Here is a 57,671-nt window from a genome sequence, read left to right on the forward strand (position 1 = left end):
GCAGAGAAAATGGCGTAGAAAAAATCTCCGGATTGGTTTTGAACCCTGATAGAACCATCATTAATATCGGGTACAGCATGATGAGTGCACCTGCACCCAGAAAGATATGAATAAGCCATTGTTCGAGCGAACTTGTATTTGCCTGTTTCATTTCTGCCTCCTAATCCATCTTAACTTCACGCGCCGTCAGTAACTTGGTCGCGATGATTGAGAAGACAAAGATAAAAATAAAGATCAGCACCGCGAGTGCAGACCCTGCTCCAAATTCCGTGCCACCAGCGCTTACCGAGCCAAATGCTGTTCGGTAGAAAAGCAGCCCCAGCATGTCAGTTGAATAGGAAGGAGAGCCTTCCAGCCCAGACATGATGAATGGCAGTTCGAACCAGTTAAACGAGCCAATAAATGTCAGCACCACAATAATGGTGACCGCAGGTGCCATCAGAGGCCAGATAATGTCTTTGGCGATCTGCCATTCACTCGCACCATCCAGTCGAGCGGCTTCAATAAAATCTTTGGGGATACGGTGAATGGCTGCAAGAAATACCAGAGTCGGAAAACCGACCCAGGCCCAGGCATTGACCAGTAACATAGAGGGCAAGGCGGTTTCCGTTAGACCCAGCCAGGGCAATGCCCACTCGTTGAGTCCGATGAAATTCAGCCCTTTGTTTATCAGACCAAAAAACGGGTTAAGGAACATTTTCCACTGGAAACCAATAATGACTGTGGAAAGAATCACAGGCAGGAAAAACACCACCTGATAAAACCGCCCGCCTTTTGGATCGCGTGCCAGCAGAAGTGCGAGGATCAAAGCGATGCCATTCTGAATGATCATCAGAGTGACAAACACAATCACATTGTTCTTTAACGCATTAAACAGATACCAGTTGCGATTCGGATCGAGCAGTACGTCTTTGAAATTTTGAAGGCCGACAAACTCTCCTCGTATCAGACCATTCCAGTCGTAAACGCTGTACCACAGCGCCGATCCCATTGGCAGAAAAACGAACACAAACAGAATCGCCGCAGGAGGAAAAAGTAAGAACGCAAGCCAGAGCCTGCGATTACGTTTACGCCGCGCTATTTCGCGCTTTATAACGAGATCGTCTTCTTTCATGAACTCCCCCTTATCGCACCGCGTTGTCGTCGGAGTCAAACAGGTGGCAGTTTTCGATCAGGAATCCGATTTTTATGGTTTCGCCAACCTCAAACTCCTGATCGCCGGGTGCATGAACCGTGATATCTTGCCCCGTCGGTGACATGGCATACAGGTAGGTTTCTCCGCCGAGCCTTTCCACTGCATACACTTCGCCGCTTACCTGACCGTCGGATTGCCCTTCCAGCACAACGTGCTCTGGCCTGACACCAAACGTGACTTTATCCCCCGATATGAGAGAGCTTGGGTCAGAGCACGGAAACGGAATGGCATCGTCGCAGCCTTCCAGCTTTAACGTTACTCCACTATCGGTTTTGCCCAGGATCTCCGCAGGAAAGAAATTCATGGCTGGTGAACCAATAAACCCGGCAACGAATCGGTTGTTAGGCTTTTTATAAAGTTCTAATGGGGGACCCACCTGCTCGATAACGCCATCTTTAAGAACCACAATTTTGTCTGCCATGGTCATGGCTTCAACCTGATCGTGGGTCACGTATATCATGGTGGCATTTAGGCGTTTATGAAGCTTGGTTATCTCGATGCGCATTTGCACGCGCAGCTTGGCATCCAGATTAGACAGGGGTTCGTCAAACAGAAATACTTTTGGGTTGCGAACAATCGCACGACCAATCGCCACCCGCTGACGTTGACCACCCGAGAGTGCTTTGGGTTTGCGGTCGAGGTAGTCGGTTAACTGCAAAATCTCTGCGGCTTGCCGAACCTTCTGGTCTATTTCTGCTTTGGGGGCTTTCGCTACTTTCAGCGCGTATGACATGTTCTGATAAACCGTCATGTGCGGGTAGAGTGCATAAGTCTGGAATACCATTGCCAGCCCGCGTTTTGAAGGAGGAAGGTGATCGACTCGGTCGCCATCGATTTCAATCGCACCATCGGTAAGATCTTCTAACCCTGCCAGAAGGCGTAATAGAGTGGATTTTCCGCAGCCTGAAGGTCCTACAAATACCACAAACTCGTTGTCTTTGATGCTGAGGTTTGCCCCCGGAATGACTTCAACATCACCAAAGCGCTTTTTCACACTGCGCAACTCAATACCTGCCACTCATTTCTCCTTACAGCAAAGCTAAATAACCTGAACTCGGGATAACAACTTGCTTTCTAATGGCTCTTTTCACTTAATACTGCGTTGAACCCTCTCCCAATAACCTGTTATTGGTTCGTGGTTTCGCCTTGTCTTAAGTGAAAATTTCTCATTAGAATGTCTAGATAGAAAATTTTCATTTATTTTAAAGGATTAGCTAACCTCTTATCCCGATTTCAGGTTAAATAAACCCTTTAGAAAACGAGTCTGACTTTCCAGCGACATGATGAGTGTTTTTCATCAATATCATCTGCGTGGAAAACCGGACTGCGTTCTTATTTGTTTTATGTTTATTATTTTGACGCTTTAATGCCGTCAGACACTTCTTTTGCCACGGCAGCCGCAGATTTTTTACCTGCCATCAGTTCCTGCAAACCATTTTGTAGCAGTGTGGAGCCTGTTGGTTTCTTAAAGCGATAACCTACCAGCATGATGTATGGTGTTGCGCTGCCATGAAACTCAGATATTTTCGCCAGCATTGGATCAGAAGACACTGCCCCGTCTACTGCGGCAACATTGGCCAGTTTGTCGGTAAGCATTTGTCCGAATTCTTGCGTCGCCAGGAAGCGGGCAAATTTGAGTGCTGCTTCTTTGTTTTCAGAGCCAGAGTTAACCGCGTAGCCGCCGTCGAGCCAGGTTGCGACCATTTGGGAATCCCCCGCTTTCGCTGCTGGTCCCGGCATGATGTCGAAATTGATTCCCGCTTTTCTAAAGCCAGCGATCTCCCAGGAACCACCAACAAACATAGCTGCAGCACCAGATGTAAATAGCTGCTTCATGGTTGCGTAATCGACACCTTCATGACCCTGAGGCAGGAATTCTCTCAGTTCGCCGAATTTCTCCATAGCATCGACGTAACGCGCATCTTCAAAGTCGGTCGAACCTGCGGTCACTTCGCCAAAAAACGATTCGCCGTAAAAGTTAGGCATAAACGCGCCCGACATGACTTCCACCGTCCATCCGTCTTTAGTGCCGTTGGCTAAAGGCATGATGCCCGAGCTTTTTAGTTTCTTCGCTGCTGCGACAAACTCATCCCAGGTGGTGGGTGGGGTAATCTTCTGAGCCGCCAGCAAATCCGCGTTGTAGTAAACAAGAATGGTCTGCGATGCCATAGGTACGGAATACACCTTGCCATCAGAGCGGAGTGTCACCCCTAACAGTTCGTCTTTGGAGAAGCCGGAAAGGTCTACTTTGCCATTTAACGGTTCGAGGTAACCGGGTGCGGCAACACTTTCAAATGCCCCGTAGGCTCGGGTGTGGATGATGTCGGGTCCTGCTCCGCCCGTGAGCGCCGTGGTTAATACAGTGGCGTAGCTCTTCGCTTCATGAGCGGTGTAGTTGATTGAAATATCCGGATTGGACTTTTCAAATGCCGCGATGATCTCGTTGTAGGCTTTGGCGTCTTCTTGTCGCCAGCTCCAGAAATCGAGCTCAGCTTTGGCAAAAGTGGAAGCACTGCACAACAGGGCAGCGGCAGCAAGAATGGTGCGAGTAGTCAATTTTGATCGATTCATTTTCTACTTCCTTGTTCAGACAGCTAATTCAGCGACTAGCCGGTTTTCTTTCATCCAACTGCGCTACGTTTGTGACGGCTTTACCAATACGTACGCGCAAATTTGACTCCCTTTACTCTGTTTTTGATAATACCTTTAAAATACCATTTGTCTATTTATTGATCGAATTGGCGCAAAAAGTGTGTTAAACATCATATTTGGTATTGTTATAGGTATTACAAATACTCAAGTCGTATCTTGAGAGAATCTGACTGAAAGGAGCAATATGCACGACGTGGATTCCCCCTTTGTTATTGCCGTCGATGGTGGTGGTACGAAATGCATTGTGCGGTTATCAGACCAGAGTGGTCGCGTACTGAGTCAGGTGCAGACAGGCTCAGCAAATGTGGCGACTAATTTTGAAGTCGCAAGACAAAATATCATGGAAGGTATTTCCCAAGCTTATGCAGAAGCCGGGCGTGCACTTAATCAAAGTAAAGGGGATATCATCGGGCTTGCCCTTGCGGGAGCTGAAAGCAGTGATCGGGTTGGAGAGCTGCGAGAATCCCTGAATTTTGCTCAGGTGGTGATTTGTTCTGATCTTGAAGCCACTTTAAAAGGGGCTTTGGGTGATGAAGATGGCGTTGTTGCAAGCATTGGGACTGGGTCGTTTTTTCTGTCGCAGCAGAATGGTGTATATCAGCGTGTTGGTGGCTGGGGGCTGTTTCTTTCTGACGATTGCAGTGGTGCGGCGCTAGGAAAAGCCCTTATGCGCTATGTTGTAAATGTTCACGACGGTATGTTACCTTCCAGCCCCTTGATTGATAAGACATTCGCGAAATTTGACAGCCAAATTCGGAATTTGGTGAACTTCTCGCTTCAGGCTTCTCCTAAAGACTGCGCCGAGTTTGCATCCGACATTGTGTCCGCCTATCAGAAGGGGGACCCGGTCGCGCGGCAGCTGGTGTGTTCCTCTGTTTCAAGGTTGGTTGAAATCCTTGAATTTCTGAATGCGCAAAAAACAGGGAACCTATGTATGAACGGTGGTTTAGCCACTTTTTATCAGCCACTTATGCCTGAGTCTTATCAAGCCATATTTGCAGAGCCCAAAGGAAATGTTCTGGATGGGATAACCTCTATAACCTTGAATACCTCGACGGGAGCACTTTGAATGAACGTTTCGGATGTCCTAGATCCTTCCAACTGGCTGACTGAAAGTGGTGGGCTTCGTTACCTGCAACTGAAGAAGGTGTTGGAGCGTGCGATTCTGGATCGATCATTACCTCCCGGTACTCAACTGCCGTCAGAACGTGAAATTGCAAAGATCACTGGTCTTTCACGAGTCACAGTAAGAAAAGCATTTGCTCCTCTGGTTGAAGACGGATATCTGGATCAACGTCAGGGAGCTGGCACTGTAGTTGCTGAACGAATGACGCGTGTGGAACAGTCGCTCTCTCGGCTGACGTCTTTCACTGAAGACATGGCAAGTCGTGGTATGGAAGTCAGTTCTGCGTGGTTGTCACGACAAGTTGTTAAACCGTCACCCGAAGAAATCATGACGTTGGGCATCAGCCCTTCGGAGTCCGTTGTGCGTTTAGAACGCCTACGTTTTGCTGATGGGCAACCAATGGCAATAGAACGGGCGGTATTACCTCAATCCATTCTGAATGATCCTATGAAAGTGCAGCACTCGCTTTACGCGGTGCTCGATGAACTCGACCAAAAACCCGTGCGGGCAATTCAGCACATCATGGCATCCAACCTGAATGAAGAGGATGCACAACTGCTAGAAGTGAATGAAGGTGTGGCTGGGTTGCAGGTTACCCGAGTGTCTTACCTGGCTTCAGGTTCAGTCGTAGAACTGACCAAATCCATTTATCGCGGCGATGCGTATGACTTCGTTGCGGAGCTCAATCTTCAAAGTTCTTAACCTTCCCTAAAGACGCGAACAAATAAAAAATGTCAGAGCCAAATGAATCGGCTCTGACATTTTTAAATCTTACCAATCAGCAATAGCTTCTACTTCTCATACGGTTCCGCTAGGTACGGGAAGTCTGACAAGAAAGGTTTGAACGGCGTTGTGCGTCTTGGCCAGCCACCAAAAATAATGGTGCGCTCATAGGTGACACAGTCTGAAGCTTCACACAATGTCGGGATCAAATCGTCTTCGATATAGCGACCATTCGGGTATTTAGCTGGTCGACTTGAATCGTAAATCACCACATCGGGGTGGTAATCGAACGGGCGAATACCTTCGGTGTTGGAGTTGCTGTACGTAGGCTGAGTTTTGATCCACTCAACGTGCAAATGCGGCGGAAGAAAGTTCAGCTTTTGCATGCGAGGTTGAAAGGTTCGCAGCGCTCGACCAGCGTGATCCACCTGATGGGGATGACTGTCGCCAAGAATGGAGTTTGCCCAAAGGGTGAAGATGCGTTGATCCTCTGGGAAGGAACTGACTGGAATTTTGACCACAAAACCCATCACGTTGTATCCCTTTGTGAGCGGGAAAATAAACGGATCCGCTCGCAACCCGGTAAACACTTCAATACCTTCCTGATTTTTTAAGCCTTCTGATTCCCACGATTTGAGGGTTAAGTCGTCGTTCATTTTAAAGCTGATGGTGGCATCTTCTTTGATGTTTTCGCTGTTTTCGACCGTACCACCGTAAAGCATGTTATCGAATTCGCTGTCGAATTTTACATCCGCGTCCAGATCCCAGTGGATGTAGTAAGTCAGTTCGCTAAAGTCGGGGTTTTCCGTTCTATCAACATCGCGGAAAAAGGTTAGTGCCATAATGTAATGGTCTTCTTCTTTCCAGAAGAACAGGTCAGTTAGGCGGGCTTCTTCTCTCCAGATTTCTGGTGGATCAAGCGGGCTGCGGTGATCCGATGCCATAACCTGAAACGACAATGGGGCGATTACCGCGGCCACAATCAAGCGCAGCAAAAGTTGGAACATGGTTTTCATAATGATTCCTTCATTCGATTTAATTATTTGGGTCCGTTTGCTCGGTGATCACCACAGGAACACTGTCTGGCTGCTCATCTTCGCCAAGAGACTGAGTGCGATAAGCGATGGAGTGAGGGATATTGGTTTCGCTTAGCATGACTCGGATAACAAAGTTATCTTCTGGATACTGGTCCACTTCCGTGAGGGCATTTCGAAGTTCATCATGAGTGCTGACCACGGCACCACGACCACCAACCATCTCGACGATTTTTTCGTAATTCCACTTGTTTAAACGGTTGTATTTGTAGACATCATTTTGTTGCGGGCGAGATTCGTAATGAACTTTTTCGTCTTCGGTGCGGAATGGGTTCGGGTTCACCAACATCTGCTCGATGCCGTAAATCCCGTTATCCAGCACAAATACCACGTTGTTTGTTTTGTAGTAGTTGTGCCCAGATACAGACTGACAGGTCTCCTGGAAAGCACCGTCTCCCACAAACACAAGAGGACGTTTACTCTGATCGGCGAATTTCACACCTAGAGAAGCGGGTACAGAATAGCCAATAGACAGCCATGCTGCCGCACTGACAAATCCGTCTGCCTGATTGATGCGTAAGTTCTGCGCGCCCAATAGTGGGAAACCAGCATCAACGACAACGCGGTGTTCGTCCGTCAAATAGTCATCAATAACGCTAAAGAAGCTGTCGTAGCTGAGAGGTTGCGTGCAGTTTTGCGGCACTTTTGCCATCAGCGGAGTCATTGTAGGCTGATAGCGTTGGTACTCCATGTCTGCGATTTTTGCGTTCAGTTTGGCAATAAAGTCTTTCAGGACGACATTAGGAAAGTACTGGGTTCCGACTTCCTGACCTTGACTGTCAATGTGGTGTCCGACTTTCACACCTTCGTTGTTTGCCATCACCATGCCAGCCGACCAGGAAGAGGTACCACCAAGGTTTTTGCTGGTGTTCCAGACCCCAAGTGCGATGCGACACCCAGCGCTGTTGAACAGGGCTTTTGTGCTCTCTGGGGTGGCATTGCCGTTGTAAACACCACGGAACAGCTCGTGGCTTTCAGGCAGTACAGATTTCGCCAGGATGCTGGTAACAAAAGGGTTGTTAGTGGTTTCGACCAGAGACTGAAAATCGCTTTGTAGCTGCTGACGCTGAAGCTCGATTCCAGCCCAGAAGATGGGGGTGCCTCGCTGCTTTATCATATCGATGGTTGCAGTCACGGCCTTGTCGGTTTCGCTTTCGTCACCCTGATGAGGCTCAGCATCCAAGCTAGAGACGGGCGCATCGCAGGACTTACGCCAGACATCTTCATACACTTCAAGATACCCTGGGCGACCTTCAGAAATAATCGCTGTGAGAACGGTGTCTATCTTGGCTGGCGCTTGTGAAGCGTTTCTAATTTGCTCTGCCGCGACCGTAACCGAGCGATAGGCATCAATGTTACTTTTCTCATCACCTGTCATATGAGAATAAAGAATCCCTTCAACTCGCTGACGTTTTTGCTCTGAGTAGGTGGGAGCGCCATTGAGAACTAACACTCGGTTGTGTTCAACGTAGGAACCAGCCACTGGGTTGAGCAGGCTGAATGCCCCTACACCGTATGTGACTCCGACAGGGGCGATCTTACCACTTACTCTGGCATAACCGTCGGCGCAGTGCCCGCCATTGATTTCGTTGGTGTTGCCTGATATCTGAATCGTCGATTCAGGATCTTCTTCGATGGTGTTCAGAAAGGGGGCGCTGTAGTTGCCAGCGACGCCAAATATATGTTCACAACCCAGCTCTTCCAGACGGATTTTTAGATACTGGGCGACCGTGACTTGTTGTGTGCTCATCATTATTCCTTTTTAGCCAACATGAGGTCAAAGGACCTTTACCATGGCTACGATGTAGCCATGGCTTATTAGAAGTGTTTTATAACAAGGGGTTAGGAAAGCGTTGGAAGTGGGTTTTCATTCACCAGTAACGCTGCATTTACTGCCGATTCGATTGCCCCTTCTATCCATGCATGTTTGAGTGATGCATGTTCGCCGGCAAAGTGCGCTTTTCCTTGCCACTCGCTGGCGATGATGGATTTGTGGAACAATTCAAGCTGTCCGGGGTAATAGATGGCGGCTTCACCGAACGCATAAGGGTTCTGCATCCAGCTTACGGTTGCGGCACCGACGATGTTGTCTTGGTCGTCGACGTATTTTTCAGGGTCAAATACACACAGGTCTTTGACCTTTTGCTGGGCAATCAAACGCTCTTCGTAGCTGGCGTCAGGGGCGTGGACTGCGTGGGTAATGGCGACATTCTCAAGCGCATAACAGAAGCGCTCGTAGTGAGGCATGGAATCCCATTTACGGGCATCATCGGCCCAGGAATAGCTCACCAACATGACTCCGCCACCGTTTGAACCCATGCGCTCGCTTGGGTAGTACATAAAGCGGTTGATTAAGTCGGTGCAGGAACCGCCACCGTAAATGTCGTTTTCGGTTTCCCAGAATCGCTCGCGGAATTCAAGCAGTACTTTGGTGGCTGCGTCGTAATGCAGCTCGCGGATAGCCTGACGTTTACGCTGGCTGAATTCTGGCCATACGTGAACAGTACGGAAACTTGGGAACGGAACGGTGACCACGACTTCATCCCACTCTTGCTGTGCCAGATTCGCCTGAACATTTTTGTCTTGCTCTTCGCGAGAAGCGATGGCTTCAGACACAGAGGTATGAATGCGCACTTTGCCCGTATTTTCATCAAGGTAAAGGTCAGTCAGGGTTTGGTTGCTTAGAGTGACATCGGCAAGGTTGTTTTGCTCAAAGTATGCGGTGGTAAACAGATCTGTGCCACCTTTGATCAGCCAGAATGCGGTGTCGGGTTTTATGATGGCAAGCTCGATAAAGCTCTGGATGAAGGAGTAGGACATGCGAGACGCCAGGTTCTCGATCACGCCAATCATTTCAATGGCATTTTCAGAATAGTGCTCGCTGTTTTCCACGTATTCCAGCAAGTATCGACGCATCGAATATTCACCATAGGTATCGATGATGTATGCCCAGGCTGTTTTTGGTTCTTCTTCTACCATCTTGGTGAGTTCACTAATAGCATTGTCTAATAAAACGCTCGCCTGAGTATTCTCATTGTCTTCCAGGTTGTAGTTCAGAAGTGCGTTAACGTCTGCGCCTTCGGCGTCGTAGTCTTTGCGCAAAACATGGCGATAGTTAACGTGCAGAAAGTTTTTACCTGTTGAAGGTGGGAGGATGATGTCTCCGTTTTCATCACGATCAGGGTTGTCGATTTGCTCAGATGTGGCATCGGCTTTTGAGACGGTTTTATTCAAAAACAACTGCTTGTCTACACCCGTCTGATCAATTAGATATTGCACCAGCTTGTGCATATCCGGGATACGCATGGCACCTGCTTCGCCTGTCAAATTCGAGTCTTCAAAATAGGTTTTGTCGTTGGTGTTGCGGAAAGTTTTCACTCGCCCGCCGACTCGGGTGTTCGCTTCAACTATGGTGACGTTATGACCTGCCTGACGCAACAGGGTTGCTGAGACCATACCGGAGATTCCACAACCGACTATCAGGATGTTTTTAGCTTGTGCTTGACTGGTTGGAAGTCCATTTTGCAGATAGCTCAAGTAGGCTTGGCTTATTTGGTCCTGATCGAATGGCAGTAATCCATGGTAGGCATCATCGAGTGTTTTAGTCATTTTCTATTCCTTTGTTAGGGTCAACAGACCCTTATGTACACAAACAGCGTCTTTACAATTTTTCAACACTTAAAGAGTAATCGCTTTACGTGCATATGCAATTTATTGAAATACATATTGTTTTAATTTCTTCTCTATCAATTGTTAGCGTCAATTTGGTCATCAATACTCATTGTTTTTAAAGGAAAAAATATTCAACAAAAGATGAATGTTGTGGCATGAATTTAATGGTGAGTACGTATTTTTTTCTATCGACTTGTTGATGGAAATGTTACTTGCGAAGGGCTGTGATTAGTTTGGAAAACACGGGTTCAAAATTTGATATTCATTTTCATTCCTGACGATTCTCTTTTACCGCGGTTCATAAATTGTCATTTTTGAATTCTTTTCTGGAGGGCATAACCGTATCTTTCGGCTGAATTTTATAAAATGAGGATTAATCATGAATTATCTTTCAACGTCGGCACTGGTTTTGGGTGCGATACTGGCTTCTGGAACGCTCGAAGCGAGAGACGCCAGAATCATTGGCGGAACAAAAGCGGACTACAACAACTGGAAGTTTTTCGGGCAGATAATCAGTGATAGGAAAGGAGCCAGTCAAAGTCGATGTGGCGCCAGCTATATTGGTAACAACTTTATGCTGACTGCGGCTCATTGTGTGGATAGGGTAGGCGACCCAACACGCATTAGAATCAAATTTAGCCCAAACAACTACACTGATGAGCCCGAAAACGTGGTCAACGTGACCAAGATACTTGTGCATCCCAGCTACAACTCACTAGGAGCAAGCTCTCACGATATTGCGCTACTGAAAATCGACAAGGTGATTGACGGCGTTGAAACTATTACCTTACCAAATATTCCATTAGAACAATACGTAGCACCGGGAACCTCACTGGATGTCGCTGGCTTGGGAACTGAAGTGATAGGTGCTATTAAACCTTCAAAGCTCAACGAGGTTTCAATTGAATATGTTTCAGACAAAACCTGCCACGATGCTCTAGCTGGGCTGAATATGTCCAGCCCGGCGGTTGGAGTGACCAGCTTCTGTGCAGGGGATTCTTCAGGCGCAGGAATAAAAGATTCTTGCTCTGGCGACAGCGGCGGTCCTCTAGTTTTGAGAAATGGAAGCCAAACTGTGCAGCTTGGTGTCGTCAGTACTGGAATGATGGGATGCGCGGAGCCAGATACGTATGGGATTTACGCCGATGTCCCTAAATTTGTTGGCTGGATAAATTCAACGGTGGCCGCTAACAAGTAAGCAAAAACCTCCGAAGCAACGATGGTTGTTTCGGAGGCTTATTTAGAGTGGCGTAGCTATCTAGGATCAGTTTTCTGTTTGTGGTGACCCGTTAAAGTGAATCAGAGACTGTCGTGAATAGATGTCAATCAACGTGTTGAACTGATTTATTTCAGCCACTTTAATAGATTGCGACGGCATCTCCAGAATGGTGCGCACTTGAATTTTGTTTTCCGAAATTTTTTCGATCGTTCGCTTGAGCGTGCCGAACTTATGATCGAAATGGAGAGTCGGCGGCAAGTCCGTTATTGTCCAGAGCCCTTTAGTATCATAAGAAAACTCGGAAACGACCTTTACACCAGGAAAGGCTTCATCGTAGTGCTCGTTACTCAACTTCAGGTCCGATAGTTCACTTCGAATCCAGGCGTCATTTTCGTTGTAATTCAACGCTTGACCCACTTCCAGAAATGGAGAAAGAGTAGCTTCAGAAGAGATAACTACTTTTTCTTCCATTGCATCAATATGCTCAAATTTAAACGCTGGATCTCCAAGGTCGGAAACGACGTCCTGATACTGCTCCAATAAGGAGCTTTGTCGCTCTTCCTCATTCATTTCATAGATCTTTGAACGGAAGTAAGCGGCATACTCGCCCCAATACGTGCGTGTCTGAACCTCTTCCTGACCGCCCTGGTCATTAAAAGTGATGTCGGTGTGCGTATCGAATTTCCAACGATAACGACTTTCCTCCATTGTGTGAGGGATGTAACCGGGGTCTAACGGGAGAATGACTTTATTCTGAATCCAGGACGGTGTGTATCGCCAGTGAGTTTGTGTATCTGTCGGGTCTATGCAGTACTCTTTACCGTCTAATTTGAAGCAGACGACCACATGGTTATAAGTGTTCATGGTCGGGATCAGCAGTTTGCTCTGGTCGGTACGCTGAGTTGAAACAAGTACAAGGTTGGTTTTTAATCCAATTTTTTCCAACAGTGCTTTAAGCAGAACGGACTTATCTTTGCAGTCACCAAATCGATTCTCAATGGTCTCGGCTATGGTGTGAGGAGTCATGGCGTTGCCATATTCTGACCGCGACACATAACGAATGTCGCGTGAAACGAAGTCGAGGATAGCTGCAATTTTTTCTTCCACTGTAGACTGCCCTTTCAGGATGTCTTCTGTGAGTGGTTCAAGCCCCCGAGTGCCCAGATTAGCCTGCTCCATTGTGAGCAGACCTTTAATAATCACCTGATTCCAGTTTTCAAACTCGCCAAGAGAAATTCTGTCTATATGATCTCGCCAAAAAGACTGCTCATCCGAAACGTAGGTTGGCAAGTCGGTTCCACTGCACTTAAGTGAACCTGTGCTTGCTGAGCAGGTGACAGAATCAGTATCAGCAATCCAGTTAACTGGGGAGTCTTCGTCCCATGTGACATCTAATTTGTATTGCTGAACTGGGTAAGTTCTTTGCGTGAAGAGTTCTTCTGACCAGTCTGACTCCATCCGCGATTTAGTGGTAACCAGTTCGTATTCCAGAACGGATAAACTTCCCTCAACCAACCCTGGAATTGCCAGTACCACCTCTTTTTCACTGCTGAATGTATTGTATTCGCTGGTATCCAGTATCTGGACATGTGAAGGATCGAGCTGCTTCGATTCTCCACTAGGAGAAATGGATGCCGCTGAGATTATCTTTAAACTCTGGTAATTAGGGTTGTAGTAAATACTTCGTGAGCCGTAGTTTTCAGCGTCAACAAATCGCGGAAAATAATTGACCGTCTTTCTCGTCATAGTGACGATATCTGATTCAACTTTGAAGTCAGTTTGAAGTAACAACTGAGTCATTTCTGTTGGCTTGGCTTCACCTGTCAGTAGTGCCATGTTTTTCTCTAAACCAGCATTACTCAAAGACCAAGATATATTATCAGCGCTATATGCATGAGAAGAGCCCACTGCTAGTGCCGTAATTAATGGGAGGGTGTGTCGTTTCATTGAGTAGTAAACTCCCATGCCATTGTTTCGAATGAGCGAACTGACTCGCGATAGGTGTTTTTACGAGCCGAGATAAATCCAATTAGCTCATAGTTGTTATTAGGGGTCTGAATGACTGTGATAAGTGCCGTAGAAGGATCAAGAGACATGGTTCCATGGCATTTGAGTTGAGTTTTGACGTGAAGCGTCGGACGGACGAAACTGCGTCTTTCTGTACACTTGAGTTGTTTTATATTTTCCTTTATCCAGTCTCGACGAAATTGAAGATGCTCATTCATATCTTCAATTTCATTATTTTTGAATAGTAAGAAGTACGAATCTGGGACCGAGTTTGAGAATTCTGCCAGTGCGCTGCCATCACTGAAAGTGCCTACTTCAACACGGTGCCAGTTGTCACCCTGAAAGGTCAGAACAAATTCTTCATTTTCAACCGAGTACTTTTCCCTGTTTGCGTAACTTTCATGCTGTTCAATAAACAGTGGGCTTATTGCGGTATATGAGAACCCTGCAAATATCAGAGGGAAAAAAATAGCGACAATCACCCATTCAAAAGGTGAATAGCCACTTTTTCCTTTGAACTCGACATGACTCAATTCTTTCCGAACTTCGTTAAATCGGTTGGCAATGAACATAAATGAAAGGGAAAAAGTGATATAAACTGCAAAATCAATCCATAAGGCAATCGACCAATTGGAAGATATTGAGTAATACATGGTCGAAAAGACAAAACCGCAACACCCTAGAAAGTAACGATTTCGACTTTTTTTCGCTTTATCATCCTGCTCAAACGTCTCCAGAGTTTCGCCAAACTTTTTAAACGCGAAAATTTGGGCAAGAGCGAAAAACGGAACCAACAGCCAAAGCCATGGGATAAATTTAGATTGAGATAATAGGTTTAATTCTTTGGCTCTGCGATACAGCCAAATATTGGAGTAAAGACCTAAGGTACTGAACGCCAGGAAAAATTCCCAAATAGGTTTTCTTGGCGCTCGTATGGTTATTTTGGGGGTGTTTTCAATTTCTGGAGAAATATCGGAATTTTCTTCGGAAAGGGTACCACTAATTTCCTGCATGATCAGCGTGTCCGTCCATGGTTTCTAGCTGACAAAATTAAGCTTTACATCACTGTTGATCAAGAGATTCCCGATAAATCCTCTCATATCCCTGATTGACTTCTCAACGTCAAGGAAGTCAATTGAATATGGGCATATCTGATCACTTGATATTAATGAATATGCCGAAACTGATCTTGCCGAATAAAGTGATCTATTTGGTTGGGAATATATTGGCTGTAAATCATGCTGGTGTGGCTGGATTTGGTTTCCAGATGGTCCGTCATTCCGTCTATTTTAGTTTCTTCTACAGTCACCGTACCATCAGACAGTGTATCGTTGTCCATAAGCAGAAGTGGTCGCATGCCGAGTGGTATGGTTCCGGCGATGCTGCCCAGCTTTTGCGGGTGTGACCAGACATCGTGGTGTTTCTTCAACCCAAATTCCGGTGCATTACCTAACACCGCACCCAGCCCCAGTTCCTGAATTCGACAGATTATGGATGCGCCTTTAAGCGGAGAACCAACGGCTATTACGTGAGAAATCAGGTTAGAAGAAGGGCGACGCGAAGCGAGATAGTTTTTGATGACCACTCCGCCAAGGCTATGCCCGACAAGAACGTTTATCTCACTTTCATCAATGGCCGAGTCAATAGAAGCGAACAGTTTATCTTCATCAATGGACACCGAGTTATAACTGATCACTTGCGTATCGTAACCCAGAGTTTTTAGCCTCTGACTTAGTGGCTGCATGACGACGCCGTGCATGTATAAACCATGTAGGATGATAATTTTCATTGTTGCCTCCTGTACTCCAGCTTTCTCTCTGTCTCTGACGCTATTCAGCCTAAGAATTTAGACAGATGAGTTAATACATTTTGACCGTAATATTATGCTTCAGATTGGGTATCAAATCTGTGATCGCTTAGAAAGTCACCAAACTCTAGAAGGGCAGAATGACCCATAATGGTATCAGCGGTATCATTGGCCACATCATCAGTTTCCCAAGGTATAACGACCACTTAGACTGAAAACCGTTTTCGACATTAATGCCGTCGTTAATGAGTGTGTTGCTCTTCATTGCTTTGTTAAATGCCCAGTGAGAAAAGGTCACTTTCTCTCCTTTGCTGGTCGCAAACACCGGGTAATAAAGTTCACTCAGCTCGGGATGCCTGACCTTCACTTCCTCCAGAACAAGAATGCTTCCGCATGGAAGTGGGCGAACCTTCCTACCTTCTTGCCCATTAATAAATTCACTTTCATGCTCAAGTGAGAGGATGTTTGAACCCCACGGAGAGCTTGAATCTTCAACAATGGACCAGCCGCAAGATGCGATGAATCCGTTCCCTATCCAGGGGTAAAAGAGTTTGCTTTTGCCTTGGTTTAAGCTGAGTGTCAGCATTACCAGCAGTGTAGGAACGGTGATAACGGCTTTGGTTAAGTGACTAAACTGACGAATGGCAAAAATAAAAGTGATGGCAAACGGGATAGCAAAGGTAAAGCGACTGAATCCCTGATTCACCACACCTGAAATCATAAACACAATGCTGATGGCAATAACCAGAGCCGACGCACGTTGGCTAAGTGGGTGCTTCAATCGGCTGGTTTTTGAGTGATCTGATGGTGTCGACATGTTATTGCTCCGCCAGTTGCTGAACGTGCTTTTGAAGGCTAATGCGATCGGTTGTGGCACCATCGACGATGTTACCGATTTTAATTTCCAGTTTTGACCAGAAACGTTTTGGTAAATGAGTGAATGCGTGACCACCTTTATGTGAAAAGAACGAACCCCAAAGCCCCTTTAATGCAATAGGCACAACGGGTACTGGATTGGTTGAAAGAATCTGTTCGATACCAGGGCGAAACTCATTGATTGACCCGTTTTTAGTGATGCGGCCTTCAGGAAAAATGCACACTAGCTGACCCTGTTTGAGGGCGTTATCGATCTCGACAAATGCTTGGTTATAGGTTTCTTCACACTGCTTAGGAGAGCAGATAGGGATGACGCCAGCATGACGGAAAAAATGTTTAAGAATTGGAAGTTCGCTCAAGCTCTTATCCATCACAAAGCGAACCGGGCGATTCGCCAGCCCCATCAGAATTAAGGCATCGATATAACTCACATGGTTAGCAATCAGAAGCGCGGCACCGCTTTGTGGGATGTGCTGCTTACCCGTTACGCGAATACGGTAAAGTATGCGGCTGATGAAATAACTGATGACTCGAAGATGGGCGTGCATGTGAACCTCATTGGAAACTGTGTTTCGATGAGGTTAAATTGCCATGGCGATACTTTTTGATAAATAAAAAAGACAAAAGTTACTTATTGTGTGACTTTTGTATGCATAAAACGCGACTTAGCTTCTTTCGTATTCTTTAAACTCAGGCAAACTCCATTGGCGAAGTGCCACGATCATTGATGTACCGTGACGATCAGAAATCGCCAGATCACCATCGTCTCGGCAGGCTGAATAGAAATCTGCGATCAGTTTTTCGATACGCTTCTGGAGTTTTTTATTGGTCGGTAAAGACATAAGCCCGGTCGCCATGACCAGTTTTTCGTCTTCGCCAGAAAAGTGACTGCGGAAAAATTCGCTTTGTACCTGTTGCTGGAAGAAGCGTTGCATCGGACCGCCGGCTATCCATGAAAAGGTAGGGGACAGCTTTAACTTCACTCGGTTTTGAGGCAGTAACTCGATGATGTTCAGTTTGTCTAACTGTGCCAGCTTTTGGATCAGCTCGGGTTCAGAAAACGCATACTGCGCCATGATTTCTTCAAATCGATAACCATTGACCACACACACAGCAACCAGCAGCAGCCCTTTGTTTTCAACCAACTGCTTTTCCTGTTCGAACGTTAGCGCCGTGATTTCCTGAGTGGGGGAAGCGAGCTTAAACAGTTCCGCCATCTCCATCCCCATCAGTTCGCAGATAACGTTTAAACGCTCAAGGCTAATTTGATTTCCGCTGGCAAGGAGGCGTTTCACCGAGCCTTCTGTCAGGTTCAATTCTCTGGCGATATCAACGTATTTGATTCCGGATAATTTGAGCTGACGTTTGAGTTCGTCGACAACTTTGCTGGTTTCAGACATGGTTTCTCGCTTTATGCTTCAGTTGCCAGTCGTTCAAGATAGGCTTTCATGAATTCCACCCGACGTTTGGCTTCTTTTATCGCTGCGGGGGTGTTCATGGTATCTGCAATTTTGAATAGCTTGGTTTGAAAGTGATCGATGGTGAATCGCTTGTCATCCAAAGGTCGATGTTCTGCAAACATATCATTTGGATCATAAAGGTCGGCGTTGAATGTGGCACTAACCTGAATTGTACGCGTGACGCCTATCGCGCCCAGAGAATCCAGCCGATCAGCATCTTGTACAACCTTTGCTTCGAGCGTTTCAGGTTTTACTCCGGCACTAAAGCTGTGCGCCATAATGGCATGGTGAATGGCGGGTAAGTACTGGACGGGATAATTGATTGTACCAAGGAATTGGCAGGCTTTATCGGCTGCGATCTGCGCGCTCAAATGGCGTTCTGGATGATCTTTTGGGTAGGTAAAACAATCATGAAGGTAAGCCGCTGGCAGCACCACGTTTAGGTCGGCACCCTCACTTTCCGCCAGTGCTTTGGCTGTGTTTACGACCCGAAAAATATGGTTTAAGTCGTGGGCAGCGTCGGTCACCATCTCTTGTTTGATAAATTCGATAAATGCGTCTTCACAACCTAAGCCCGGATTCATAACTTTCTACCTGATTGAATTGGTTGGAAGTATTGTACGAGTTACTTGAACATACAACAACGCCAGCAAAATGCTGGCGTATTGAGAATGGGATAAAAGCGATTTAAGACGCTTGTTTGCCCGGGAATTGATGGATATGAACATCGCGCTGAGGGAACGGAATGGTAATGCCCTGCTCGTCGAAGGCAATCTTAACGCGCTCGTACAGGCTGAAATACACCGGCCAGTAGTCGTCAGATTTTACCCACGCCCAAACCAACATTCCGACATGGCTGTCACCGTGTTGGCTAACGTGAACCAGTGGCTCAGGGTCGTTCAGAACCAGATCATAGTCATCCAGTACTTTCATCAGCACTTCACGCGCTTTACGAACATCATCACCGTAGCTGATACCAAATTCGATATCGACACGACGGTTTTCTTCGCAGAACAGGTTTTTCACTGTGCCATTGGAAAGCATCCCGTTTGGAATGATGATTTTCTGGTTGTCGTAAGTGACTAAAACCGTCACAAAGATTTGAATATCAACCACTTTACCCATGTGCCCCTGCGCTTCGATAACGTCACCGATCTTGAAAGGCTTAAAGAACAGGATAAGTACACCGCCAGCAAAGTTAGATAAGCTGCCCTGAAGAGCCATACCTACAGCAAGACCAGCAGCACCCAGCATCGCAATGAAGGACGTGGTTTCCACACCAATCATCGATGCCACTGAAATGATCAGCAGTATCTTTAGAATGACTGAAGCGAGAGAGCATAAGAAGCTGCGAAGACCTTGCTCTAAGCGTACACGTTCAAGAGCAACATCAATCCCTTTCGTGACTTTGCCAATCAGCCACCAGCCGATAACCAGGACCAGAAATGCCAGAACCAGCTTAGGTCCAAAAGTCAGAACCAGCTCTAACCCTTTTTCGTAGATTTGCTCCAACGAGATATTTTCCATCATAAATATGACTCCTTTTAAAAAACCTCTGAAGTATAGGCTAGACCATATGCGTAAGTTCTTCCCATTGTTGAGAAAATAACCCGATACCCAAGTGACCTCAGGATGCTGGATTCAGAGCCTCATATTCTGTTTCAGTTCAAGGAAAAGAACGTAGTGGAATGACGAGTCCTTTCCAAGTTCTTTGACGATGAAATGAGACAGAATATGAGCTCCCAAGGGCGAGTTTAACTGGCTTTCATACTGCGTTACCGATTCTTGATTTAGACCCACTAAATCTTCAAATCGGTGTCTTGTCTGAAAACCAGTTAATTCTCGCTGAACCAAACATCTTGAGGTTACTTGGGTATAAGCCTGTGCAGAAGCTCTCAGTTGGAGTGATTCAGGAGCGAGGATTCAGGTGATTGCACCTATCAGAGACTGGATAAGAGGGTCGTTTTGACGAGTGCTTAAACACACAAACATAGTGCGTAGCCGGAGCGGTATATCACAAATGACTTTCAGGTTGTCGTCGTTGGGTTCTGCTGTCCCTTTTTCCTGATGAATCAGACCGATACCTAATCCTCCCGCAATAAGCGTACGGGTCACTTTTTCTCTGTCGACACTGATTAGTTTACTGGGGCGAAAACCGTGTTCTTCAAACAGGGCTTCGGCAGCTTTGCCGCAACAGGTTTCAGCTCCGGGGTAAATCCATGGCAAGTGTTGCAGTGACGACCAGTCGACCGGAACGGGAATGTCCGGCAGGTGTGGTGATGTCGCGAGCAGCAGGCGAGTTTTGGTTAAAGTGACTGAATAGAATTCTTCTGGCGTCTGCCCTATATCGTTGTATATGCCAGCATCCAGGCTGCCATTTTTGATACCACGAACGATATCGGCATTAGGGAGTTGCTGGAGTTTGATTTCAACGTCTGGGAAACGCTCAGCAACATACATGATGAGTTTGCCAAGAATATCTGGGGGAGTGTGGCTACTGGCTCCGACATTGACAACACCGGCAATTTGTCCCTGAATTTTGCGCGCTTCTTCCAGCAGATCCTGATGGGCTTTCAAGGTTTGTTCTGCCTTGATCAGGATACGCTGCCCATCCAACGTTAGCCGCATGCCCTGAGGCGTGCGTTCAAACAAAGTCAGGCTGAGTGAGGACTCCAGAGCCTTAATATGTGCGCTCACCGCTGGCTGGCTTAGAAACAAACGTTCTGAAGCGCGCGTAATGCTGCCTTCCTGAGCCACGGCGACAAAGGTTCTGAGTTGATGATTGTCCACCTGATTTCTCCCTGTAATCCACTCTTATCAGAGTAGACCAATAACCTGCCACCACAGCAAATCTAAGGGCAACAGTAGCACCAATGTAATAACAAATAATGAAACACACAGTTTACTGATGGAAGAAACCGGCAGTTTACCCATCTGCATTGCGGTCACAATGGGTGGAGCCTGATACGGCAACAGGATATTGGAATAGGCAAAAACCTGAGTCATTAAAACTGTCATCACAGGCAGACCCGTCGATGTCGCCAGGTCACCCGCAATAGGCGTCATCACCGCTGGCACACCTGGCAAACTGGTGGTAATGGCGACCACAGATGAAATAAACGTAAGTGAGACAACACTCTTGAACTGCTCGTCCGGAGAAAACGAAACGCTCTCTCCCAATGACTGAATTAAGGTTTCGCCCAGCCCGGACTGAGAAATCACCGCCCCAAGTCCTATGATGCCAGCGACAAAAAACAGCGAGTTGTAGTTGAGATCAGCCTGAAAGCTGTTTTTCGCCGTCAGATTAAAGAATGGGCAAAGACACAGAATGGCGCCTGCAAGACCAATCCACCCCGGAGAAATGTGGTGAATACTATCGGTTAACCAAAAGGCAAGGCATCCAAAAATAATGACCGCCAACAGCTTTTCATTTCCGGATACGGGCTCTCTTTCTACCTGCTCCTGTTGGATATATTTGGGGTCATCTGATGGGAATATTTTGAGAATAAGCCAAACCAATACAACCCCTTTTAAAGCACCTAAAACCGGGAAATGGATGATTAGGTAATCCCAGTAGGAGAGCTGGATATCAAGCAAGTTTTCCGTCATACCCGCAAGAATCATATTGGGTGCATTGGCCGGCAGAATAGTAAATGCAGGGAGCCAGGTACCAAAAGCGGTGGCAGTAATAATACCGATTCTGCCTTTTGAGTCGGCGGCGTAACCCATTTTATCCGTCAGTGCCATCATGATGGGGAGCAACAGCGCGATGCGCCCCATGGAAGAGGGCATAATGAAAGACAGCGCAATGCCGAATGCAACGATTCGCCAAATCATGGTGGAGTATTGGTTGCCCAGCGCTGCTGCCAGTATTTTCGCGATCCGTTTACCAAGCCCTGTATGTTTGAATGATGCTCCCAGAACCAACCCAGCGAAAAGTAGCCAGAACGTAGACGACTGAAAGCCTGACAAAACAGCGGAAGCAGGAGCAAGATCGGCAACAATTGCAATCAGGAAGAAAGTCAGCGCCGTCCAGTATTCAGGTACAACCACTGTTGCCCACATGCCAATGCACAGAACGGTAAGGGCCGCCACCGAAGCTAAATGAACACTTTGAAACTGAGCAACCAGTACGCCAGTGATGATACTCAGTATCGTAATGAGAAGGGCAACCCGGCGCTTCTTGTCGGGTTGGCTTGCGGATCCATTTTTGGGTGAATCATTGGGCTTTAAAGCGGAGGAGCTGGGCTGAGTCATTGAGCGGTCACCTCGATTTCTTGGTTTAAGATCATCATGTCTTAGAGTCATTATGCAATTATGTTATCAACTCAAGTTACAGAAATTCCAATCAAATATTCTGAATTCGGGTCTCAGATTTGCTGAGGTACTGAATCTGAATCCAGAGTATTGCCTGTAATCGAAAGCGCTGACACTTTGACTAAGTGCTAGGTTGAGAAAGATGGATTGCAGAGATAGAGATCGGAGGCTAGACCTAGATCGCAATCCACCCAGTTTTAACGCAAAAATTGTGAGGCTGAGTCAGGATTTTAGTATGGTGACAGCGCAGCATTGGACTCGGCTAGGAAAACGGAAGTAGGAAAATGAAAAAATCGCGTGTTGGTTTATTTTTGGTGACAGCTTTGCTGTCTGGGCTTGCGAGCGCGCAGGATTTCAACCGCTTAGAAGGTTGGAGCCTAGGTGCAGGCTATTCAGAAACAGATTATGATAAATCGTTGGGCGGCTTTGATACCGCTTCAGAGGGTGGAACAGGCTTTCGCCTAGAAACAACCTACAACTTTAACGGTTTTGCTGGCTTAAAAGCATCGTATGAATCGAACAGAGAAGAGGATTTAAAAGGGCATACTTTGAAGCTGGGTGGTGAGCTTGGTTATTCGTATGTTTTCTCTGACGGCTCCTTCATTAAACCTTATCTTGAAGCTGGCTACGCGAATCACCGTATTCAAGCCCATGGCGCTAATGAAAAAGTGAGCGAGTCCGCCGCTTATTATGGTGCCGGGATTCGCTTTTCCACGAATTACGGATTTTACGTCGACTTTGGTGCCGACAGAAGCAAGATGGACGACGTCAACCTGACTCAGTTTAGCGCGACCTTGGGAATGAAGTTCTGATTTGGTGTGAGTAGAACCCAAACAGCTTGACTATGTCAGGCTGTTTTTGTTTAGAAAAAGATAAAAAAATCTTCTTTACTGAAAAGGTTGAAAAATTCACGTTCGCTCATGGTTCTTCTCCTTATATCCGGCATTCAGATTATGGTGCTCTGAATGCCGGTTTTGGTTTTAAGATCAGGACTGGTTTGCTTTATGTATGGCGGCTTCTAGCCCTCTTCCGTAGTCCTGGTCGGCTTGATACGCGTGGTCGATATGGCGTTGCTGGATAAATTCCGGAACTCCTTTGATAGAGCGCGCGGTGTTTTCAAACAAACGCTGCTGTTCCTCTTTGCTCATGATGCGGAACAGGTTGCCTGCCTGGCTAAAGTAATCCTGATCAATACGGTGGTCATAGTGATCAGCATCGCCAGAAATACGCAACGGTGGCTCAGAAAAGTCCGGCTGTTCTTCCCACTCACGCTTGTAGTTGGGTTCATAACCAATGGTTGATCCAAAGTTGCCGTCGACTCTCATTGCGCCGTCTCGGTGGTAACTGTGTACCGGGCAGCGCGGTGCATTCACGGGTATCTGGTGGTGATTGACCCCTAAACGGTAGCGTTGAGCATCGCCGTAAGAGAACAGTCTGCCTTGCAGCATCTTATCTGGTGAGAATCCGATACCAGGGACGATTGCGGCTGGGTTAAATGCCGACTGTTCTACTTCTGCAAAGTAGTTGTCAGGGTTACGGTTCAGCTCCAGTTCTCCCACTTCAATAAGTGGATAGTCCTTGTGAGACCACACTCGCGTTAAGTCGAACGGGTTGAAGTTCACCTCGTCGGCTTCCATTTCTGGCATGACCTGAATGTACAGGGTCCATTTCGGGAAGTTTTGATCTTCGATGTTGTCATAAAGATCACGATGATGACTCTCCCTGTCGTCAGCAATCAGCTTTCCAGCTTCCCCGTCAGTCAGATTTTTGATGCCTTGCTGAGTTTTGAAGTGGAACTTCACCCAGAAACGCTTGTTATCTGCATTGATCATGCTAAACGTATGGCTGCCGTACCCGTTCATATGGCGATAACTGACTGGAATACCTCGATCACTCATCACAATGGTGACTTGATGAAAGGCTTCAGGCAGTGATGTCCAAAAATCCCAGTTATTAACCGCACTTCGCATATTTGTGCGCGGGTCTCTTTTTACAGCATGGTTAAGATCGGGGAATTTCAGAGGATCGCGAAGGAAGAAAACAGGGGTGTTGTTGCCCACCAGATCCCAGTTACCTTCTTCGGTGTAAAACTTTATCGCAAAACCGCGAATATCACGTTCTGCGTCGGCAGCGCCTCGTTCGCCGGCAACCGTTGTAAATCGGATAAACAGATCAGTTTTTTTACCAATTTCAGAGAACAGCTTTGCTCGGGTATATTGGGTAATATCGTGCGTAACGGTGAAAGTGCCGTAAGCCCCAGAACCTTTAGCGTGCATTCGCCTTTCCGGGATGACTTCACGGTCAAAATGGGCAAGCTTTTCCAAGAACCAGACATCTTGCAGCAGTTGTGGACCACGAGGTCCCGCAGTCATTACATTTTGGTTATGGGCGACAGGGCAACCTGCAGCAGTCGTTAATTTTTTACTCATAATCAAATTCCTTCCAGACATAACAGCAAACATTGCGACAACCTAACTGGACAACTTTGTTAGCTAGATTGTTTTTACAGATTAATAGGTGTCTTTTGAAAGGTAAAATCGATTATGATTATATTGTCAATAGTCAGAATTGATTAAAAAGGCAGCACTAATAGGCTGCCTTGTCTGTTTCTATTGGTTACTTCAAAGTCAGAGTAGCGTTTTTAACAACACCTACATCATTACGGAAGTGATCGGTAACCTGAAGTTTCCACTGACCAGTAACATCTACGCCCTGCATATCTTGCAAAGTGAAGGTCACATTGAATTTTTTGCCACGGTCACTTCGGTTTGCTTTCTTAAGCACCCAGTAGGCATTGTCTGGAGCAATCAATCTTACTGAAATATCACCGATGAACTCGTGTTCAATATCAAGCGCAATCGTAGGTTCCGTGACTTCACCAGTGTAAGAAACCTCAAGCGGTATCTCTATTTGCGTGTGATCCGGAACGGCAACAGGCGATTCAAGACTGAATACATTCTTCGTTTCCTGTGGTTCTTTTGGTTCAACAGGGTCGGTCGTGTCTGTGCCACCGTCTTTGCTCTGGTAGATGTTGGCAATTTTCGGTGCTGTCAGACCAATGGCACGCGTGGCGTTGGACTTATCTTTAACACCACAAGCCTGATCGCCACACTGTGTATCTGGGTTAGAGAACGTGTAAGAGCGGTTGTAAACATTGAATAAGAAGCCATAAGCCATGGTTGTTGCGAACTTACCGTTCACACCATAACCGTACGCGTCTTTTTCCGTACCATTTTGTGTATGTGGTGGAACCGTGTATTGTTCACGAGCGTGGTTAATACCAAAGTTATGACCCAGCTCGTGGATAAAGGTATCGTCTCCACATTCGTTCAGATAAGAATGGCTGTACATCTGGCTTTTCACCCAAGACGTATTGCTTGCATCCCATCGGAATGCAGGAACTACCCAAGCCAGACCACAGCTTAAACTGATGGTGTTGCCTTCTCTTACGTAATCCGGTGAGTTTTTGACATCCAGGTTACGGAAGAGCGCGACCATGTCGGCGCCTTTCTCTTTCCTAACCTGCTCGATATCACTGAAAATGGCATCTTGTTTGTAGCTTGGAGTGATGGCGTCTAGTGCTGCTTCCTGATTAAGTCTTCTGCCTGGAGCCGAGTCGTAGTTGTATTCTTTGGTGCCAACAAGGTTTACTTTGACATCCAACCCACTCTTTTTAAGGATTTGGTTACCAACATTGAAACGGTGTTGGATCTGGGTGATATGCTCGGTTTTGTTTTGTTCCGTTGCGAACCAGTCTGAAGTGGCTTTTGTATAAACGCCCAGAATGTCGATATTCGTTGTTGCGTATACAGAAGGCGCAACAAGGCTCGACGTAATAACCGCCGCTAATAACGTTTTATTCATTTTTTATCCTAATATTTAGTCGTATTTATTTTTATTTGATCTGCATTATTAATAATCGTAACCGTGGCTGTCGGGTACTTCATATATCCATGCAGTTCTCCCTCTTCCTTCAATTTTAATTGGACCACTAGGGTGACCAATAAAACCTAAAATTGAAGAGCTTCCAAAAGTGAAGGTCACAGGATAGCTTTGATCGTCAATAGTGAAATTGCCTGACCAAGTCCGGATACCCTCATTTTGAAATTCATTGGACTCCACCTCTATATCGATATTTGTATCGTCGGGTAAATTCAGTGTTAGCTTGTCGCCGAGGTTTAGTGCTTTAAACTCAGGAACATTAGAAAATTCAATGGCTTTTATGGCTTCAATTGCAGAGCTTTTAGGCTTGATTTTATCCAGAGTGTCACTTGGGTTAATGTCTACCCAAACCTCTTCCACATGCCTGGGTTCTCGCCATTTCTTCTCTTTTTCGTCGGTATATAGAGCCAGTTCATCAACTTCAGGATTGGGTGAACGATGAACAGGCACAGCAATTTTTTGTTGCAGGTTGACTTCTTTTGTTGCCACGTCTTTGATTATTACCGCATGTGTATCTTGGTGTTTACTGGTGTGCTCATCAGCTAATGAATTCTCTTTATCAATATTGTTGAAAAGAAATAAAGACAATGGAATAACTAACCCTGTTGCAATAACTATGGGTTTTATTTTCATAAAGATCTCCCTACCCATAAGTTATTTACAGGCATATTTTGATATATGTATCGAATACGTTAAGTATTATATTTTACTAAAGTAGAATATATTCACGGATAGATAGGCTTGTGCACCTATAGCATCTCTATCTTTATCCATTGATATAGATTAATTAGTGAATTTTGAAAATAGTGAAATATTAATCCCAACAAAAAAATGTCTCCTACTGGAATGCGGAATATTTTATAAAAGATGCTTTTTACTCACAATAGAAGGATTTATATCTCGTATCTGATACTTGCATATAATCTATTTTTATGTGCGTAGGTTAGAATCTTAGCTCTTATTTCCCTACATCCATTGATATACATTACTTGTGACTTTAATTGATATTTTTAACATTAGCGGTTTGACGAAATACCCGAGTTCGGTAGCATATAAGTCGTTGTCTTCTCTTACATACCAAACGTAATAAACTCCTGTTTATCTTTAACTTATTGTAAATAAAGATTTAATTTTTAAGTCTAATAGGATTTGTTTCGAGCGTTTTTTAGAGCTTTGACTCTAATTTCATTTGGTTCCAGATAAAGAGAGAAAACATGGCAGAGGTCTTAATTTTCCTAAAATTGGCATTTTTCAATGTGATCGCACTTCAATTAATATCAAGAAATAAATTAATGTTATTTTGATTTTAAAATAAGAAAAACCTTAAGCAATCGATTGGTTTTTAAGTAATTGATATTTTTGTTATGTTATATAGTAACTATTATTTTTTGGTTTTATATATAATGGAAATAAATTTATCCATTACATATTTTTCATGAATGAAAAGTTGTTACGAAATAACGTATCAAACATCAAATAAAATTTCTAAATGCCGTAAGTACCTGTCAGGCGTTTTCAACCTCAATCCCTTACCCAGAACTCAGATTGATTATTATCAAGTACTCCTTCGTAACTCATAAATTAGGATGAGAATTATTCTCATTTGATGCGTATTGGCAAACCCAAGGCTTTTACGACTCAATGGCGAAGCTTTCACTGGAAGGCAACAAGGTGTTTGTTGAAGCGCCAAAACGGAGTGTCTATATGGCTGTTGCTGCCAATTTTTAAGGAGAAAAAAATCAATGAATACAACAAGACGAGCGTTTTTACGCCATTGTGGTCTGGCGGGCGCAGCGGCGGTGAGAACCAGCCTGATTCCGGCAATGGCATTTGCGAAGGAAAGTCAAAAGCGAAAGCAGCTCACTATGTATGGTCCTCCTGTTGGTCCTTCGGTCACATTAGCGCATTCTGCTGAAACGAATGCCGTTTCAGGTCTGATAGAGCAACTGGACTTTGAAACTTACAGAAACCCCGACGTACTCAGAACCAATTTTGTTGCGGGTCGCTGGGAGCTTGCGGGAACGCCAAGTTACGTCGCTGCCAACCTATACAACAAAGGCGTGAAAGTTCGCCTCATGAACATCATGACCTGGGGACTTCTCTATGTGATTTCGGTTGATGAGAACATCAGGTCTGTTGAGGCACTGAAGGGACAGGATATTGTTATGCCATTTAAGGCTGACATGCCGGATCTGGTATTCCAGCATATTGCGAAAGAAAAAGGCATGAAGGCGGGCAAAGATTATCGCCTTAACTACGTTGGTTCTCCCTTTGAAGGTCTGCAACTCTTACTGTCTGGTCGGGCTAAACATGCCGTTCTACCCGAGCCTGCTGCCACGGCGGCTCTGCTTAAAGGGTTGAAATCCGGAACGAAAACAACCCGTGTTATTGATCTACAAAGCGCATGGGGAGAAGTGACTGGCGGACCCACGCGAATTCCTCAGGCAGGGATGATGGTTTCAGACACGCTTCTGGATGAAATGCCGGATCTGCCTGATCGCCTGAACGCCGCTCTAACCCGATCAACTGACTGGGTGGTAAACAATCCTACCAGCGCGGGTCGGCTGGGCGAAAGTTATATGACGCTAAAAGCCCCAATCATTGAGCGCTCTATTCCATTCTGTAATTTCGGTCTGGATAAAGCAAAAGACATTCAGCAGGAAATTGAGAGTTTCTACTCCATTCTCGCAGAGTCTAATCCGGCAATCATTGGTGGAAAGCTGCCTCCTGATGATTTCTATCTGGGTTAAGTCGTTGGTTTGTTAATTCGTTCATACGGTAAGAGGTGTTGTTCCCAATGCATTGGCTGAGACAAGCCTGTCATTATCTCTGGAGTGGCTTTGGCGCTCTGGTCAGCATACTGGTCTTTTTTGCACTATGGGATTTTGGAAATCAGGTGTACGGCGATTTTATCCTGCCCTCACCACAGGCTTCACTGGAAAAGCTGTTTGAATTGTTTCAGCAAGAAATGGCGACAGAATATTTATGGGTGACGACTTACCGAGCCCTGATAGGGTTCGGTATTTCTATTGTTGTCGGAAGCCTGCTGGGTACACTGGCAGGGTTGTCTGCCACACTCTCCATGGCGGTGAGACCTTTAGCTACCATTCTGATTGGCATTCCCCCCATAGCCTGGATTGTGCTGGCGCTTTTGTGGTTCGGTGCAGGTGACAGCACGCCTATATTTACCGTTACCGTGACCACCTTGCCCATCACATTTGCCGCTGGCGTTCAGGGGGCAAGAACGCTGGATCCCCGGCTGAATGAAATGGCTCAAAGCTTTGGCGCATCACGCTGGATGATCTTTTACGACGTACACCTTCCCCACATACTCTCCTATCTGTTTCCGTCGTGGGTAACTGCCTTGGGCACGTCGTGGAAAGTGGTCGTCATGGCAGAGTTGTTGTCCAGTAATACGGGCGTGGGTGCGGGTCTTGCGGCTGCTCGGGTGAACATTGATACGCCCGCGACAATGGCATGGATAGTCGCGATTGTGACGGTCTTACTGATTGCAGAATACGCGGTGTTTGAACCTTTTAAACGACGCATGGAGAGGTGGCGTGAATAAAAACAAACGGCTTTCTATTCGTAACCTCAGTCATTCCTTCGATAACAGGCAAGTGCTTGATGAAATCAGTCTCGACCTCGAACAGGGACAGGTCATGGCGATTGTGGGTCGTTCAGGCTGTGGCAAGTCGACTCTGCTTAATCTGATATCCGGTCTTTTACTGCCAGACCAAGGCGAAATCGATAACAGCTTCCAAACCACTTCCATTCTGTTTCAGGACACCCGTTTACTGCCTTGGAAACACACCAGAGACAATATTGGCTGGGGTTTAAAAGCCAAAGGGATGAGAAAGAGTCTGCGTAATCAGGCTGCCCTCAAACTGGCACTAGAAGTTGGGCTGGATGAGGAGGACCTAAACAAACACCCCCATGAGCTTAGTGGAGGTATGAGGCAAAGAGTTGCTATGGCTCGCTCTTTTGCCGTAAGACCAGAACTGCTTCTTCTTGATGAGCCCTTTAGTGCTCTGGATATTGGTTTGAAAGAGGATCTGTATTCACTCCTAATTTCCGAAATCGAACAAAGGAAGCTAACCGTACTGTTCATTACTCATGACCTTATGGAAGCAATAAAACTGGCAGACCGTATTTTGGTGCTCAGTGATAACCCTGGTCGTCAGGTTTATACCCATGAATGCCACCTTCCACGTACAGAGCGCGATCAGGATTACCTCTATGCAAATGCCATGAATCTGATGAAAACAGAGGAAGTTAAGCTGGCGTTCCAGACTGGGAGAGATGATGAGCAATCTATTTAACAGCAAAGCTCCGCTGTATGCATGTGGCTTTCGCCCGTTCTTTTTACTGGCAGCGAGCTATACGCTTTTGCTGATGTTGTATGCGGTTCTGTTGCACAGTGCTTCACCATCATCCAATGTCTGGTATATGCATGAACTGATTTTTGGTATCGGATCTGCCGTAATCGCTGGCTTTCTTTTAACGGCTTTTCCAGCCTGGACCGACACCGAACGTGTTACAGGAAGGCGTTTGATTATACTGGTGGCTTTGTGGGTGTCAGCAAGAGCGCTCGGCTGGATATCACCAATGATAGGTGTGCTTCCAATGCAACTGATGAATGTTGCCTTCTCGTTGCTGTTGCTATCCGTTCTGATTCGTCCGATTCTCGATAACAGGCAGGCTCGCCATCGTATATTTTATTATTATCTGGCTCTGTATTTTTCAGGTGCACTTGTCAGCTATTTCTTCTGGATTGAAGACAATCTGGACCTTACAAGACAATGGCTTATCGCATCGGGTGGTGTTTTTGTCATATTGATGATGATTGTGTTTAGCCGCATGTCTATGGTCATTGTTAATCACGCACTGGAAAGGTTTGACGTGACGGACCAGCGTCATCTGGCAAGACCGCCGAGACGAAACTTTGCCATCGGAACCATTGTTCTCTTTCTCTCTGTCGATTTATGGATGCCGGAAAGTTCTGTCTCTGGTTGGCTCGCGCTAGCCTGCACTTGTGCGATTCTAAACATTCTGAACGACTGGCATCTCCCCAAAGCGTGGCGCGATCCCTATTATCAGGCGGGTTACGCATTTTACCTTTTGGTTGCCGCAGGGTTTGGCGTGATAGGAACTAGTCATATCTGGGGGGCATCAATTAGCGAGTCGGCGCTTCTTATCCTGTTTGCAGAAACCGCTGCAATTGCGGTTCTCGTTATCATGCTTGTCGTGGGGCAGAAGCATACTGGTTACCCACTTCAGTATTCGCTTTCAATACGACTAATGCTAGCCGCAATACCTATGGCTGCAACTCTCCAATTAGGTGAGGTTTTTTATGTAACTCCACACAAAATCCTACACGCTCTGCCTGAGATTCTAATTGCGCTTAGCTTCACTTTTTATCTTGTATTCTTCTGGAGCAAGCTCACGCGAATCAGAGTGGATGGAAAGAGTGGGTAGAAAAATAAGCGGATTTCCTTCCAAGCCATACTTGATTCCTGTCACTTTTCTTTTTGATTTCACCTGTAACTCTCTACCCTCATGGGCTGGCTGTGTTATATTCTTGCTCTTTCTAACTATCGATGCAGGGCACAGTGATGTCGTTTAACCTTTCACTTCTTCCATCTGAAGAAAAAAATGCCGTAGAAATCGACAAGCAAGCTTCGTTTTTAGTGTGGAAGATCAAACAAGCTCAGGCGGGACCAGAAGTACTGACCGAGCACAAAGCCACACTGAGGCTAGAGTCGGAAATTGAATTATTCGAGCAGTCGGTAGAAAAGTATAAAAGAGTCATGGGTGTGGCTTAATTAAACACCCAAGTAATACCAACTTGTACCAAATTGAACTAGAGAGAACACCCCGATGGGAAGAAGTTTTGAAGTGCGTAAAGCCTCTATGGCGAAAACTGCAGGCGCAAAAATTAAAGTTTATTCCAAGTACGGTAAAGAAATTTACATGTGTGCGAAGAACGGTGGTTCAGACCCGGATATGAACCTGTCGCTTAAGCACCTGATTGCTAAAGCGAAAAAAGACCAGGTTCCAGCGCACGTTATCGATAAAGCACTAGACAAAGCAAATGGCGGCGGCGGTGAAGATTACCAGCCAGCACGTTACGAAGGCTTTGGTCCAGGCGGCACAAGTGTCATCGTGGACTGCCTGACAGACAACGGCAACCGTACTTTCCAGGACGTTCGCCAGTGCTTTGTTAAAACGGGTGCAAAAATCGGTGTAGAAGGTTCTGTTTCTCACATGTTCGAACATCAGGCAGTATTCCAGTTTAAAGGCGAAGACGATGAAATCATCTTGGAAACGCTGATGATGGATGACGTAGATGTGACAGACGTTGAGCTGGAAGACGGTGTAATTACAGTTTTTGCTCCACACACTGAGTTCTTCAAAACAAAAACTGCATTGAGTGGTGCATTCCCAGATCTGACTCTGGATGTGGAAGAAATCACTTTCGTTCCTCAAACTCATACGCCAGTTGCAGGCGAAGATGCCGAGAAGTTCCAGAAGTTCCTGGACATGCTAGACGATTGCGATGACGTTCAGCAGGTTTACCACAACGCTGAGCTGTAAGCTTTACGTTGACAGAAAAGCCGAGCCAAAGTGCTCGGTTTTTTTATATCTGTGCATTGGTTATACCCAAGTAACCTCAAGATACTAGGTTCAGCGAGAATTAACTGGTTTTCAGACAAGGCATCGATTTGAAGATCTAGTGGGTCTAAATCAAGAATCGTTAACGCAGTATGAAAGCCAGTTAAACTCGCCCTCGGGAGCCCATATTCTGTCCCATTTCGTCGTCAAAGAACTTGGAAAGGACTGGTCATTCCGCTGCGTCCTTTTCCTTGAACTGGAACAGAATATGAGGCTCTGAATCTTGCACCTTGAGGTCACTTGGGTATACATCAGTATTTACGTGCATTATAAGTGACATACGCTAAGCGAGGAGAATAACAATGAAAGTGAGTTTTATCGGATTAGGCGTCATGGGGTTTCCAATGGCAGGTCACTTGGTCAAGGCGGGGTTTGACGTTACCGTTTTTAATCGCACTTTTAGTAAAGCGCAGCTCTGGCAGGAAACATACAAAGGCAACATAGCTGAAACGGTGGCAGATTGCGTGAAAGATGCCGACGTTGTTCTTACTTGCGTAGGGAATGATGACGATGTTCGAAGCATGACGACCAGCGAATCGGGTGCGCTGACGTTTATGAAAAAAGGTGCGATTCTGGTGGATCACACCACTACGTCGGCTCAGCTTGCTGAAGAACTTGAACTTGCCGCCAAAGAGGCTGGGATAGAGTTTATGGATGCACCTGTTTCTGGTGGACAGGCTGGCGCTGAAAATGGTGTGCTGACCATCATGTGCGGCGGCGAACAATCCCTGTTCGATAAACTCCAGCCTGTTTTTGAAGCGTATGGAAAATCGTCAGTTCTGATGGGGAACGTCGGTCAGGGTCAGCGAGCGAAAATGGTGAATCAGATCTGTATTGCTGGTGTACTGAATGGTCTTTCAGAAGGTCTGCTTTTGGCAGAGAAATCGGGGTTAGATGTACCTACTTTGGTGAACTGTCTGAAAAATGGTGCAGCTGGCTCCTGGCAGATGGAAAACCGTGCAGAAACCATGGCGCAGGACAAATACGATTTCGGATTTGCCATCGACTGGATGATCAAAGATTTAGGCTTCTGTCTGGACGAAGCAACGGCAAAAGGGTTGGCATTGCCGATGACAGAGAAAACTATCAATGCTTACAAAGCCTTGTCTGCATCCGGCGAAGGGCGAATGGATACCTCTGTGCTGCTTAAGGCGGTTCGCAGCGAAGCTGAAAAGTAAGATTCTCTTAGTGGCACGAAGCTCGTGCCACACGTTTTCTTTCTTAAGCCAAATCAACCAAATCTCTCCGTGATTTTTATCGCATTGTTTCACTTCTGCGAGACCGCTCCATTTCTTTTGAAAATTCCTCGTTTTATTTCAATTTTTATTAGATACGTCACTTAACAATATCTTGTTTTCTTTAGAATTTATGCGCTCAGTTGCGTTTCTGAGCATGAGGAGATTTCCTCATTAGAAAGAAAAAGAGTAAAGGACGTTGTTTTGAAACTTAAAGAGCAGTTGGATAACAAAGAGCTAAAAAGCTCAGGCTTTTGGCTCAATCAGGTATTTATGATTGTGTCGACCATAGTGGGTGTCTACCTGGCCGCGCAAAGTGGTCTGCAACAGGCGCTGACCTTCGATACCTACAGTAAAATGGAAGACAATTATTATCTCAGAATGTCATTACACGACGAGTTGTCGGACAACACTCGTGATTTGCAGGCATACATAAAAGACTATCTGATGCGTAATGCGCCCGCGCAGGAACTGAAAGACAACCGTCCGGATATGAGCAAATACATCTGGGAAACCATGAAATACAACCCAACCACATTAGAAACGCCGAATGAGATCCTCACTTCTGCACGCCGCTTTTATTCTCAAACGGACGATCTTCTTAACCGCGCTTTAGCCCGTCGGCTGGGTGCGAATTACGCGGGGCAGCAGTTGCAAATCATTGTCGATGATATGCAGCAAAATACGTTGCCTTACATCGCCGCCAGTGCTGATCAGCTCAAGAAAGAGCTGTCAAAAAATGGTGTAGAAATTGGTGCGATTAAGGGAGATAAATCATGAGTAAGAAGTGTCCAGCGTGTGATAACGCCTACCTGAAAGCCACGCAATATGAAGGTGAAGAAATCGATGTTTGCTTAGAGTGTGGCGGTCTTTGGTTCGAGAAAAATGAAGTCAACCGACTTATTGAAGAAGTAAATGATGGTCCTGTTGGCGAATGCTACACCGAACACTTTGGGGAAGAGCTTGGGGTTTCAGAGTATCAGTGCCCGGACTGTGAAAAGCCGATGGAACGTCATCACCTTCTAAAAAGCTATCAACATGAAATTGATGTCTGCCGGCACTGTGACGGAAGCTGGATAGATAAAGATGAGCTGGAAGCGGTTGAGCGTAGCCCAGAGCTTAGAAAGGTGCTTGGCGACCTCAATCAGAAAATCAGCTGGAAAACTTACCTGTTCCAGTTTTTAACCCAAATGCCTGTGGAATATAACCTCAAGCCTAAGACCACGCCCTGGTGTAACTGGATAATCATAGCGCTTAACTGCATCATCTTTTCGCTTTATGCCTTCAGCTATGAAACGACCGACTGGGTGATTGAGCATCTCGCCATGACACCAGCGGACATTCTGGCAGGTCGGGAGCTTTGGACGCTGGTTACTGCTACCTTCCTGCATGGGGATCTGATGCATCTGGCGGGTAACATGTACTTCCTGTATGTAGTTGGTGATAACATTGAAGATGCCGTCGGGCATAAGAAGTATCTGGCATTGTACTTCTTCTGTGGTATTGCAGCGTCTCTTGTCAGTTTCTTCAGCAACATGCACGGTTTGATCCCTTCTGTTGGCGCAAGTGGCGCGATTGCCGGGTTCTTCGCGATTTATCTGCTGTGGTTCCGTCATGCGAGCCTGACGTTTATGATTGTGGTTTTCCAGAAGAAGATTTCGCCAGTGTTGTTCTTTATCATCTGGTTAGGTTTCAACCTGTTCGGTATGATCATGGCAAATCAGGGCGTCGATTACGCGGCGCATCTGGGTGGGTTCTTCGCCGGGCTGCTGGTGGCATACTGGATGAAAGAAAAAGTGCTGGAAGCCAATCCGATGATCAATTTGCTGGCGCATGATGCGGTAAAAATTCAGCGATAATCATTAATATGGAATGAAAGGTCGGGATTAGTCCCGACCTTTTTGTTTTTGAATTACACTCAGCTTTGACCAGCTTTTTAACCAATGTTTGCTGGTGACACGTTGTTTAAAAACGGCTAAGTCCCGCTTAGGGTTGTGAGTGATATGGAGGTTAAACAGAGATTCGAACCCAAAAGCTGAGGTAAATTCGAAGCTATCATCCGACGCTAAACGAACGCCTACTGCTGTTTCTTTTTCTGGCCAATAACCCATGGCATCTATGGTGTTGGAATAGGGCTGGTCGCCATTTCTTACGTGCATGTAAGCCTGATTTCGTACCTGCCAGTTAAGATAGGGTAAGGTCTCTTTTAGTGTGCGCTCATACTCCAAATATCGCTCTTCGGTTTCTTCCGGAGCAAAATAAACCACATCTACATCGTTAAGCGGTGTGCTCTCTTCCCGGCTATGCAGCTGGTCCCAGACTAGATTCCTTAAGAAACCTGCAGCCAGATAACATTGGGGAAGGTTAAGCCTGGCAACCGCTTCCAGCGCCTGTTTGCGAATATCATCCTGCAATAACCACTGTGTCATTTGTTCTGTTTGAGAAAACGTAGGAGGCATAGCTGTGTGTCAGGGTTCAAAAACGAAGGTAACAGCATTTTGTATCAACATCAGGAAATAGGCAAAGAGGCTCTGAAATTCTTTGCCCGAAACGGCAATTGGTGTGATGATAAATTCATCAATTTAAATGGATGTCGCCATGAATACGTTATGTCACATCGGCTGTAATCGCTGCCCACCTCGCTCTTAAACACCTCTGATTTTATCTGTGTCTCAAATTGTATTTGAGCACGTGTGTGTTTGTGCCCGCCGATCTTGTGAATCGCGGGTAGCGTTTCTCAGGAGCAAAATATGACGATTGATACTTTAATGGCGTTTGCTGGCATTGTATTTTTGCTGGCGATAGTACCCGGTCCCAATGCTTTATTGATTCTTTACACCTCTGTTTCGTTCGGTCGGCGATTTGCGCTCACCAATATTCTTGGTTTTGCCGTTGCGTTTCTTATTCATGCTTATGTGTCGGCAAAAGGGCTTAGCCTTTTGCTTTCTCAATCCGCCATGGCATTCAGCATCTTTAAATGGGTAGGGGTGATTTATCTGATTTGGCTTGGTATTTCGAATATCAGAAACGGTATTCGAATGGCTAAAATCAATGTTAATACTGCGGAAGTCCATCAAAAAACCACCATTGGTGGCAGCTTTGTCAGAGGATTTCTCACCAATATGCTGAACCCAAAAATAGTGATGTTTTATCTGTCTATTTTTCCTCAGTTTGTCGATCCTCAGCATCTGATGCAGCAAAGCTTGTTGCTTGGAATGGTGCAGGCGTTAGTCGTGGGAAGTTGGTTTGTTTTGGTGATTTTCTTTGCCACTCGGTTAAAAAGCTGGTTGTCAGCACCCACTACTTCACGTTGGTTAAATTATGTGAGCGGCAGTCTGTTTATTGGCTTTGGTGCTTCATTAACTAACGCCAGAATGTAGTGGTTCGGTTACCAGCACCCAATCAATCGACTGCCCAAAAGGGCAGTCGAATTCGGATAATAGGTTTCCCGTTATATTTCAACGACCACTTTTCCCATCGCCTGACGACTTGCCAGACGATCATGCGCCTGACCGATTTGTGAGAGAGTAAAGTCGATTTCATCCAGCACTGGCGTCAGTTCTCCGGCTTCCGCAATGTTGGCAAGTTCTGTAAGAATTTCCTTGTGAACCTGACGACCAACGTTGTGGATCATAGGGATTAGCATGAATACCACATGTAAGGACAAACCTTTCATATGTGCCACAGACAAATCCTGTTCCACTAAAGAAACCGTTGTGGCTATTTGACCATTGAGCTTCGCGGCATCCATAGAAGGTGCAATGTTTTCGCCGCCAACGGAATCATAGACCACATCGAAGCCTTCTCCGTCGGTATATTGGGTAACGTAATCGGCAACGGATTCGGTTTTGTAATTAATAGGTGTTGCGCCTAACTGCTCGATTAAATCGACTTGCTTACCACCAGAACATGTCGCGTATACCTTTGCACCGAGGTGTTTTGCCAGTTGAATAGCGATATGACCAACACCACCCGCACCGCCATGAACCAGTACCTTCTGTCCATTTGTCGCCCCAGCACGTTTTAAGCCTTCGTAAGCTGTAATACCGACCAGTGGCAATGCGGCAGCCTGCTTCATTGAAAGGCTTTTTGGCTTGTGAGCGATAAGGTTGGCATCTGCCAGCATGAATTCAGCAAGACTGCCCTGTAGATCTCCCAAGCCACCTGCACAACCGTAGATCTCATCACCCACATTAAACTGACTTACCCCTTCACCTACGGCTTCTACTGTGCCTGCAAAATCCATCCCTAAAACGGCAGGTGTTTTCGGTGAGAAAGGCAGCGCTTCACCCATTTCGCGAATCATCATATCGACAGTATTGACGCTGGATGCAGCGACACGTACCAGTACCTGACCGGCTTTCATTTCAGGTTTGTCAATGTCAGCTTCTTGAAATACGTCGCTAGCACCAAACTCATTTATTATCATCGCTTTCATAACTGTCGCCTTTGGTTGAATGTGTAAAAACACAGCCAGTATAGGTTTCACAGTGAATAAGATAAGATGGCAAAAAATTGAATGAGTTTTTAGTTTTTGTAGATAATCGACGTCAAACAGGTTTAATTGTTCGACTAATCAAAAAAGCCAACCGGGGAGCGGTTGGCAAACTTCAGGTTGCGAAACCTAAAGGTTAAGGGAAAGGTTTAGTTATTGTAGACAGACGTATCCAACCCTTTTTCGCTGCGACTTATGAGAACCGATACCATAAGGTCGCCACACACGTTTACACTGGTTCTCGCCATATCCAGAATTCTGTCGATACCCGCGACAATCGCCAGCCCTTCCAGTGGCAACCCTACCGTGGATAGCACCAGTGAAAGCATGATTAACCCTGCACCCGGAACGCCCGCTGTTCCTATCGACGCCAGTGTAGAAGTCATGATGATCATCAGGTAATCCTGCATTTCGAGATTAACGCCAAACACTTGCGCAATGAATATCGCCGCGACGCCTTGGTAGATAGCGGTTCCGTCCATATTGATGGTTGCACCAAGGGGTAAAACGAAGCTTGATATTTCTCGGGAAACACCCAATTCCTCATGCGCTGTGCGAATGGTGACAGGTAAGGTGCCTGAGCTGCTGGTGGTGGTAAATGCCACGGCAGCAGGGTTAGCCAGAGCTTTCAAATACTGAATTGGGCTCAGCCTGCCCGCCAATTTCAAAATGCCTGAATACACCACCAATACCTGAATGATGCAGCACAAATACACCAGGAAAATCACCTTAATCAGTGGAAGCAAAATGTCTAAACCATATTGTCCGGCAACCACAGCGATAAGCGCGAAAATTCCGTAAGGAGCAAAGCTCATCACAATGGTTGTGAGCTTGTACATGGCTTCTGCCAGCCCTTCAAATACCCGAATAGCCGGCTTGGCTTTTTCACCGCTTAAAGAGAGCGCAATACCCAGACCAATAGCAAAAAAGATGGTTTGTAAAATGTTGCCTGAAGCCAGTGCGCTGATTGGGTTTTTGGGTACCAGATTGATTAAGGTATCAATGAAAGAAGGTTGTGACTTTGCCGTTTCCTGAGCAGCGGAAAGGCTCATCTCCAGCCCCATTCCCGGGGAAACCAGCAAAGAAGCCACAAGCCCGATACTGATGGCAAGAGCGGTGGTCAGCAGATAAATGCCTACCGATTTTGCAGCAATCCTCCCCATTTTCTGGGTATCGCTTATGGCCGTTACGCCAACGACGAGGGAGCAAAACACCAAAGGAATGATGAGCATTTTAATGGCATTCAGAAAGAGATCGCCAATGGGCTTGAGCAGCACGGCATCGGGTCCGGCGAAGACACCAACAACAATACCAATGAGCATCCCAATGAAGATTTTCTTCCAGAGTGAAATCCCGTTTTCCGGGGACGAAACGTCCATTTTATTTAATCTATCCATAGTTGATTCCAATTCGGTTAACAGTGGCGCTATGCCGGTGACTTAGCCCATAAAACACACTTCTGGGCTAAAATTCCTAAAGAGTCTAAGCATCTCTCCGGTGCTTTTTGTTCAATCTTTTCTAAGGCAACTGGGATCTCGGTGCACCCAAAAATAACGGCGTCTGCACCGTGCTTCACCATGTCATCAAAAACAGGTTCAATGATGTTGGTCGCAATATTCAGATCGCCTGCCTTTACGGCTTTAATTCCCTCCATGACAGAGGCTTGCTGCAATTGACCTGGTACGATCGCTTTGATGCCGTGTTGTTCTAATGCGGACTGATACAAGTTGGTTTGAATGGTGGCGTCTGTGGCAAGTATGCCAACGGACTGATACTCGCGAGAGACAGCCTGTTCCACAACGCTTTCAATAATACTGATGGTGTGAACTCGCTTGCCGTGAGTCAGCCTCTCATACCAGTGGTGAGCGGTATTACAGGGGATCACGATGCAAGTCGCCCCTGCTTTAAGAAGCTCTCCAAAACCATGGTTTAACGCAGCAAAAGGATCGGAGCCTAAACCCATCAGGTAATTTGTGCGATCAGGGACTTGTGGCACATTCCTAATAAGCATAGGTATGTGTTCTTGATCGAATTGGGCAGGTGTTTTCATAATCACCTTTTTCATAAACTCGGCGGTGGCTAGTGGTCCCATACCGCCCAGAACTCCGATTATCTTTTCCATTTAGGGTGTACTTCATCAGTGAGCATGTTGTTAATTTAAGGTATGGAAATGCGTTTGATAAATGCTAATATCCTTAACATCATGCAAGAAACGCATAATGTGGTGAGCCTTATGAACATCGAAAGTAAATGGCTGGAAGACTTCCTGACACTGGCTGAATGCCGGAGTTTTTCTAAGGCTGCGCAGCAGCGAAACATGACACAACCTGCGTTCAGCAGAAGAATTCAGTCGTTAGAAGATGCTCTCGGTGTCCAGCTGATTGACAGAAGTAAAGTACCCATTGATCTCACGCCAAGTGGCAGTGTGTTTCGCACTTCTGCCCGCAATCTGCTTAGTCAGATGACAGACTCGGTTGACCAGTTGAAAGGCATATCCCGACTGGAGGGTAACGTAGTTAAAATTGCGGGTGCGCATTCGCTCGCAAGCAGCTTAATTCCCCAAATTCATAGGTTAGAGAGTGACAGAAATGCAAAGCCAGTGCTCAGTGTAGAATCCATAGATGTTGACCGGGCAATTGAGGCGCTGCAGCAAGGAGAATGTGATGTACTGCTGGCGTTTGACGATGAGCGATTGCGACTGCCACCTTACATGTCGCTGAAAGTGGGGGATGCCAAGTTATTACCTGTTTCAGCATGCGATGAACAAGGCAACCCGATATTCAGTCTTTCTGATGAGGAGCCGACGCCTTATCTTGCCTATAGCATCAATTCCTATATGGGAAGGCAAGTGGAAAAGGTTCGGGCGAACATCAACTTACACGTTGTATTCACTTCTTCCATGACGGATCTACTGAAAATTCACGTACTGGACGGAGCGGGAATCGCCTGGCTACCAGACTATGCCATTCAACAAGAGATCAAAGAGAGCAAGCTAACCGTGCTCGACTCCGAATCACTGGCTCTGCCCATTTCGTTTTATGCGTATCGCTATCAGGCACGGTTACACAAAGCGGGTGAGCAAATTTGGCAAGGTTTACGGCAGCTTGCAGAATAATGGTTCAAATAATTGAGTCATTATTATCATTAAATTGCTTTAATTTTTAGATGAATATCACAAAAGAAATTAGCTTAATATTGTTTAAACATCATTTAATTAGTAATTGATGTTTAAATTAATTGGAGTGTTGTGCGATATATAATGTTCACTTCAAAGTTAATGTAAGATTAAATTAATTTAAATAATAACAATGTGTTATTTATTTGTGAAATAAAGAAAAATAATTTTGACTTTACTCACATTTAAAAAATAGCACTCAGTATATTAAGTGAAAACTTATATTTAATTTAACTATTGATTTTATTAACTTTAATCTCCTCTTTTATTTTATGGTGAAATTTATTTTTTAATAAATACAATTATTTATGATGTTGTTGACTGATTTATAAATCTATATAGCGTATTTGACTGTTTGAATTTGCATGTGGTGAATGAGGAGTTTTATGCACCTTAATGGACATTCAAACGATCGCTTACAGGAATATTAAATTAGGAAAAGATTATGGATAAAATCTCTAAAATGGTATTTTCCATCTGTTCTGTTATGGCGGTAGGATTTATTTCTTCCTCCGTAAATGCGGGAACAGTGAATGCCGGAACGGTGTTAAATAAAACACATTCTGCAAAAGTTCATAATGTGGTTGGACGTTTTCAGCAAACGCGAAACTCATCCGGATATGTAACTTACACTGGTGGGAAAATACTGGGAAATACGAATAATAAATTCACAGTGAATGTGGGGCCTCACAATACCAAAATAGGAACAGTACTCGGAAATACAAACCTCTCTTTTAATCCTCAAGAACTTGATTGTGTTCGAGGGCTTCATCTGGCTTTAACCGTTAATGCCAGTACACCAATTTCAATAAGCCCAACGTGTAATGCATTACTTAAAGCCGATATTAAGCGCACATTTTCCCATACTATTGCATCGCCAGAGGTGCCTATTCCTGAAGTCCCAATTGACCCTGCTGGCGTGTTCAAACTGGGTGTGAAAATTGGCGCGGTGCTAAAAACAGGCGCTGACTTTGCCGCTGGTTTAGAGATCGGTGGTTTCGATAAGCCCAATACCCCAATTGAGATTAATGGTCAGCGACGTCCAGACTTTGTTTATGCCTCTGTGCGTCCTTTTGTCGCTGGAGATGCCACTGCCAAAGGCTATGCCATGCTCAATCTGGGCGTGAAAACCGTTGAAAAAGGAGTCAAAGGTAACATTAACCTGATCAACGTAGGCACCAAGGCTCACGCTGAAGCGGGTGTGACATACAAAGAAGGGAGTTCGTCAGATTTTCAGTACTACACTCGCCTGAAATGGGATGCCAGTGCATCAGGCGGAAACGGCAGCATCGGTTTGTATTGTCAGGTGAAGCTGTTCGGTATCTGGAATATTCTGAATGCTGAAACGTCGCTGATTAGCTGGTCGCCAATCTGGGAGTTCAACCACACTATTTACGATAAGAAAACGTATATTTAACTCACCAGAACACTGATCCAATATAGGCGGGTTAAGCAGCCCGCCTAACTCTTCCAATAAAGGTTGAAAGCAACAATGAAACGGACTCTCTTACTTCTGACCATATGTCTGGCTACGATTGCCGGGGCTTCGATACTCTTCTTTGAATCGAAAGAGAAAGTCATAACCAAGGCTTCATTAGACGGGCATAACAATCAGTTAGAAAGCAAAATCGCTCAACCAAACATGGAACAAACCCCTTCAGAATATTCAGAAAAGCCGTTGCCGAATGAATACCAGTTTGTCGTTTCTATCTCGACTAAAATGCGTAATCAGACCATGTCCCTTGGTGAAGTGAATTACCGATTTAACATGGCGCTCAAGCCAGTGAATGCAGGTTCAGAGCAACTCATGGGACAGGTTTACAACATCCAGTGGTCAACGGATCCTCAAGGAGAAGACCGCCCGGCAAAGCTCACCTTTACAACCCGAATTGATAACGGCGCCTTTACCAATACCGACCTGCTGGGTCTAAACCCGTCACACCCACTGACGATTATCGAAACCACGCTCACCCAGTTTTCCTACTTCTCCGGAAACCAGACTCTCACGCTGGCGGATGGCAAGCATCGTTTCTTTTACGCCAGAGAAAATGCTGAGCAGATTGATCGCGAATGGCTAGGTGCAGCTTCGAACGCCCAGACATATCAGGTGACCGAGCAAAGTGACGAATGGCGTTTGATTCACAATGACATAGGTTTTCCTCAGTCGCTGAACCATACACACACCAGAACAGTAGAGTACGAAAGCAGAATGCTGACGGTGGTTCAGCAAACCGAAATTAAGCCTGTCGGGAAGCTCGCTCAGTTAGACTGGAAGATGGATCAGTTCGTGGCAATGTTTAATCAGAAATGGAAAGGGTTGGACTCCGCGACGGCAAAAAATATGAGCAAAGTAGAGGATAAGAATTTTCAAGAACGCTTTGCGGAATACACTCAGTCACCCGATTTAGACAGCGCGCACCTTATCGGAGTCTATCTTGCGGATCAGGGTTTCAGCACCATCAAAGACTGGTTAACAAATCAGAACTTATCAGACGATCAGCAATCCCTGATGATCTTTGCACTGGAGCGTTCCCAGAGCCCAGAAGGAGAATACATTCTTTCGCAGTTAATTGAAGACAGTACTCTGGATGAGGAAAATCGCCTGCGCGCCATAATGTCGATAGCCAAGATGGGGGAGGTCAACTCAGTCCAGGCACTGCACACCTTAGAAGCCGTTTCAGGCAGTGATAATCAGGTAATCGCTGAAACTGCCTTGCTCAACATCGGCATTCTGGGTAATCAGTCCGAAGCGTTAAAAGGAGAGGTGTCGGACTATCTGGCGCATACCCTAAAATCGGAAAACTCACCCTACGTGACATTGGTATCCATCGATAATCTCAACAATCGCGAACTGGATAACGACGTAGTGAAATACCTGAAAAGTGAAAATTTCGATGAGCGAGTGGTCGCGGTGAAAGTTCTGGCAAGAAACCCAGAAATGGAAAGTAGACTGCGCAATCTGGCACTGAGCGACAGCAACCCTAACGTGGTTAAAGAGATCGTCGACGCGCATCTGGCTAAATCCAGCTCCTTGCATTTTGATGCTGGATATCAAAACCAGTTACGCAATCGCATCACCGATAGCAACGTTCCAACACCGACAAAGGAAATGCTATTTGAATACCTAATGTCGGGGTCAGACGATACGGCAAACAACCGCGATGTTGCCGAGCAACTAATGAATGATCCTGAGCTTTCAGATTCCATGCGTACAAGGCTTGAAGAAATGCTAAACAGTTAGCCACGTAATCTGGGTTTGGGTATTCCCCCGTTTTAACGGTGCTCAAATCCAGTGATCACTCTCACTTTCTCTCTTGTTCGTCCATCAGTTTCAAAGATCAAACTCACATCTCTGCCGTTCTTGTCGTGCAAAAAAATCTGAGCAGGGGAGTATATCGAAACGTTTCGATGATTCTGAAACGTTAGAAGTCTGTTTCTTAAAACTTTGGCAAATGAGGTGAGAAAATGAAGAAAGGTACCCTGATCCATTCAGAATTGTCACATCTGGTGGCGACGCTTGGTCACACCGATGAAATCACTATCTGTGATGCGGGATTGCCCATTCCTCCCTCGGTCAGACGTATCGATTTAGCACTAACCCACGGCGTTCCCGAGTTTCTTGAAACTGTGCGGGCTGTGTTGTCGGAATTGCAGATTGAAGGTGTGGTGATCGCCAAAGAGTTTGCCGATGTTAGCCCAGAACACCACCAAGCCTTGCTGGCAGAACTGAAAAAAGAAGAAGGCAGTTCCGGCAAGAGTATTGCGGTGAACTACGTGCCTCATGAAGCCTTCAAAGCCAGAACAGAACGAAGTAGAGCAGTGGTTCGCACGGGTGAATACACTCCGTATGCGAATGTGATTTTTCAGGCTGGTGTCGTCTTTTAGCCGTACTAGATAGAAAACAAAGGATAAGCGTATGAGCAGGTTAGTGGTGTTAGGCAGTGTCAATGCAGATCATGTGTTGCAGGTTCCCTCTTTCCCTCGCCCGGGCGAGACGTTACACGGGCGAAACTATCAGGTTATTCCGGGAGGTAAAGGCGCCAATCAGGCAGTCGCAGCCGCTCGCCTGAACGCGGATATCGGCTTTATTGCCTGTGTCGGGGACGACGCTTTTGGGCTTAACATTCGAGAGAGCTTTCAGAGGGACGGTATTGATATTCGCGGTGTAAAAGTGCAGCCCGATTGCCCGACTGGTATCGCCATGATTCAGGTATCTGATGATGGCGAGAACACGATTTGCTTATCTGCGGAAGCCAACGCCAAGCTGTCTTCAGAAGCAATACAACCTGAACTGGATCAGATTCGCACTGCGAATTACCTGTTGATGCAACTCGAGACGCCCTTGGATGGGGTAGAAAGCGCTGCTGTTGCAGCAAAAGAAAGCAAAACTTGCGTGGTACTGAACCCCGCACCTGCCTGCCCTTTGCCCGATAGTCTATTGCGCTGTGTCGATGTGATTACCCCTAACGAGACCGAAGCCGAAGTGTTAACGGGCATTAAAGTAACGGATGAGAAGTCTGCTCAGCAAGCAGCAAGTGCACTGCATCAGAAAGGCATCGAAACCGTGTTGATCACGTTAGGTGCGAAAGGCGTCTGGCTTAGCCAAAACGGTGTCGGAAAGGGAATATCCAGTTATCGCGTAGAAGCGGTAGATACCACAGCAGCAGGGGATACTTTTAACGGTGCGTTGGTGACTGGGCTACTGGAAAGCAAACCACTGGAATCGGCCATCCAATTCGCAAACGCTGCGGCAGCCCTGTCTGTTACTCGTTTCGGGGCGCAAACCTCCATTCCAACAAGAAAAGAAGTCGATGACTTTATTGCAAAACAGTTGAATGCATAACATGGCGACAATGAAAGACATTGCCAGACTTGCTGGCGTTTCTACTTCCACGGTCAGTCACGTGATCAACAAGACCCGATTCGTTAGCGAAGAGATTTCGGAACGGGTAAATAACGCCGCCAAAGAACTTAACTATTACGCACCTTCAGCCATTGCCCGCAGTTTGAAGCTCAATCGCACTCAAACCATTGGCATGTTGGTGACCACCTCAACGAACCCGTTTTTTAGCGAGATAGTGAGAGGAGTAGAGGAGAGTTGCTACCAAAATGGGTATCACCTCATTCTTTGCAATACCGAAGGGGATAACGAGCGAATGAAAACCTCCATCGACACCCTGCTGCAAAAACGGGTCGATGGGTTGATTTTGATGTGTTCGACGGTCGAGGGTGAACGAATCGAAGTGTTCGACCGACACCCTGACGTGCCTGTGGTGGTGATGGACTGGGGACCTATGCTGTTTACCAGCGATAAGATACAGGACAACTCTTTGCATGGCGGTTATCTGGCAGTGAAATACCTGATTGAGCAAGGTCACCACAATATTGGCTGCATTACAGGACCGCTTAGCAAACATCAGGCACAAATGCGTTACGAAGGCTATAAACGTGCGATGAACGAAGCAGGGCTGAAAGTTTCATCCAAATGGATTGTAGAATCGGATTTTGAATGTGATGGTGGCTACCAAGCCTTTAATACTATGTATGAGAGGGGAGCGTATGAAAGAGGAGCTCTGCCGAGTGCAATTTTTGTCTGTAACGACATGATGGCAATGGGAGTGATCAATGCAGCCAGCGAAAAGGACATTTCCGTTCCAGAAGACGTCTCTCTGATTGGCTACGATGATATCCATATTGCAAAGTTCATGACCCCTTCTTTGACGACAATTCATCAGCCAAAACATGAATTAGGCAAAGCGGCTGTTGATGCGCTGCTGAAGAAACTGGAAAAAGAAACCTCAGAGCATCAGGTGGTTCAGCTTGAACCTTCGCTTATTGCTCGTAATAGCGTGAAGATTTTGTCTGATCCGAACACATCAAAGTGAGGCTTCGAACTCTTTAAAATTTACAATGTAAATTCTTTTGCCTCAGAACAATTAGTCTGAGGCATTACTTCCAATCTCAAGTCAGCTTATTTCCCTCTTGTTTCAAATTACAGGGCAATGTCAGTGTCCTGAAAACTGTTTATCAGTATTTCAGTTTGCCTGTTTAACTTTTATAAAATTATCTTTAGCGTCGGTGCCATCGATTTGAATTGAGCGAGGGAAACTCATGCTAAGTACTTTGAAATCTGGCACCTTAACAGTAATGGCGATGGTCTTTTTGGCTGGATGTGGTGGTGAAAACACGAATGGTGCGAGTCAGACGGGTGGTCAAATTCCCCCCGTTACCAAGCCAACGGACCCGACGTTACCTCCCGTAGACCAAACTGAATTTGCTAAGGAAATGCTTGCTGCGATTAACCATTTCCGATCTTCTCCTCAAACCTGTGGTGGTATTAAAATGCCAGCGGTCGAGCCTTTAACCTGGAGCAGCGAGCTTGAAATGGCAGCTCAGATACATTCCTCCAATATGGCGAACTACAACTTCTTTGATCATACGGGTCTGGATGGCAAAGAACCTGAAAACAGAGCGAACGATGCGGGTTACCCAGGTGGCTTTATTGGCGAGAATATTTCTGCTGGAAGAATCAATATTCACGATGTCATGGCGGGTTGGATGTCCAGTAAAGGGCATTGTGAGAACATCATGGGAGCCGGATACAAAGACGTCGGTGCTGCCATGGTTGAAAACAGCGATGCGACTTACCGTTTTTACTGGACTCAGGTGTTTGGGGCAAGGCGGTAACCCTCTGATTCAGACACACATGGTGGCAAATAAGTGACTAGGTTACTAAAAGTTAACTGGTTGTTTTATTGATATTTCTTCTCTAAGTTACTTCGTAATCAGTACGAACTTTGACTTCAACCAGGAGAAAATATGGGACATTCAGTGAAACTTAAAGCGGGAGATAAATTCCCCGAGATTTCTGCAACTTTGCTTGACGGATCAGACGTTGTACTTGGTCAGCCACAAGGAGGCGCAACCTGGCAGGCGGTAATTGTTTATCGTGGAAAGCATTGCCCACTTTGTACCAAATATTTGAATGAAATTGAAAGCCACAAAAAAGCGTTTGAGGAACTTGGCATTGATATTCTCGCTGTGTCAGGTGACGCCAAACATCAGTTAGAAGCGCATCTGGAGCAGTTAGATGTTAGCTTCCCAATTGCTTACGGGTTAACAGAAGAACAGATGAAGGCTTTGGGTTTGTATATCTCTAAGCCACGTTCTGAGCAGGAAACAGACCATAACTTTACCGAGCCGGGTTTGTTTGTGGTTAACGAGAATGGCGGGCTTCAGGTGGTCGATATTGCCAATAGCCCATTTGTACGACCAGAACTGGGAGCATTGACTCGCGGACTTGCCTGGATTCGTAACCCAGAAAACAACTACCCTATTCGCGGCACAGTGGATTACTAACTTAACATTGAATAACAAAGGCGACTTATGTGACTCATATATACCCAAGTCACCTCAAGATGCTTGGTTCAGCGAGAATTAACGGGCTTTCAGACAAGGCACTGATTTGAAGATCTAGTGGTTCTAAATCAAGAATCAGTAACGCAGTATGAAAGCCAGTTAAACTCGCCCTTGGGAGCCCATATTCTGTTCCATTTCATCGTCAAAGAACTTGGAAAGGACTCGTCATTCCGCTACGTTCTTTTCCTTGAACTGAAACAGAATATGAGGCTCTGAATCCTGCACCTTGAGGTCACTTGGGTATAAGTCGCTTTTCTTTAGGATCACTCTGTGACAGGAACGGGGAGGTTTTCAGCCCAGTTCTTCAGCTCTTCAAGAATTCTGAGTGCCGTTCTGCCAAACTCTGTAAGCTCGTAGGTTACCGCAATGGGGCGTTCACTGATGACTTTACGAACTATCATTCCTTCGCTTTCCAGTTCTTTCAGGCGCTGATCAATGATCTTTTTGCTGGCGCCACTCAGCAACCGAGCCAGATCGTTAAAACGTACCGGTTCATCTTTCAACTGATAGATGATCGATGCCTTCCATTTCCCGCTGAGTAAACGCATCCCTCTTTCTATCGGGCAAGGTCCGGTACAACGGTTTGTAACAGATTTCCTGCCTTTAGAATCAACAATTATTTTGCTTTCCATGGTGTACTCCGAATGCGTTTAGTCGAAAGATCAGGGTCAGAAACTCTGATTACTGAAATAACACAGAATGTGTTCAGAGTGATCGTTTATATTCCCACATTAGAAGACGATCACTGGCTTTCCATTTATCTGTTTAACATTGACCGCCAAAAGGGGAAAATAATTGTCGGAATTTGACGGGGTGAATGGAATGAATGCAGTAAAAGGAACAAAAGGGTACGAGTCGGGTGTTGACTTGTTTGCTCAGGCGAGCCTGAATCTGGAATTTGAGGTTATTAACCGTGATTTTCTGCCTTTTTTACCCTCTGTAGGTAGCCGCGTGTTAGATGCGGGTTGCGGAGTTGGGCAAAACGCTGCGGCTTTAGCGAAATTAGGGTATCAGGTGGTGGCTGTTGAGCCATTAAAAGAATTTCTGAATATTGCTAAAGCCACTCATAATGAACACAATATAAGCTGGATTGAAGACAGCCTGCCTCGCCTTAAAGAATTGCAAAATGCCCGTCAATCCTTTGATTTTATTCTGTTGGATGGAGTCTGGCATCACCTGAATCCGGGCGAACGCAGAACGTGTATCCAAAGACTTTCCAGCCTCCTGAGTAAGGGAGGGGTGTGTGCTATTTCACTAAGAAATGGACCTGCAGGAATGGGGAAACACGTCTTCCCGACCTCAGATGAAGAATTACTTCAGTACGCTGAAGAATTCGACCTTCAAGTGGTTCTCCATTTGCAGAATCAGCCCAGCAAGATACCGAATAAAGCCGAAGTTATCTGGAGCCGAATGGCTCTGAAAAAGCGATCTTAAACAGTCTAATATTCGCAAAATTTACCGTCTCATTGCCGTTATCTTTCCTGCTGAGCTTTGCATGAAAATGTTGATTTATTGTTAATAAAATCATGAGATTATCTTGATGATCTTATTTGTGTAATATAAGTTGCATTTCAAATACAACTTATATTAGTCTGAATAATAACCATTATCATAAAAGGTATAAAACATGACTCAACAAACACTAAACGATCAGATCATGAAAGCGGTTCAGAACGCCATGGTTATCTCTAAAACCGATCTTGAAGGCAACATCACTTACGTGAACTCTCTATTCTGCGAACTAACAGGCTACGAGGAGCATGAACTTGTTGGTCAACCCCACAACATCGTACGTGTCGAGCAGGTGCCAAAGGCGGTTTACAAAGACATGTGGGACACAATCAAAGCCGGAAAAATCTGGACGGGTATTGTGCCTAACAAAGGAAAAAATGGCGGAATCTACGTCGTAGATACTTCTGTACAGCCAATTTTTAACGAAAAAGGAGAGATCACAGAGTACATCAGCGTAAGACGTGTGATTAACGATCTAATGGCAGATTTCGACGCCGTTGAATTTTCCAAAGAAGTGTACGACGAGTACTACGAGGGAGCGTAAGCCTATGCAGTCAGCCATTCAGAGCATGTATGTTGTGTATGGTTCTGTCTCCGGAAATGCCAAAGAGCTGGCGAGCCAGCTCTTTTCCGACAGCGAACTTGCGCAGCGCTTCGATATCACTTTAAAAGAACTGGATGAATTTGATCCTTCTTCCATCAATGAAAATACGTTCGTCGCTTTTATTACCAGTTCTTTTGGTGACGGAGAACCACCGGGTAACGCCGAGCTTTTCTGGCAAAAATTTCAGGAAACTACATCACCACTCACTTTCTCATTTGGTGTCTTTGGGCTGGGTGATACGGCTTACCCTAATTTCTGCGGATTCAGTAAGGGGTTAGATAACGCCTTGACTGCTTTGGGAGCGAAGCGACTAATCAACCGGGTCGATGCCGATCTCAACTTTCCTCCATTATTCGAAACCTGGAAAAGCACGCTAAAATCCGTTCTGCTTGAAAGCAATACCGAAGCGGGGCTGTCATTGGATATTTCGGTAACGTCTTACGGGGAAGATTCTGCCTATCAAGCCCGTTTGCTTTCGGTTTCACAACTGACAGCCACATTTCCGTGTTTGTATCGGTTCACATTGAACATTGAAGGCAGTGGGATCCAGTATCAGCCGGGAGATATTGTTCATCTGGTTCCAACCAATCAGGCACCATTACTCACCCCCTTCTCTGAATTTTTCTCAGTTCCTCTTTCAGAAGTGCAAGCCACTTTAGCAAATAAGGAAATCGCCAGAATCAGTAAAGCGACGCTGCGAAAACTGACCCAGAAATACCCGAACAACGACTTGAAAGCACTGTTAAAACACCGCAACAAAGCGGCGTTGACAGAGTATTTGAAACGTCATCAAATTATCGATTTCCTGCGAGATTTCTATCCTCCAGAAGCTGTAACGCTCGAAGAGTTGTCTTTGTGTCTTTCTGGCATTGAACTGAGAACCTATTCCATTGCATCCAGCCAGTTGGCAGATACCAATACTCTGGATATTTGCGTGCGAGAGGTGTGGAGCGACCCGGAAAACGCAGAGCCGAGACCGGGTTGCGCTACGGCTTACCTTCACTCATTGGAAGTGGGAGATCAGGTGCCACTTTTTGTGAGATCTAACCCAAGCTTCCATTTCGATATGAATGTCCCGAGCGTACTTATCGCGACTGGCGCAGGCATCGCGCCCTTCATCGGATACCTTCAAGCCAGAGAGCGCACCCAGCCAAATTCGCCGTGCATTCTGTTTTTTGGTGAAAAGCATCAGGACAAAGACTTTGCTTATAAGGACGAGATTGGTCGTTGGCTCAAGTCCGGTTCATTGCAAAACTGTTTTGTGGCGTTTTCCCGAGATAACGACTCGAAAGTGTACGTGCAAGATTCCGTAAACGAGCATCAGGATTTAGTGAACGATTTTATTGACCAAGGTGCTCATGTGTATGTTTGCGGACGAAAACAAAATCTCGCAACCGAAATTGAGCCTATGATGAATCGCTTGAGTGAGCATTCTTCAGATAACAGGCTTCAAACTTTAACCGAGGCAGAAAGGCTTCACCTCGATCTGTTTTAATCGGCTTCTTGATTGCCAAGGGACTGGCTTTCAAGTGAGTTACATAGAAGGCGTCAGATACGGTTTGATGAGTTGGTGAATGTTCACTTTTGCTCCAAGCCTGGACGCAAGCATGTAAATCCCACCAATCTTTCTGTGAAGAAACAGCGCATCAGCAGGAGGAGTATGCCAATAGTCCTGTTCCATGCTTAACACGGTTCCCGCTTCCCGAATTCTCTGAGCCAATCCGCTGGCTTTCAAATCGTATTCTTCATCGACAAGCATAGGTTCGCACGCCAGTTTCACTAACCCCAAAATTGCCTGACGTTGATGCGGCAAAATCGTCTGGCTGAAAAAGCCGATTTGCTCCAATGCCTGATTTAATCCTTGCTCGTCATTGTTAGTTACAGAAACAAATGCCTGACGATAGCCCTCGCTGAATTCAGCGCTGTATTCCCGCGTGGCTCCGAAATCCAACAACCCGATTTGGTCAGACTGCTCAAGGTAAAGGTAGTTTGCGAAGTTAGGGTCGGTTTGAACCATACGCAGTTCAAAGAGTTCTCTAAACATCAAATCGATGAGGTTATGCAGAACCTTATTGCGTGTCTCTTGATCAAAGCTTTCGATTTGCTCAATGGAAACGCCCTCAATAAACGCCATTGTGAGTACAGAATCGGAAGACATTTCTTGGTAAATCTTTGGCACCACAAAAAACGGATACGCTTGCAAAGCTTGGTAATAACGCGTAGCGAATTCCGCTTCAAGTTGGTAATCCGCTTCATCGTGAAGCTGCTTTTTGGCTTCTTCCAATAGCCCTTTGTAATCCACCGATTCAGGAAATAAGCCAACAACCTTCAACAGCGTGCCAACGTTATCGACATCACTGTCTATGCTTTTGCGCACGCCCGGGTACTGCACTTTAACAGCTAGTTTGTCGCCATCGTCGCTGTATGCCTGATGCACCTGACCGATAGACGCACTGGCAATCGGTTTGAAATTGAAAGCCAGAAATTGGGTTTTCCACTCTTTTCCAAGGCTGCTTTCCAACACCTGATTGAGCTGTTTTGAAGGTAAGGGATCGGCGCTGGAGCGAAGCCGCGCCAAAATGTTCGCCAGCTCTGGTTCAAGCAAGTCCCCCGCATCCATCGAAAGCATTTGACCTAACTTCATCGCCGCACCGCGCAAATGCGCAAGCTGATCGGTCAGGCGACCGATGTTCTGCGGCGTTAACAACAAATCCTTGGCTTTGGGTTTATTCCCCTGTGCAAGCTGCTTGGTGCCTTCCGCCAACACATTGCCCGCAACACGGGCAGTCAGGGATGCAAACTTGCCAAATCTGGAAATACGGTGTGAAGGTAGGTTTTTTTCTCTCGAAGACATGAACACTCTCAGTCAGGGCGCGTGACCACTATATGATAATGCGCACAAATACATTTAGTCGAATTATCAATACGATGGATTGTGCTGTTTAGGATCAGCTTATGGCTTCTATACTGAGCCGTGCTATCCGTTAGTCGCAATTTTAACGCAGTGGTTTTCTTGTGAAGAAAATTGTGTCATATAGGCTGTACTCGATGGTGAAGAAGTGCGAAGGTGGAAAAGATTTGTCGATTTCAGATATTGCTCTTTACGTAGGTTTAATAATTTTAGTCTGTGCAGCAATCAATTTATTTAAAGGTATTAATTTCTACAACAAAACTATCGATGAACTCGATAAAAAGTCATTACCTTTGGCTATTGCTTTGCCTTTTCTGATATTTATTAAGGGAGCACACAACGATATAGGTGAAAGTTACCGAAAGTTGTGTTTGAAGCATCTCGGTCTCTTCCTTTTGTTTGGGCTGTTTTTCTGTCTCATAGTGCTATTCGCTGACAGGACAAGCGGGGGTTCTTGGAGCGAATTGAATCTGATGTTAAAAAGTCTGGGCAACAAAGAGGGAGTTTAATGAAGTTAAACATACTGGCATTTTGGTGTGGTTTCGCAACGCTGTTTAGTATCCAGATTGCAGGTACATTTGCTTACTACGAGTTCTTCTCTTCCCAAAACTATCCAATAGTAAGCTGCTTTATTTCTTTTTTTGCTGGGATATTGGCGGGTTGTGTGACTAAGAGCATTGTTACTCGCCCAAATCTAAGTGTCCACGTAGCATTAAGTGTTTTGGTGTGCTTGATCTGGAGCGTTCTCTTTCCAGTTCCTCCATGGCGAAGTCTTCTGGTTTGGTATTGGCCTTTTTGGGGATTTGGGTCTTTCATTGCAGTACTTACTTTATGTAAGTTAAAGTCAAACAATACCGAAGCATGACAATCGGTCATTTTCTACTAGCTCTTTGAAATAGTGGTGTGTATGCATATTTTTTAGCAATGTTGATAATATTTTGTGTATTTTTAGCGTTCAGATTTGGTTTTATTGTCCTAGACCGATGCGTGTTTGAATTTCAGTTAACGCCAATTCTTAAACGTGGTGAAATAGCAAACCTGAGAGAATATTCTGTTGTTCATCAGTATATTGAAATGAAATTTGAGCAAGATTCAGAGTCATTTCAGGAAAGTGAAAAAATTGATAGGCTGAATGAAATTATCAGCAATTTTGATAGCCAAAATCAAAAGTGAAAACTGACCCACAACCAAGTTGTGCCTTCTCCCACATCTAATACGGCTCGTCGCCATAGCAGTTGCTACAATAACAAATGGTGTTGTGGGAGCTACCCGGAAGTATCACCTATTTAAATCACATGAGTTATGTGGATTTTTGTGCTTCTGTAGTGGTAGATGCATTTTTCAGGAAATCACAGGGAAGTAAAATGACAATAACAGGTGAGTGCTTTTGTGGTGCAATTAAATACAAAGTGGAAGGCAAACTTCATGATGCCCGATCCTGTCATTGTTCACGATGCCGCAAAGCGTTTAGCGCTCAAGCTTCAGCTTATGCTCTTGTCAAAGAAGGGGAGTTTGAGTGGGTGTGTGGTAAGGAAAAATTGACCTCATATGTCGGGGAGCACGGTTTTGGGCTTCAATTTTGCTCGGTGTGCGGCTCGACACTCGTTGGTGTCTTTCAAGGTGAAGTCCATGGCGTCACATTGGGTTGCGTTAACGGCGATCCTCAAATCCAGCTCAGTCGCCATATTTACGTGGATTCAAAAGCCTCGTGGGAGCTAATCGCAGATGGCGTCCCTCAGTACAAAGGCGCTCCACCAGAAAATATCTAGTGTCGCTGTGTAACCGTGAGTGCCCTCTGTCTGATGAAAGCTGATGCTACATGTTCTCCACTTATTAAAGCGTTATGATTCTGCTCAATTTCTGTGTGGTTACACCATGGTAATATCCTCTCTTTTGCATAGAAGTAAGAAATGAGTAATCAGCACTTTCAAGGAAAATACGAAGTCGAGTTAAAGTATCGCCTACCTTCAAAATCAGATTTTTTGAATACCCTTAGCTCCATTCCGCATGAAGTTATGCTTCAGGATAATATTGAACGTGATTGGTATTTTGACTGCCCTGACAGAAGGTTAGAAGCCGACAATAAAAGCGTCTGTATTCGCACTATGGAGCCTTCGGGCATCAAGTTATGGATAGTGAAAGGACCAGAACCAGATAGATGTGAAGCCACAGATATCACCAATGCGTCTAACGCTCGGAGCATGTTGGAAACTATGGGGTATGAGGTGGTATTGAAGGCTACAAAAATCCGCAGCATCTATTTTGTAGGTGAATTCCATATCACAGTTGACTCGTTGGAAGGGCTGGGTGATTTTGCTGAATTTGCAATCATGACCGATGATGAATCCAAACTCTCATCTTATAAGGCTGAACTGGAAGCGCTTGCCAGCCAATTTGGTTTAGATGATTCAGCACTGCAAACTCAGTCATACAAGCAGATGTTTGCGCAACACGCGAAGCTACAAATTTAGCACCCCAGATCTATTTGAAATGACGGTTTTACTTAATGTTGCCAAATTGGCGTTACCAGTGCGCAAATTTGGCTTGATTCAGCGTTTTTGCTTAATCATATCGACAAACCTGTCGCGCACTCGATCTTCTTTGTCATCATTCCAAATTAAACCTACGTCCCAGCTGGTGTCTTGCTGTTTTATTTCAATCAACTGAACATTGTCTGGGCATATCGTCTGAGCGCTTAATGGGATGATGGCAAAGCCTTGGTTTGCGGAGATAAGAGCCAGTAAAGTGAGAATATCACTAGCCTCTTGAGTCACTGTTAACGGGTGCTTGCTAGCCACCAAATAACGTTGGATCTGATTGAATAATCCCTGCCCTCGGGATGGTCTCAGTTGCAGGTAATTTACATCTGACAAAGAGCCTAAAATATCTTTTCTATCAATATTCTGATTGGTATTTACTGCGACGGCCAGTTGATCAGAGTAGAGTCTCAGACCGTTAAGTGGTGAAGGTAGATTTTGTATTCGATTGAAACTCAGGTGGAGTTCTCCGCTTAGCAAAGCGTCGATCTGTTTTGAAGATGGCGTATCGTCTAATGTGATGTGTACCTTAGGGTACATTTGCTTGAATTGAGATATCCAGTCGGGTGCTTGGCGGTAGGTTGAAATACCAAAACCAATGTTCAGATGTCCCTGTTCGCCTTCAGCCACACACTTTGCCAATCGCTCAAAATCGCTGAACCTTTCAGTGAGTTGCTGAGCCTCGCTCAGAAGCGTGCTTCCTGCTTGGGTAAGTTGTGCGCCGTTTCGCCCTCTTTCAAACAGCTCAACCCCTATTTGGCTCTCCAGCCGCTTTATCTTTTTAGTTAAAGCCGACTGAGTAATATAAAGGTGCTCGGCAGCCAGAGTGTAATTGCTGTCTTTAGCGAGCTGACAAAATGCGCGCAGTAGATCGATATCCATTCCAAGTGCTCATTGAATTGAGATTATTCTTCATTATACGGAATGAATCGGAGTTTCTAAACTGGTGAAAATCCAATCAGTGAAAGAGGTTTCTATGAAAGATGTTCAAGTGGCGTCGGTTCAGTTTCATCATCAA

General features: G+C 45.6%; 56 protein-coding genes and 1 pseudogene (2 of these 57 only partly in view). 30 read left to right on the top strand and 27 right to left on the bottom strand.

Translation table 11 applies throughout. The annotated features are described in order from the left end of the window. From INR79_RS19415 to INR79_RS19430, 4 genes are all read right to left on the bottom strand, one after another. Positions 1-151 carry the beginning of a carbohydrate ABC transporter permease gene (locus INR79_RS19415; RefSeq protein WP_223098982.1) on the bottom strand. The gene continues 683 nt to the left of window position 1, outside the view, so the window shows 151 of its 834 coding nt (coding positions 1-151); it begins with the start codon at positions 149-151; its stop codon lies off the left edge, out of view. A 9-nt stretch (positions 152-160) separates the two neighbouring features. Next, positions 161-1,114: a carbohydrate ABC transporter permease gene (locus tag INR79_RS19420; protein ID WP_022560595.1), complete on the bottom strand. Its 954-nt coding sequence runs from the start codon at positions 1,112-1,114 to the stop codon at positions 161-163. A 10-nt stretch (positions 1,115-1,124) separates the two neighbouring features. Further along, positions 1,125-2,213, bottom strand: coding sequence for an ABC transporter ATP-binding protein (locus INR79_RS19425; RefSeq protein ID WP_223098987.1), 1,089 nt, complete (start codon positions 2,211-2,213; stop codon positions 1,125-1,127). Positions 2,214-2,545: 332 nt separating this feature from the next. Beyond that, positions 2,546-3,766, bottom strand: a complete 1,221-nt coding sequence (locus INR79_RS19430; protein WP_223098990.1) for an extracellular solute-binding protein — start codon at positions 3,764-3,766, stop codon at positions 2,546-2,548. A gap of 265 nt (positions 3,767-4,031) precedes the next feature. On the opposite strand from INR79_RS19430, the gene INR79_RS19435 reads away from it, so the two are divergent. Both INR79_RS19435 and INR79_RS19440 read left to right on the top strand, forming a co-directional pair. Continuing rightward, positions 4,032-4,916, top strand: coding sequence for a BadF/BadG/BcrA/BcrD ATPase family protein (locus INR79_RS19435; RefSeq protein ID WP_223098993.1), 885 nt, complete (start codon positions 4,032-4,034; stop codon positions 4,914-4,916). Then, on the top strand, positions 4,917-5,675 hold the full coding sequence (locus INR79_RS19440) for a GntR family transcriptional regulator (protein ID WP_004408071.1): 759 nt from the start codon (positions 4,917-4,919) through the stop codon (positions 5,673-5,675). Positions 5,676-5,764: 89 nt separating this feature from the next. Here INR79_RS19440 and INR79_RS19445 read toward each other — a convergent pair whose 3' ends face one another. From INR79_RS19445 to INR79_RS19455, 3 genes are all read right to left on the bottom strand, one after another. Next, positions 5,765-6,712, bottom strand: a complete 948-nt coding sequence (locus tag INR79_RS19445; protein WP_223099007.1) for a hypothetical protein — start codon at positions 6,710-6,712, stop codon at positions 5,765-5,767. A gap of 19 nt (positions 6,713-6,731) precedes the next feature. Beyond that, positions 6,732-8,540, bottom strand: a complete 1,809-nt coding sequence (locus INR79_RS19450) for an alpha-keto acid decarboxylase family protein (protein ID WP_223099021.1) — start codon at positions 8,538-8,540, stop codon at positions 6,732-6,734. A gap of 92 nt (positions 8,541-8,632) precedes the next feature. Beyond that, on the bottom strand, positions 8,633-10,399 hold the full coding sequence (locus INR79_RS19455; protein ID WP_223099024.1) for a flavin monoamine oxidase family protein: 1,767 nt from the start codon (positions 10,397-10,399) through the stop codon (positions 8,633-8,635). 442 nt (positions 10,400-10,841) lie between these two features. Here INR79_RS19455 and INR79_RS19460 point away from each other — a divergent pair, with 442 nt between their 5' ends. Beyond that, on the top strand, positions 10,842-11,660 hold the full coding sequence (locus INR79_RS19460) for a S1 family peptidase (RefSeq protein ID WP_223099027.1): 819 nt from the start codon (positions 10,842-10,844) through the stop codon (positions 11,658-11,660). A gap of 66 nt (positions 11,661-11,726) precedes the next feature. On the opposite strand, the gene INR79_RS19465 is transcribed toward INR79_RS19460, so the two are convergent. From INR79_RS19465 to INR79_RS19510, 10 genes and pseudogenes are all read right to left on the bottom strand, one after another. Continuing rightward, complete coding sequence (locus tag INR79_RS19465) at positions 11,727-13,628, bottom strand: DUF3857 domain-containing transglutaminase family protein (RefSeq protein WP_223099029.1); 1,902 nt, start codon at positions 13,626-13,628, stop codon at positions 11,727-11,729. Further along, positions 13,625-14,701, bottom strand: a complete 1,077-nt coding sequence (locus tag INR79_RS19470) for a hypothetical protein (protein WP_223099044.1) — start codon at positions 14,699-14,701, stop codon at positions 13,625-13,627. The genes INR79_RS19465 and INR79_RS19470 overlap by 4 nt, the downstream gene beginning before the upstream one ends. Before the next feature lie 152 nt (positions 14,702-14,853). After that, positions 14,854-15,477 carry an esterase/lipase family protein gene (locus INR79_RS19475; RefSeq protein WP_022560605.1) on the bottom strand — a complete coding sequence of 208 codons (624 nt, stop codon included), beginning with the start codon at positions 15,475-15,477 and terminating at the stop codon, positions 14,854-14,856. A 145-nt stretch (positions 15,478-15,622) separates the two neighbouring features. Next, positions 15,623-16,312, bottom strand: a complete 690-nt coding sequence (locus INR79_RS19480; protein ID WP_052703979.1) for a hypothetical protein — start codon at positions 16,310-16,312, stop codon at positions 15,623-15,625. Between the two features lies 1 nt (position 16,313). Beyond that, a pseudogene (locus tag INR79_RS19485) lies at positions 16,314-16,904 on the bottom strand (1-acyl-sn-glycerol-3-phosphate acyltransferase); the annotation flags it as partial. 132 nt (positions 16,905-17,036) lie between these two features. Then, positions 17,037-17,771: a helix-turn-helix domain-containing protein gene (locus tag INR79_RS19490; RefSeq protein ID WP_004408087.1), complete on the bottom strand. Its 735-nt coding sequence runs from the start codon at positions 17,769-17,771 to the stop codon at positions 17,037-17,039. An 11-nt stretch (positions 17,772-17,782) separates the two neighbouring features. Beyond that, positions 17,783-18,415 carry an HD domain-containing protein gene (locus tag INR79_RS19495; protein ID WP_223099048.1) on the bottom strand — a complete coding sequence of 211 codons (633 nt, stop codon included), beginning with the start codon at positions 18,413-18,415 and terminating at the stop codon, positions 17,783-17,785. A 103-nt stretch (positions 18,416-18,518) separates the two neighbouring features. Then, complete coding sequence (locus INR79_RS19500; RefSeq protein WP_223099050.1) at positions 18,519-19,361, bottom strand: mechanosensitive ion channel family protein; 843 nt, start codon at positions 19,359-19,361, stop codon at positions 18,519-18,521. Positions 19,362-19,754: 393 nt separating this feature from the next. Next, positions 19,755-20,621 carry a LysR family transcriptional regulator gene (locus INR79_RS19505; protein ID WP_223099058.1) on the bottom strand — a complete coding sequence of 289 codons (867 nt, stop codon included), beginning with the start codon at positions 20,619-20,621 and terminating at the stop codon, positions 19,755-19,757. A gap of 27 nt (positions 20,622-20,648) precedes the next feature. Beyond that, a complete protein-coding gene (locus INR79_RS19510) occupies positions 20,649-22,088 on the bottom strand; it encodes an SLC13 family permease (protein ID WP_223099060.1) in 1,440 nt (479 codons plus the stop codon). A 344-nt stretch (positions 22,089-22,432) separates the two neighbouring features. Here INR79_RS19510 and INR79_RS19515 point away from each other — a divergent pair, with 344 nt between their 5' ends. Continuing rightward, on the top strand, positions 22,433-22,960 hold the full coding sequence (locus INR79_RS19515) for an outer membrane beta-barrel protein (protein WP_004405659.1): 528 nt from the start codon (positions 22,433-22,435) through the stop codon (positions 22,958-22,960). 174 nt (positions 22,961-23,134) lie between these two features. Here INR79_RS19515 and INR79_RS19520 read toward each other — a convergent pair whose 3' ends face one another. From INR79_RS19520 to INR79_RS19530, 3 genes are all read right to left on the bottom strand, one after another. Then, positions 23,135-24,577 carry a catalase gene (locus tag INR79_RS19520; RefSeq protein ID WP_223099063.1) on the bottom strand — a complete coding sequence of 481 codons (1,443 nt, stop codon included), beginning with the start codon at positions 24,575-24,577 and terminating at the stop codon, positions 23,135-23,137. A gap of 187 nt (positions 24,578-24,764) precedes the next feature. Continuing rightward, on the bottom strand, positions 24,765-26,012 hold the full coding sequence (locus INR79_RS19525; protein WP_022605378.1) for a zinc-dependent metalloprotease family protein: 1,248 nt from the start codon (positions 26,010-26,012) through the stop codon (positions 24,765-24,767). Positions 26,013-26,060: 48 nt separating this feature from the next. Then, positions 26,061-26,723: a hypothetical protein gene (locus tag INR79_RS19530; RefSeq protein ID WP_223099066.1), complete on the bottom strand. Its 663-nt coding sequence runs from the start codon at positions 26,721-26,723 to the stop codon at positions 26,061-26,063. A gap of 1,109 nt (positions 26,724-27,832) precedes the next feature. On the opposite strand from INR79_RS19530, the gene INR79_RS19535 reads away from it, so the two are divergent. From INR79_RS19535 to INR79_RS19575, 9 genes are all read left to right on the top strand, one after another. Next, complete coding sequence (locus tag INR79_RS19535; RefSeq protein WP_223099069.1) at positions 27,833-28,840, top strand: ABC transporter substrate-binding protein; 1,008 nt, start codon at positions 27,833-27,835, stop codon at positions 28,838-28,840. 47 nt (positions 28,841-28,887) lie between these two features. Further along, positions 28,888-29,658 carry an ABC transporter permease gene (locus INR79_RS19540; RefSeq protein ID WP_223099072.1) on the top strand — a complete coding sequence of 257 codons (771 nt, stop codon included), beginning with the start codon at positions 28,888-28,890 and terminating at the stop codon, positions 29,656-29,658. Continuing rightward, complete coding sequence (locus INR79_RS19545; protein WP_223099075.1) at positions 29,651-30,412, top strand: ABC transporter ATP-binding protein; 762 nt, start codon at positions 29,651-29,653, stop codon at positions 30,410-30,412. Before INR79_RS19540 ends, INR79_RS19545 begins: the two co-directional genes overlap by 8 nt. Continuing rightward, positions 30,396-31,568, top strand: a complete 1,173-nt coding sequence (locus tag INR79_RS19550; RefSeq protein WP_223099078.1) for an NnrS family protein — start codon at positions 30,396-30,398, stop codon at positions 31,566-31,568. Before INR79_RS19545 ends, INR79_RS19550 begins: the two co-directional genes overlap by 17 nt. A gap of 137 nt (positions 31,569-31,705) precedes the next feature. Beyond that, positions 31,706-31,915 carry a DUF3283 family protein gene (locus INR79_RS19555; protein ID WP_004405674.1) on the top strand — a complete coding sequence of 70 codons (210 nt, stop codon included), beginning with the start codon at positions 31,706-31,708 and terminating at the stop codon, positions 31,913-31,915. A 55-nt stretch (positions 31,916-31,970) separates the two neighbouring features. Beyond that, positions 31,971-32,687: a YebC/PmpR family DNA-binding transcriptional regulator gene (locus INR79_RS19560; protein WP_022560619.1), complete on the top strand. Its 717-nt coding sequence runs from the start codon at positions 31,971-31,973 to the stop codon at positions 32,685-32,687. A 380-nt stretch (positions 32,688-33,067) separates the two neighbouring features. Then, positions 33,068-33,943, top strand: coding sequence for an NAD(P)-dependent oxidoreductase (locus tag INR79_RS19565; protein ID WP_223099080.1), 876 nt, complete (start codon positions 33,068-33,070; stop codon positions 33,941-33,943). A 261-nt stretch (positions 33,944-34,204) separates the two neighbouring features. Next, positions 34,205-34,780 carry a hypothetical protein gene (locus INR79_RS19570; protein WP_004405679.1) on the top strand — a complete coding sequence of 192 codons (576 nt, stop codon included), beginning with the start codon at positions 34,205-34,207 and terminating at the stop codon, positions 34,778-34,780. Beyond that, the gene (locus INR79_RS19575; RefSeq protein ID WP_004405681.1) at positions 34,777-35,859 is read left to right on the top strand and encodes a rhomboid family intramembrane serine protease; all 1,083 of its coding nucleotides are present in this window, start codon (positions 34,777-34,779) and stop codon (positions 35,857-35,859) included. The genes INR79_RS19570 and INR79_RS19575 overlap by 4 nt, the downstream gene beginning before the upstream one ends. Before the next feature lie 27 nt (positions 35,860-35,886). Here the strand turns inward: INR79_RS19575 and INR79_RS19580 are convergent, their stop codons facing one another. Continuing rightward, the gene (locus INR79_RS19580) at positions 35,887-36,429 is read right to left on the bottom strand and encodes a nucleotidyltransferase family protein (RefSeq protein ID WP_262415442.1); all 543 of its coding nucleotides are present in this window, start codon (positions 36,427-36,429) and stop codon (positions 35,887-35,889) included. Between the two features lie 321 nt (positions 36,430-36,750). Between INR79_RS19580 and INR79_RS19585 the strand changes: the two genes are divergently transcribed. Then, the gene (locus tag INR79_RS19585; protein ID WP_022560622.1) at positions 36,751-37,380 is read left to right on the top strand and encodes a LysE family translocator; all 630 of its coding nucleotides are present in this window, start codon (positions 36,751-36,753) and stop codon (positions 37,378-37,380) included. A gap of 71 nt (positions 37,381-37,451) precedes the next feature. Here the strand turns inward: INR79_RS19585 and INR79_RS19590 are convergent, their stop codons facing one another. The 3 genes from INR79_RS19590 to INR79_RS19600 all read right to left on the bottom strand — a co-directional run bounded on the left by INR79_RS19590 (position 37,452) and on the right by INR79_RS19600 (position 40,617). Continuing rightward, on the bottom strand, positions 37,452-38,438 hold the full coding sequence (locus INR79_RS19590) for a zinc-dependent alcohol dehydrogenase family protein (RefSeq protein ID WP_223099084.1): 987 nt from the start codon (positions 38,436-38,438) through the stop codon (positions 37,452-37,454). A gap of 206 nt (positions 38,439-38,644) precedes the next feature. Continuing rightward, a complete protein-coding gene (locus INR79_RS19595; protein ID WP_223099086.1) occupies positions 38,645-39,892 on the bottom strand; it encodes a dicarboxylate/amino acid:cation symporter in 1,248 nt (415 codons plus the stop codon). 29 nt (positions 39,893-39,921) lie between these two features. Further along, positions 39,922-40,617, bottom strand: coding sequence for an aspartate/glutamate racemase family protein (locus tag INR79_RS19600; RefSeq protein WP_223099089.1), 696 nt, complete (start codon positions 40,615-40,617; stop codon positions 39,922-39,924). 111 nt (positions 40,618-40,728) lie between these two features. Here INR79_RS19600 and INR79_RS19605 point away from each other — a divergent pair, with 111 nt between their 5' ends. The 8 genes from INR79_RS19605 to INR79_RS19640 all read left to right on the top strand — a co-directional run bounded on the left by INR79_RS19605 (position 40,729) and on the right by INR79_RS19640 (position 49,029). Continuing rightward, complete coding sequence (locus tag INR79_RS19605) at positions 40,729-41,610, top strand: LysR family transcriptional regulator (protein ID WP_223100234.1); 882 nt, start codon at positions 40,729-40,731, stop codon at positions 41,608-41,610. 505 nt (positions 41,611-42,115) lie between these two features. Beyond that, positions 42,116-43,087, top strand: a complete 972-nt coding sequence (locus tag INR79_RS19610) for a hypothetical protein (RefSeq protein WP_223099093.1) — start codon at positions 42,116-42,118, stop codon at positions 43,085-43,087. A 75-nt stretch (positions 43,088-43,162) separates the two neighbouring features. Then, the gene (locus INR79_RS19615) at positions 43,163-44,911 is read left to right on the top strand and encodes a HEAT repeat domain-containing protein (RefSeq protein WP_223099096.1); all 1,749 of its coding nucleotides are present in this window, start codon (positions 43,163-43,165) and stop codon (positions 44,909-44,911) included. Positions 44,912-45,135: 224 nt separating this feature from the next. Beyond that, positions 45,136-45,555, top strand: coding sequence for a D-ribose pyranase (gene rbsD / locus INR79_RS19620; protein WP_223099099.1), 420 nt, complete (start codon positions 45,136-45,138; stop codon positions 45,553-45,555). 31 nt (positions 45,556-45,586) lie between these two features. Beyond that, positions 45,587-46,513 carry a ribokinase gene (gene rbsK / locus INR79_RS19625; protein WP_223099116.1) on the top strand — a complete coding sequence of 309 codons (927 nt, stop codon included), beginning with the start codon at positions 45,587-45,589 and terminating at the stop codon, positions 46,511-46,513. 1 nt (position 46,514) lies between these two features. Next, positions 46,515-47,555 carry a substrate-binding domain-containing protein gene (locus tag INR79_RS19630; protein ID WP_223099119.1) on the top strand — a complete coding sequence of 347 codons (1,041 nt, stop codon included), beginning with the start codon at positions 46,515-46,517 and terminating at the stop codon, positions 47,553-47,555. Positions 47,556-47,781: 226 nt separating this feature from the next. Continuing rightward, positions 47,782-48,357, top strand: a complete 576-nt coding sequence (locus INR79_RS19635) for a CAP domain-containing protein (RefSeq protein WP_223099122.1) — start codon at positions 47,782-47,784, stop codon at positions 48,355-48,357. Between the two features lie 132 nt (positions 48,358-48,489). Further along, a complete protein-coding gene (locus tag INR79_RS19640) occupies positions 48,490-49,029 on the top strand; it encodes a redoxin domain-containing protein (RefSeq protein WP_223099125.1) in 540 nt (179 codons plus the stop codon). A 323-nt stretch (positions 49,030-49,352) separates the two neighbouring features. Here INR79_RS19640 and INR79_RS19645 read toward each other — a convergent pair whose 3' ends face one another. Further along, positions 49,353-49,721 (bottom strand): winged helix-turn-helix transcriptional regulator, encoded by a 369-nt coding sequence (locus INR79_RS19645; RefSeq protein ID WP_004405702.1) that lies wholly within the window; start codon positions 49,719-49,721, stop codon positions 49,353-49,355. Positions 49,722-49,884: 163 nt separating this feature from the next. Here INR79_RS19645 and INR79_RS19650 point away from each other — a divergent pair, with 163 nt between their 5' ends. From INR79_RS19650 to INR79_RS19660, 3 genes are all read left to right on the top strand, one after another. After that, positions 49,885-50,523: a class I SAM-dependent methyltransferase gene (locus tag INR79_RS19650; protein ID WP_223099128.1), complete on the top strand. Its 639-nt coding sequence runs from the start codon at positions 49,885-49,887 to the stop codon at positions 50,521-50,523. 193 nt (positions 50,524-50,716) lie between these two features. Continuing rightward, positions 50,717-51,145, top strand: a complete 429-nt coding sequence (locus INR79_RS19655; protein ID WP_223099141.1) for a PAS domain-containing protein — start codon at positions 50,717-50,719, stop codon at positions 51,143-51,145. A gap of 4 nt (positions 51,146-51,149) precedes the next feature. After that, positions 51,150-52,700, top strand: a complete 1,551-nt coding sequence (locus INR79_RS19660; protein WP_223099144.1) for a flavodoxin domain-containing protein — start codon at positions 51,150-51,152, stop codon at positions 52,698-52,700. Between the two features lie 39 nt (positions 52,701-52,739). Here INR79_RS19660 and INR79_RS19665 read toward each other — a convergent pair whose 3' ends face one another. Continuing rightward, positions 52,740-54,059 carry an ABC1 kinase family protein gene (locus INR79_RS19665; protein WP_223099147.1) on the bottom strand — a complete coding sequence of 440 codons (1,320 nt, stop codon included), beginning with the start codon at positions 54,057-54,059 and terminating at the stop codon, positions 52,740-52,742. Positions 54,060-54,283: 224 nt separating this feature from the next. On the opposite strand from INR79_RS19665, the gene INR79_RS19670 reads away from it, so the two are divergent. From INR79_RS19670 to cyaB, 4 genes are all read left to right on the top strand, one after another. Further along, positions 54,284-54,625 carry a hypothetical protein gene (locus INR79_RS19670; RefSeq protein ID WP_223099149.1) on the top strand — a complete coding sequence of 114 codons (342 nt, stop codon included), beginning with the start codon at positions 54,284-54,286 and terminating at the stop codon, positions 54,623-54,625. Continuing rightward, positions 54,625-54,981, top strand: a complete 357-nt coding sequence (locus INR79_RS19675) for a hypothetical protein (RefSeq protein ID WP_223099151.1) — start codon at positions 54,625-54,627, stop codon at positions 54,979-54,981. The genes INR79_RS19670 and INR79_RS19675 overlap by 1 nt, the downstream gene beginning before the upstream one ends. Before the next feature lie 499 nt (positions 54,982-55,480). Beyond that, entirely contained in the window at positions 55,481-55,885 is a 405-nt protein-coding gene (locus tag INR79_RS19680) for a GFA family protein (protein ID WP_223099163.1), read from the top strand. 141 nt (positions 55,886-56,026) lie between these two features. Continuing rightward, on the top strand, positions 56,027-56,587 hold the full coding sequence (cyaB, locus tag INR79_RS19685; protein ID WP_223099176.1) for a class IV adenylate cyclase: 561 nt from the start codon (positions 56,027-56,029) through the stop codon (positions 56,585-56,587). Between the two features lie 78 nt (positions 56,588-56,665). Here cyaB and INR79_RS19690 read toward each other — a convergent pair whose 3' ends face one another. After that, complete coding sequence (locus INR79_RS19690; RefSeq protein ID WP_223099178.1) at positions 56,666-57,535, bottom strand: LysR family transcriptional regulator; 870 nt, start codon at positions 57,533-57,535, stop codon at positions 56,666-56,668. A gap of 94 nt (positions 57,536-57,629) precedes the next feature. Here INR79_RS19690 and INR79_RS19695 point away from each other — a divergent pair, with 94 nt between their 5' ends. Further along, positions 57,630-57,671, top strand: partial view of a nitrilase family protein gene (locus INR79_RS19695; protein WP_223099189.1) — the beginning only. It continues 918 nt past the right edge of the window; the window shows 42 of its 960 coding nt (coding positions 1-42); its start codon is at positions 57,630-57,632; the stop codon falls past the right edge of the window.

This window comes from Vibrio sp. SCSIO 43132, from assembly GCF_019904195.1.
In the GTDB taxonomy this organism is placed as follows: Bacteria; Pseudomonadota; Gammaproteobacteria; order Enterobacterales; family Vibrionaceae; genus Vibrio; species Vibrio nigripulchritudo.

Excerpts from the sequence above, each read along its gene's own strand:
- INR79_RS19420 (WP_022560595.1), bottom strand. The coding sequence starts at position 1,114 with ATGAAAGAAGACGATCTCGTTATAAAGCGCGAAATAGCGCGGCGTAAA.
- INR79_RS19430 (WP_223098990.1), bottom strand. The coding sequence starts at position 3,766 with ATGAATCGATCAAAATTGACTACTCGCACCATTCTTGCTGCCGCTGCC.
- INR79_RS19435 (WP_223098993.1), top strand. The coding sequence starts at position 4,032 with ATGCACGACGTGGATTCCCCCTTTGTTATTGCCGTCGATGGTGGTGGT.
- INR79_RS19440 (WP_004408071.1), top strand. The coding sequence starts at position 4,917 with ATGAACGTTTCGGATGTCCTAGATCCTTCCAACTGGCTGACTGAAAGT.
- INR79_RS19445 (WP_223099007.1), bottom strand. The coding sequence starts at position 6,712 with ATGAAAACCATGTTCCAACTTTTGCTGCGCTTGATTGTGGCCGCGGTA.
- INR79_RS19450 (WP_223099021.1), bottom strand. The coding sequence starts at position 8,540 with ATGAGCACACAACAAGTCACGGTCGCCCAGTATCTAAAAATCCGTCTG.
- INR79_RS19455 (WP_223099024.1), bottom strand. The coding sequence starts at position 10,399 with ATGACTAAAACACTCGATGATGCCTACCATGGATTACTGCCATTCGAT.
- INR79_RS19460 (WP_223099027.1), top strand. The coding sequence starts at position 10,842 with ATGAATTATCTTTCAACGTCGGCACTGGTTTTGGGTGCGATACTGGCT.
- INR79_RS19465 (WP_223099029.1), bottom strand. The coding sequence starts at position 13,628 with ATGAAACGACACACCCTCCCATTAATTACGGCACTAGCAGTGGGCTCT.
- INR79_RS19470 (WP_223099044.1), bottom strand. The coding sequence starts at position 14,701 with ATGCAGGAAATTAGTGGTACCCTTTCCGAAGAAAATTCCGATATTTCT.
- INR79_RS19475 (WP_022560605.1), bottom strand. The coding sequence starts at position 15,477 with ATGAAAATTATCATCCTACATGGTTTATACATGCACGGCGTCGTCATG.
- INR79_RS19480 (WP_052703979.1), bottom strand. The coding sequence starts at position 16,312 with ATGTCGACACCATCAGATCACTCAAAAACCAGCCGATTGAAGCACCCA.
- INR79_RS19490 (WP_004408087.1), bottom strand. The coding sequence starts at position 17,771 with ATGTCTGAAACCAGCAAAGTTGTCGACGAACTCAAACGTCAGCTCAAA.
- INR79_RS19495 (WP_223099048.1), bottom strand. The coding sequence starts at position 18,415 with ATGAATCCGGGCTTAGGTTGTGAAGACGCATTTATCGAATTTATCAAA.
- INR79_RS19500 (WP_223099050.1), bottom strand. The coding sequence starts at position 19,361 with ATGATGGAAAATATCTCGTTGGAGCAAATCTACGAAAAAGGGTTAGAG.
- INR79_RS19510 (WP_223099060.1), bottom strand. The coding sequence starts at position 22,088 with ATGACTCAGCCCAGCTCCTCCGCTTTAAAGCCCAATGATTCACCCAAA.
- INR79_RS19515 (WP_004405659.1), top strand. The coding sequence starts at position 22,433 with ATGAAAAAATCGCGTGTTGGTTTATTTTTGGTGACAGCTTTGCTGTCT.
- INR79_RS19520 (WP_223099063.1), bottom strand. The coding sequence starts at position 24,577 with ATGAGTAAAAAATTAACGACTGCTGCAGGTTGCCCTGTCGCCCATAAC.
- INR79_RS19525 (WP_022605378.1), bottom strand. The coding sequence starts at position 26,012 with ATGAATAAAACGTTATTAGCGGCGGTTATTACGTCGAGCCTTGTTGCG.
- INR79_RS19530 (WP_223099066.1), bottom strand. The coding sequence starts at position 26,723 with ATGAAAATAAAACCCATAGTTATTGCAACAGGGTTAGTTATTCCATTG.
- INR79_RS19535 (WP_223099069.1), top strand. The coding sequence starts at position 27,833 with ATGAATACAACAAGACGAGCGTTTTTACGCCATTGTGGTCTGGCGGGC.
- INR79_RS19540 (WP_223099072.1), top strand. The coding sequence starts at position 28,888 with ATGCATTGGCTGAGACAAGCCTGTCATTATCTCTGGAGTGGCTTTGGC.
- INR79_RS19550 (WP_223099078.1), top strand. The coding sequence starts at position 30,396 with ATGAGCAATCTATTTAACAGCAAAGCTCCGCTGTATGCATGTGGCTTT.
- INR79_RS19555 (WP_004405674.1), top strand. The coding sequence starts at position 31,706 with ATGTCGTTTAACCTTTCACTTCTTCCATCTGAAGAAAAAAATGCCGTA.
- INR79_RS19560 (WP_022560619.1), top strand. The coding sequence starts at position 31,971 with ATGGGAAGAAGTTTTGAAGTGCGTAAAGCCTCTATGGCGAAAACTGCA.
- INR79_RS19565 (WP_223099080.1), top strand. The coding sequence starts at position 33,068 with ATGAAAGTGAGTTTTATCGGATTAGGCGTCATGGGGTTTCCAATGGCA.
- INR79_RS19575 (WP_004405681.1), top strand. The coding sequence starts at position 34,777 with ATGAGTAAGAAGTGTCCAGCGTGTGATAACGCCTACCTGAAAGCCACG.
- INR79_RS19580 (WP_262415442.1), bottom strand. The coding sequence starts at position 36,429 with ATGACACAGTGGTTATTGCAGGATGATATTCGCAAACAGGCGCTGGAA.
- INR79_RS19585 (WP_022560622.1), top strand. The coding sequence starts at position 36,751 with ATGACGATTGATACTTTAATGGCGTTTGCTGGCATTGTATTTTTGCTG.
- INR79_RS19590 (WP_223099084.1), bottom strand. The coding sequence starts at position 38,438 with ATGAAAGCGATGATAATAAATGAGTTTGGTGCTAGCGACGTATTTCAA.
- INR79_RS19595 (WP_223099086.1), bottom strand. The coding sequence starts at position 39,892 with ATGGATAGATTAAATAAAATGGACGTTTCGTCCCCGGAAAACGGGATT.
- INR79_RS19600 (WP_223099089.1), bottom strand. The coding sequence starts at position 40,617 with ATGGAAAAGATAATCGGAGTTCTGGGCGGTATGGGACCACTAGCCACC.
- INR79_RS19605 (WP_223100234.1), top strand. The coding sequence starts at position 40,729 with ATGAACATCGAAAGTAAATGGCTGGAAGACTTCCTGACACTGGCTGAA.
- INR79_RS19610 (WP_223099093.1), top strand. The coding sequence starts at position 42,116 with ATGGATAAAATCTCTAAAATGGTATTTTCCATCTGTTCTGTTATGGCG.
- INR79_RS19615 (WP_223099096.1), top strand. The coding sequence starts at position 43,163 with ATGAAACGGACTCTCTTACTTCTGACCATATGTCTGGCTACGATTGCC.
- rbsD (WP_223099099.1), top strand. The coding sequence starts at position 45,136 with ATGAAGAAAGGTACCCTGATCCATTCAGAATTGTCACATCTGGTGGCG.
- rbsK (WP_223099116.1), top strand. The coding sequence starts at position 45,587 with ATGAGCAGGTTAGTGGTGTTAGGCAGTGTCAATGCAGATCATGTGTTG.
- INR79_RS19630 (WP_223099119.1), top strand. The coding sequence starts at position 46,515 with ATGGCGACAATGAAAGACATTGCCAGACTTGCTGGCGTTTCTACTTCC.
- INR79_RS19635 (WP_223099122.1), top strand. The coding sequence starts at position 47,782 with ATGCTAAGTACTTTGAAATCTGGCACCTTAACAGTAATGGCGATGGTC.
- INR79_RS19640 (WP_223099125.1), top strand. The coding sequence starts at position 48,490 with ATGGGACATTCAGTGAAACTTAAAGCGGGAGATAAATTCCCCGAGATT.
- INR79_RS19645 (WP_004405702.1), bottom strand. The coding sequence starts at position 49,721 with ATGGAAAGCAAAATAATTGTTGATTCTAAAGGCAGGAAATCTGTTACA.
- INR79_RS19655 (WP_223099141.1), top strand. The coding sequence starts at position 50,717 with ATGACTCAACAAACACTAAACGATCAGATCATGAAAGCGGTTCAGAAC.
- INR79_RS19660 (WP_223099144.1), top strand. The coding sequence starts at position 51,150 with ATGCAGTCAGCCATTCAGAGCATGTATGTTGTGTATGGTTCTGTCTCC.
- INR79_RS19665 (WP_223099147.1), bottom strand. The coding sequence starts at position 54,059 with ATGTCTTCGAGAGAAAAAAACCTACCTTCACACCGTATTTCCAGATTT.
- INR79_RS19675 (WP_223099151.1), top strand. The coding sequence starts at position 54,625 with ATGAAGTTAAACATACTGGCATTTTGGTGTGGTTTCGCAACGCTGTTT.
- INR79_RS19680 (WP_223099163.1), top strand. The coding sequence starts at position 55,481 with ATGACAATAACAGGTGAGTGCTTTTGTGGTGCAATTAAATACAAAGTG.
- cyaB (WP_223099176.1), top strand. The coding sequence starts at position 56,027 with ATGAGTAATCAGCACTTTCAAGGAAAATACGAAGTCGAGTTAAAGTAT.
- INR79_RS19690 (WP_223099178.1), bottom strand. The coding sequence starts at position 57,535 with ATGGATATCGATCTACTGCGCGCATTTTGTCAGCTCGCTAAAGACAGC.